Raw genomic sequence first — 55340 nt, 5'->3', positions numbered from 1 at the left:
GCGGCCGGAGACCTTCCCGGCGATGCGCTCCAGGGCCGCGGCGTCGGGTGGGCGGGCGGGCAACGGGTAGAGCTGCTCCACGCGGTTCGTGGTCTCGATGACGGCGTTGTCCTGCGCCCGCTGCACGATGGCGTCGCGGGACCGCACGTAACCGGCGCCCGCCACCGCCACCGCGGTCACGATGCTCAGGAAGGCGAACGCGAGCAGCAGCCGCAGCCGCAGCGTCACAGCGGGCCGAACCGGTAGCCGAAGCCGCGCACCGTCTGCACGTACGAGGGCGCGGCCGGGTCGTCCTCGATCTTGGAGCGCAGCCGCTGCACGCAGGCGTCGACCAGCCGCGAGTCGCCGAGGTAGCCCTGGTCCCACACCGACTCCAGCAGCTGCTGCCGCGACATCACCCTGCCCGGTGACGACGAGAGCTCCAGCAGCAACCGCAGTTCCGTGGGGGCCAACGACACCGGCCGCCCGAGCCGGGTCACGACGAGGCCGTCGCGGTCGATCGTCAGGTCACCGTGGCGTTCGGCCACGACCTCGACCACGGGCGCGGACGACCGCCGCAGCACCGCGCGGATGCGGGCTTCCAGCACGCGGGCCTGGGCGGGTTTGGCCACGTAGTCGTCCGCACCGGCCTCCAGGCCCGCGACCACGTCGATGTCGTCGTTGCGCGCCGTCAGCATGATGATCGGCAGGTCGCGGGACGCGCGGATGCGGCGGCACACCTCGAACCCGTCCACGCCAGGCAGCATCAGGTCCAGCACCACCACGTCGGGCGTGCTGCGGCCGAGCAGCTCAAGACCTTCCTCACCCGTGCGCACCGCGTCAACGGTGTGTCCCTGGTAGGTCAGGGCGAGCGACAGTCCCTCGCGGACCGCCTCGTCGTCCTCGATCAGCAGTACGCGCGGCATGACCTCCAGCCTTCCGGACAGGTCTCATGAGGACGTTCTTGGCACGTCATGGTTGCGTAACGACCGTCCGTGCGCAGTTGTTGCGCGGCCATCACCCCGCGCGCACACGGGTCCGAAAACCTCTGCGGCATGCGAAAAGTGCTCCTGGCGACGAGCTTCGCGATGCTCGTCACGGCAACCCCGCGGTGGCTGTGCTCGGCGGCGTCGAGGCCCCGGCGCCCTACCCGTGGTGTCCACAGCACGGGCAACGACAGCGGCGAGCAGTGCACGGCCAACAACCCGTGCGAGGTCGCGGCGGACGGCACGGTGACGGTGCGCAAGGGCGCCCGCTAGGCACCAAGCGCCTGTATCGATCAGGCCTACCGGACATATTTTTTGGCGCGAAAAGCACGTTCGGGCCATCTATCGGCCCGAACGTGCTTTTCGCGCCAAACAGCAGGGGCTCGGTGCGGACTTCGATCGCTAGTCCAGGGCGGCGGTGTGGCGCAGCTGCTCCGGGGTCGGGTCGGCGACCAGCACCTGCAACGCGGCCGCGAACTGGTCGAAGCGCCGGTCGAACTCGGCCAGTTCGCGCGACGGCTCCGCGACCAGCGCCGCCCGCCCCGCCCTGGGCGCGGCGGTCGCCAGCGCGTCCCGCAGGGGCTGGGACCGGCGCAACGCCACGAGCAACGTCCACAGCCTCTGCTCGACCAGCGCCACCTGCACCGGGTCACCGGTGACGCGCAGGAAGTCCGCACGCACGGCGGTGGCGCGACGGCGTTGCGCCGGGCACGTGAAGTCGGCCGACCGGACGACCTGCGTGTCCGGCGCCGACCTGGCGAGCGTCTCCTCCGACCGGAACCTGCTGCGGGGCGCGGTTCCGGCCGGGTTCCACATCCACCAGGTCGTCATCCGACCAGGTCGTCCGCGTCGACGATCTTGTACGCGTAGCCCTGCTCCGCCAGGAACCGCTGACGGTGCGCGGCGTAGTCGGTGTCGAGCGTGTCGCGCGCGACGACCGAGTAGAAGTGCGCCTGCCGCCCGTCACCCTTGGGGCGCAGGATCCGGCCGAGGCGCTGGGCCTCCTCCTGGCGCGACCCGAACGTGCCGGACACCTGGATGGCGACGGACGCCTCGGGCAGGTCGATGGAGAAGTTCGCCACCTTCGACACGACGAGCGTGCGCAGCTCACCGCGACGGAACTGGTCGAACAGCTCCTCGCGCTCCTTGTTCTTCGTCGATCCCTTGATCACCGGTGCCCCCAGCTCCTCGCCCAGCTCGTCGAGCTGGTCCAGGTAAGCACCGATCACCAGAGCCGGCTCGTCGGGATGCTGGTCGAGCACCCGCCGAACGACCGGGATCTTCGTCCGGGCGGTCGAGCAGAGCTTGTAGCGCTCCTCGGGCTCCGCGGTCGCGTACTGGAGCCGCTCGTTGTCCGTGAGCGTCACCCGGACCTCGGTGCACTCGGCGGGAGCGATCCAGCCCTGCGCCTCGATGTCGCGCCACGGCACGTCGTAGCGCTTCGGCCCGATCAACGAGAAGACGTCGCCCTCCTGGCCGTCCTCGCGCACCAGGGTCGCGGTCAGCCCCAGACGACGACGTGACTGCAGGTCAGCGGTCATCCGGAAGACCGGCGCGGGCAGCAGGTGGACCTCGTCGTAGACGATCAGGCCCCAGTCGCGCGAGTCGAACAGCTCCAGGTGCTTGTACTCGCCCTTCGACTTGCGGGTGATCACCTGGTAGGTCGCGATGGTGACCGGGCGGATCTCCTTGCGCTCACCCGAGTACTCGCCGATCTCCTCTTCCGTCAAGGACGTCCGCGCGATCAGCTCCCGCTTCCACTGCCGGCCCGCCACGGTGTTCGTGACCAGGATCAACGTGGTCGCCTGCGCCTCGGCCATCGCCGCCGCGCCGACCAGCGTCTTGCCCGCGCCACACGGCAGCACGACGACACCGGACCCGCCTGCCCAGAACGCCTGGGCGGCCAGCCGCTGGTAGTCGCGCAGCTTCCAGCCGTTCTCATCGAGCTCGATCGGGTGCGCCTCGCCGTCGACGTACCCGGCGTGGTCCTCGGCCGGCCAGCCGACCTTGAGCAGCAGCTGCTTGAGCCGTCCGCGCTCGCTCGGGTGCACGACGACCGTGTCGTCGTCGATCCGCGCGCCGAACATCGGCGCGATCTTCTTGTTGCGCAGGACCTCTTCGAGGACCGCGCGGTCGTTGGAGTGGAGCACCAGGCCGTGTGCCGGGTTGTTGGTCAGCACCAGCCGCCCGAACCGGCTCATCGTGTCGACCACGTCCACCAGCAGCGGCTGCGGCACGGGGTAGCGGCTGAACCGCACCAGCGCGTCCACCACCTGCTCGGCGTCGTGGCCCGCCGCACGGGCGTTCCACAGCGCCAACGGGGTGACGCGGTACGTGTGCACGTGCTCCGGCGCACGTTCCAGCTCGGCGAACGGTGCGATCGAGGTGCGCGCGTCGTCGGCCAGCGGGTGGTCGACCTCGAGCAGCAGCGTCTTGTCCGACTGGACGATCAAGGGGCCATCGGTCACGCCCACAAGTCTCCCTGACGACGCCAAATGGGTTCGACCTGCGTCAACTGGCGACGAGATGTGTGAGGCGACACACGCAGCCAACACGACGTGTCGTACTTTCTCGCCCATGAGCACCGAGTCGACTGATCCCGTCGAGCCACCGGCCACGGTGGCACCGGCTCCTGAGGACGCCGAGACCGACGAGTCGCCCAAGAACAACAACTGGTTGAAGTTCGTCATTGTCGGCGTCCTGGCAGTAGTGCTGGTCGGCGGCGGCGTGTGGGCGCTCACGGCGCTCAACAGCACGAACGTCGGCGACTGCGTCAGCGCGTCGCCGAAGGACGTGGACAAGCCGGACGGCGAGTGGAACATCTCGTCGAAGAGCTGCGGCGACGCTGCTGCCACGCACAAGGTCGCCAAGGTGCTCAAGAGTGCCGAGGACCCGTGTCCGGACGAGGGCATCTACGAGCAGATGAAGTCCGGCAGCGAGTTCATGTGCCTCATGCCGAACCTCGCCGAGGGCAACTGCTACACGTCCAGCGACGACGGCGCCTTCAAGAAGGAGGCGTGCACGACCGAGTCGCCGGTGAAGATCGTGAAGAAGGTCAACGGCCTGCCCCAGGAGGGCACGGCGTGTCCCGAGGGCTCCAGCGAGCTGAGGTTCACCGAGCCGGCCGAGGTCTACTGCATGGGCGTGCACGGAGACTCCTGATCGGGTGAACTCGGTTGAGTTGAGCCCTGTCTGACGCCGATACCCAGGCCATGAAGAAGGTCGGCCTGGGTATCGCTGTTGTCCTCGCGCTCGTCCTGCTCGGCGGGTTCGTGATGAACCAGCTCGGCGGCGTGGCGAAGACCGCCCAGGTCGGCGACTGCGCGCAGATCTCCGGCGCGCTCGACGACCCGAAGTACACCGCGCTCGACTGCGCCTCGGAGAAGGCGAACGTCAAGATCGCCAAGGTGCTGCCGTGGAACGAGACCAAGTGCCCGTCCGGCGGCATGGACTACTCGACCTACACTGGCGACTCCACGCTCTGCCTGATGCCGAACTTCGTCGAGGGCGCCTGCTACGGCCAGAACTCCGACACCGGCATCGCCAAGGTCGACTGCACCACGAAGGACTCGGTGAAGGTCGCCAAGGTGCTCACCGGCAAGACCGACCGCGCTGCCTGCGGAGAGTCGCGCGCGGCGGTCTTCCCGGAACCCGCCGTCACCTTCTGCCTCGAACGCGGCGACCAGCACCAGTGATCTTCGGGTGATCCGCGCCGCGGCGACGGGTCCGCGTGGCACCCTCTGCGCGTGATGATCGACGAGCCGCCCGCACCGCGGACGAGCCTGGGGAAGCGGATCCTGACCTACGCGGCCACCCTGGTCGTCGCGGCCGTCGCCATCTACGGCCTGTCCGAGTTCCTGACGCCGATCCAGAGGCCGAAGCAGGGCGACTGCGCGAACGTCACCGGGTTCTCGAACGAGCCGAACTTCGACGCCGTCAGCTGCCTCTCGTCGAGCGCGAACTACGTGGTCACCGGGACGGTCGCCAAGTCCGCGAGCTGCGCGAACGCCAACGCGGACATGATCACCAGGCGCGGCCCGGAGATCAGGATCTGTCTCGTGCCGTTGTGGGCGCAGGGCGAGTGCTACCCGTCGACGTCGCCCCGCATGGAGCTCGAAGCCGTGGACTGCGCGTCCGGGAACGACGTCTTCAGGGTGACCGCGGTCAGCAGGGACGTGCCGGCGCCGTCGTGCGCGGCGGGCGAGGAGGCCTTCGCCCATCCCGAGGTGAGGCTGACCTACTGCACCGCGACCCCCTAGCCGACCCAAGCAGCCGTAACGTTTCCGTAAAGCCCAGGCGGATTCCTCCAACGCATGGCAACCTCTCCTCCGGCCGTGTCGGGGGGCGTGGGCCGTTCGGCGTAAGCGGAAGCAGGATCAGCGTGGTCGTCTCGCCGGAACGAACCTGCCCAGGCGATCCCTGATGCCCGGCCCACCAGTTTTCCGAGACCGGAGCCGTCCTCGCGGCTCCGGTTTCGCTGTCTTTCGCGTGACCCATCGGAGAGGAATCAAGTGACTACCCCCAATTACCCCCAGCAGCCGGGGCCGTACGGCCCGCCTCCCGGTGGGCAGCCCCAGCAGCCCTACGGCCAGCCCGGCGACCCGTACGCCCAGCCGGGTCAGCCCGGTCAGTACGGGCCTCCGCCCCAGCAGGGCGGCTACCCCGCGGACCCGTACGCGCAGCCGCAGGGTCAACCCGGGCAGTACGGCCCGCCGCCCGGCCAGATGCCGCCCGGTCAGCCCATGCCGTACGCCCAGCCGCCGAAGAAGGGTGGCGCCGGCAAGGTCGTCGGCTCGATCATCGGCGTGATCGTGCTCGCGGGCGCGTTCTTCCTGGTGAAGTCCCTGATCGGCGGTGGTCTGAGCAGCATCACCGGGCCGTCGGCCAAGGCCGGTGAGTGCGCGAGCGTCACGGGCACGACGATCAGCCCGAAGTACAAGAAGGTCGACTGCGGCGCGCCCGAGGCGAACTACATCATCGCCAAGGCGATGACCTCGACCACCGAGGCGTGCCCGAGCGACGACTACGCCGAGTACACCGAGTCCGGCCGCCGCTCCTCGTCGCTGAAGCTCTGCCTCGTCGAGAAGCTCGAAGAGGGCAAGTGCTACGAGGAGGAGCTCGTCAAGATCAACATGGAGGGCATGAAGGTCGTCGACTGCTCGAAGGGCAACAACGAGTTCGCCGTCCAGAAGGTCGTCAAGATCGAGAAGGTGGTCAAGGCCGCGACCGCCGACTGCGGTGAGGCCACGGCCATTTCTTACACCGAGCCCCAGCCGGGAATCACCTACTGCGTGAGCGCGCTGGCCGGTAAGTGATCAAATGAGAAAAGGCGGACCGGAAAACCGGCCCGCCTTTTTCACGTCTGAACACAACTGATGTCCGAAGACAACTAACTCGTCGTTCCCGGTGGCAGCAGCTGCTGCACGTCGAGGCGACCGGACAGCACGTCCTCGGTGTCCATCATGTCGGCGACCCGCTGGAGCCGGATCGGGTTCAGCGACAGCGGGAACGTGCCCACGGACACGAGCGCCGCGGTGGGCTGGTCGACGTCCGCGTAGCTGGTCAGCGAGTCCTGCACGGCGAGCTTGTTGGCCTGCGCGCGCTGCTGCGCCTGGCGCAGCACGTCCCGGAAGACCTTGAGCGTCTTCGGGTTCTGCTCGGCGAACTTCTTCGACGACGCGTAGCCGGACAGCGGGAAGTCCAGTGTCGGGCCGCGCGCGGTGTCGGTGAGGATCCTCGCACCGATGTTGCGCTGCGCCTTCGTGATGAACGGCTCGATCATGAACGCCGCGTCGACCTTGCCGGCCTTGAGCGCGGCCTCCATGTCGCCGTACGGCATCGACTGGAACTTGATCTTCTGCTTCTCGACCGCGGCGGTGTCCAGCACGGCACGCGTGGTCAGCCCGCCGATGTCGGTCTCGCTGTTCACCGCGATGGTCGGCGCGGGCTTCTTGCCGGGGTCGTCGTAGTCCGACGTCGCGCCCGTGACCAGCGCCATCGAGTTCGGTCCGGCCTGGTAGGCCTCGCCCTGCAGCTGAAGCTCGGTGCCTTCGGCGACGGAGCGGAAGAGGCTGACGTGCGTGGCCCACGTGATGTCCAGCGTGGTGTCCAGCTGCTTGATCGCCTCGGACTCGCTGGGCTGAGTGACCAGGTTGACCTGCAGACCGGCCTTCTCGAAGAGCTTGTCGGTCAGCGCGATCCGCAACGGGGCGACGTCGACGACCGGCAGCACGCCGATGCGCAGGGTGTTGCGCTCGATGTCGGCAGTGCTGGTGTTCGACGAACTTCCGAACAGGCTGCAGCTCGCGGTCAGAACACACGTGATGAGCACTGCGACAAGCCGCAGAGCTTTGGCTCGGGTAGCCATGGCACCTCTCGCCGGTAGGCCTTGAGTAGCATCAAATTGATCAGTGAGTGTCGCCACAGACCAGGTGGTCCGCTGTCCCAACTGCGCGTTCGGACGGACTTGGGGCATGCCGACGACCGGGGATGTTAACCACCTGAACGTATGAAAGGACACCCCGTCTCGATACGGTGAGTGCTTCTGGAGACTTCCCCCGAGGCGGGGGTGGCCATTACGCTCCCCGCCGGGTGGCACAGGTTGTAGTAGACCGACGTGTCTTCAGACGAGGTAGGGCGCCTTCACAGGCGAACAGCCTCTGTGCTGCAATTCGGCCCGTTTGACGAGTCCATGCTCGGTCCTGGGGAGAGACCGGGACACTGCTGCTGGAAGAGGAAGCCCAGAGTGGCCCGACGTGAGAGAGGTCCCAGCCAGTTTGGCGTGGGTGACACCACACGCTCCGAAAGGCCCGAATCGGGTGACGGACTGGCTGCGCTGGGTGACGGAACGATGACCGCGACACCGGACGTGGTGAAGCAGGACGTCGGAACCGGACCCGGTTCAGGACCTGCCCGATCCGCGGGATGGCGCCTGCGCAACTGGAGGTTGCGCACCAAGCTGCTCGCCGTTCTGCTCATCCCGACGGTCTGTGCGCTCGTCCTGGGTGGCCTGCGCGTGCGCAGCGACCTCCAGGCGGCGACGGAGCTCAACAACCTCGCGAACCAGATCCGCCTGGAGACAGCGGTCGCGGACCTGGTGCAGCAGCTCCAGCGCGAGCGCGACCTGTCGGTCAGCTACGTCGCGTCGAACAAGAAGGTCGACCGGGTCGTCCTCGAGCGCCAGCTGCGCCGCGTGAACGACACGAGCGAGGCCTTCAACGCCAAGATCTCCGAGCTGAGTTCCGACCTGAACTCGGCGGCCGTCGAGCGCTTCCAGGTCGCGGCCAAGCAGCTCGACCGCCTGAACAGCCTCCGCAACTCGGTGCGCGACACGCAGTACCCCGCCGAGGCCGTCCAGCGCACCTACTCGGAGTCGATCGAGACGCTCATCAGCCTCGGTGAGCAGACGATCTCCGAGATCAACGACCCCGAGCTGGTGCGACTGCACCTGACCACGAACGCCATCGCGCGCATCAAGGAGCAGGAGTCGCTCAAGCGGGCGATCCTCCTCGACGTCTTCCAGCGCAAGGCGTTCACGCCGTCCCAGCTGCGTTCCCTGCAGGCCGCGGACGCCGAGCTCGAAGCCGCGCGAAACGACTTCCGCAAGTCCGCGACGCCCGAACAGGCAAAGATCTACGACGACACCGTCACCGGCCTCATCGTCGACACCGCGAACGACATGCAGGAATCGGCGATCAACCAGCAGGCGGCCACGGGCAAGAAGGACTTCACGCAGCTGACGTCCGAGAAGTGGGACATCGCCGCCACGCTGACGGTCAACCTGACGCGTGACGTCGAGAACCTGCTGGTCGAGCAGCTGCAGAACAAGACCGACCAGGCCGCCGGCGACACCAGGACGCAGGCCTACATCGCGTCCGCGCTGGTGCTCGCGTTCCTCGCGCTCGCGTTGCTGATGGCGCTGTTCGTCGCCCGCTCGATCCTCAACCCGCTGCGCACGCTGCGCCGCACCGCCCTCGACGTCGCCGACCACGGACTCCCCGACGCGGTCGAGCGCATCCTCGCGGACCCGAACCCGGAGGACGCGGCCAAGACCGCCGTCGAGCCGGTGCCGGTGCACACGCGTGAAGAGGTCGGTCAGGTGGCGCGCGCGTTCGACGCGGTGCACGGTGAAGCGGTGCGACTGGCCGCCCAGCAGGCCCTCCTGCGTGACAACGTCAACGCGATGTTCGTCAACCTGTCGCGTCGTTCGCAGGCCCTGGTCGAACGCCAGCTGAACCTGATCGACCGGCTGGAGCAGGACGAGCAGGACCCGGACCAGCTGGCCTCGCTGTTCGAGCTGGACCACCTCGCCACTCGTATGCGTCGCAACTCGGAGAACCTGCTGGTTCTCTCGGGCACGGACCTCTCGCGGCGCCTGACCCGGCCCGTCCCGGCCGCCGAGGTCCTCGGCGCCGCGGTCTCCGAGGTCGAGCAGTACGCCCGCGTGCAGGTCGGCCAGACCCCGGACCTCACCGTCCAGGGCCGCGCCGTCAACGACCTCGTGCACCTCATCGCCGAGCTGCTGGACAACGCCACGGCGTTCTCCGACCCGGTCACCAAGGTCACCGTTCGCACGGCCAAGACCCGCAAGGGCGAGCTGGCGATCGAGATCCAGGACCGCGGCGTGGGCATGGGCGACCAGGAGATCCTCGACGCCAACGAGCGTCTGGCCGACCCGCCGGACGTCGACGTCGCCGTCTCCCGCCGAATGGGCCTGTACGTGGTCGCGCGGCTCGCCAAGCGCCACGACATCAAGGTCCGCCTGCGCGGCAACGAGGACATCGAGGGCGGCACGACGGCACTGGTGATCGTGCCGGAGACGCTCATCGCGTTCCCCGGTCAGACCCCGGTCTCGACCCCGCCGTCCGGTTCCGGCTCGCTCGCCTCGGCGTTCGGCATGTCGGCGCCCGCGCCGGCCCCCGCAGAGCACACCACCGAGATCGGCACCACCGCGACGAGGGCCAGCGGCATCGCCGGTGCCTTCGGCGGTGCCACGGGCATCACGCCGCGGATCGACGAGTCGAGCCCGAGCAACCCGAGCATCCCGGTCAGCTTCGTCCCGAGCCCGCTCACCGACACCGGTGCCGGCGCGACGGCGGTCCCCGTCTACAGCGAGCCGCCCGTCGAGGACGTGACGCCGTCGGAGCGGTGGCGTCGCGACCAGCTGGCCGCGGTCGAGCCAGAGGGTTCGTTCGGCGAGCCCACCCTCTTCACCGCCTACGAGGACCGGCAGGAGGAGGACGGCGAGATCTCCTTCGAGCCGGGCTACGAGACCACGCAGTTCGTGCCGATCCCGCCGATCGAGGACGAGCACCACTCGTCCAACGGCGTCTCGCGCGCCTCGGTCGACCAGGGTCACGTCGAGCTGGGCATGGCTCACCGCAACGGCACCTCGGAAGCCTCGCGCAAGCAGATCGAGCACGACCTGGACGCCCCGACGGAGCGCCTGCCGATCTACGAGGCGGTCCTGTCGCAGTGGTTCCAGGCCGTCGGGAGCGAGACGAACGCGTCGGCCGCTCAGCCGGTCCCCGCGGCCGCAGAGCACGACGCTCCGGCCGAGCCCAACGGTCGTGTCGAGTCCGGTCTCGGCACCACCGACAAGGGCGAGAAGAGCGCGGTCGAGTACATCGACGAGCCGCCTTCGACCCCTCCGTTGTCGGACGGGCCGGAGCCGGAACTGCCGACCCGCACCCGCAAGCCTGTCCCGGCGGTGGCACCCACCACCACGTCGGCCGCTGGTCTCCCTGTGCGCCAGCCGCGCGCCAAGGTCCAGCCCGCGGTCGAGGAACCAGTGACCGCACCCGCCGAGCAGGAGCGAGTTGTGGAACCGGAGCCCGTTGTGGAGGAGACTCCAGCGGCGGCACTCACTTCCGAGTCGGCCTGGCAATCGCCGGCCGATGAGGGATGGCAAGCGGCCCAGGCGTTGTTGAACAAGGCGCCGGAGTCGAAGACATCGGCAGGTTTGCCGAAACGGACGCCGAAGGCTCAGCTCGTGCCAGGTTCTGCGGCGCCCAAACCGCAGTCCCTGACGCAGACAGCGCAGCGCCCGCCGCTGCCGCCCCGCTCCGCAGACGCGGTGCGCGGACGGATGTCGAGTCTGCAAAGTGGTGTCCGAAAAGGCCGGCACGCATTGATCGAGGCATACGCTGGTGACCAGTCGAGCCGGCAGAACGAGGAGCAGGAGTGACGACCGCAGCGCAGCCAGGCAGCTTTGGTTGGCTTATCACCGACTTCGTGCGGAGGGTGCCCGGCGTGGCACATTCCGTCGTGGTGTCCGCGGACGGGCTGTTGCTCGCGGGGTCCCAGGGTCTGCCCCGGGACCGTGCAGAGCAGCTCTCCGCCGTCGCGTCCGGGCTGGTGAGCCTCACGCAGGGCGCCGCCCGCTGCTTCGAGGCAGGCGGGGTCAACCAGACCGTTGTCGAGATGGAGCGGGGCTACCTGTTCCTCATGTCGATCAGTGACGGCTCGTGCCTTGCCGTCCTGGCGGCACCAAACTGTGACATCGGCCTTGTGGCCTACGAGATGACGCTTTTGGTGGAGAGAGTCGGTCAACAACTCACCCCTGAGCTGCGCGCGCAGCTTCAGGGCGTGGTCCGTCGCTAGACCTCATCTGAAGTTCAGGGGTGAGAACAAATGGCTGGCAGATCTGGCGCTAGAGGCCGTGGCTTCGGTAGGAACTTCAACTACCAGGAGTGGGCCGCTGGTGGGTTCCAGTTCGACGAGCCTGACGCGATTCCCCAAGAACCAGAGGAAGCCGAGGACGCACCCCACGATGAGCGGGTTACAGGGCAAGGGCTAGGCGATATGTCTCAGCGTGAGGTGGATGACTCGTCGTCGTATCCGTACGACGACGTGCCGAACCGGTTCGACATCGACGGGTACGGCACCGGGTTGTTCGGTGGCCCGGGTGCGGACCTCTTCGGCCAGCACGAGATGCCGGACGCGGTGCCGGAACAGTTGCCGTACACCACCGGGCCGCAGCCGGTGTACAGCACCGGTGCGCAGCCTGCTGTGCGTCCGGAGGAAACTTCTTCTGCGGACTCGGGTTCACTGGTGCGGCCTTACACGCGCACCGGTGGACGCACACGACCCGACTACGACCTCGCGATCGAGGCGCTGATCTCGACCAGCGAGCGTGGCCTCGAACGGGATGCCGCGGTGCTTCCCGAGCACAGGTCGATCTGCGGGCTGTGTGTGGACACGCGGTCGGTGGCCGAGGTCGCGGCACTCCTACGCTTGCCTCTTGGCGTCGTGCGGGTGTTGATCGGCGACATGGCAAGCATGGGATTGGTTTTGATTCACCAGGGCGGTCTGGTCGTGGGGGACCGGCCTTCCATGGAATTCCTGGAGAGGGTGCTCAGTGGGCTTCGCAGGCTCTAGTCCCCAGGGCGCCGAGGGCGCACGGAAGCCGACGACCTCCGCCAAGATCGTGGTGGCGGGTGGCTTCGGTGTGGGCAAGACGACGTTCGTCGGCTCGGTGTCCGAGATCGTCCCGTTGACCACCGAGGCGGTGATGACCGAGGCCAGCGCGGGGGTGGACGACCTCTCCGCCACGCCGAACAAGGTCACCACGACGGTCGCGATGGACTTCGGCCGCGTGTCGCTCGACAGCGACCTGATCCTGTACCTCTTCGGTACACCGGGTCAGCACCGGTTCTGGTTCATGTGGGACGACCTGGTGCGAGGTGCCATCGGCGCCATCGTGCTGGTCGACACCCGCAGGCTCGCGGACGCGTTCGCGTCGATCGACTTCTTCGACGACCGGCAGCTGCCGTACGTCGTGGGCGTCAACTGCTTCGACGGCCTCCTCCACCACAGACTGGAGGACGTCCGTGAGGCGTTGACGATCGACGAGTCGGTGCCGATCGTGACGTGCGACGCGCGCAACCGGCAGTCGACGAAGCAGACGCTCATCACGCTGGTGGAGCACGCGATGCGCCAGTGGATGTCCGTCCGCGCGGGCTGATCTCCTCCCACGGGACGATCACAGACAACTGAACGAGGCGAGCGCCACCTTCGGGTGCGGCGCTCGCCTCGTCGTTGCGGTCTGATTCAGATCGATGTCGTCGTCGTGGTGGCCTCCTTCCGGATCAGCGGTGCCGCTGCCTGATCAGATGTGCAGCTGAACCAGGTTCGGCAGAAGGCAGACGCTGAGGATTCCCAGCGCGGTGATGTTGGGACAGCCGTGCGGCCGGACCTCTTCGGGGCAGTCCTCTTCTTCGGGCTCACCCTTGGGATCTTCGGTGACGGCCGCGGTGTCCTCGGTGATCGTGACGGCGGTCTGGACGAGCTCAGTCGCTTCGGGCGCCGGTGGTGCGGCCACTGCGGGCTCAGGCTCGGCTGCCGCCGGTGCGGCAGGAGGTGCCGCGACTGGAGCTCTGTCGTCGGTTTCGGTCTGGTCGAGGGCCACGTCCACGCCGGCGTTGCCGACGGCGACGTTCACGTCGGGCACGTCCACCTCGGCAGCGACGGCCGCTCCGACCTCGATGTCGGTGAAGGGCACGCCGACCGACGCGTCGGCCCAGACGCCCGCGTGGCCGATGTCCATCGCGAGCTCGATGCCGTCGTTCTCGTCGAGGCCGAGAGTGATGCCGCTGCCCGTGTTGAGGCTCGCGCCCGCGCCGAGGCTGACCGGGATCGAGTTCACGTTGTTGTTGTAGGCGCCAACGGTGAGGTTGACGTTGTTGTCCGCGAGAGCCTCGATGATCGGGTCGGCCTGAGCTGTTCCTGTGGTGAACGGCAAGGCGAACGCCAATGCCGTTGCGGTGAGGACGGCTCTACGCGCCCACCGGGTGATGGCCATTTGCGTTGCTCCTCCTTCGTCGAGTGGGCGTCGTGAAACGCCCACGCCACTCGACGCTAGGTCGCGACGCGCGCACGCAAGGGTGTACGTGCGGTTCGACCGGGGGATGACCGACCGTCAGGCCTCGTCCACCAATGCGGCGGACGTGATGCGATGAAGAGGGAACCTCAGCACCTCTCCGTAGCTGTGGTCGTAGCCCTCCAGCACGCCACCGCCGACGAGGTGGGGCTCGATCACGCGTTGCGCCGCCGTGCCGTGCGAGTCGACGAACCCGACGAGCACTCTGCGTCGCGCCCGTGCAGCCTGCTGGAGCAACGACAGGGTGGCGGACGGCCCGGCGCCGAGGTGGCCGGGGACCGCGATGCGTTCACCCCGTGGTGTCGCGGCGGCACGATCTCCCGCGCGGACCAGCCGGACGAGTTCACCCAACCGCTCGTCGGCGGGCACGGCGGGTGACGCCGGTTTGCGGGCGGACCGCTGCCTCGGCGTGGTCCGGCGACCGCCCGGCCGCAGGTCGAGGACCTGGCCGTCGGGGCCTTCCGCGGCCGGGGCGAACCCGGCCGAGCGCAGCCCGTCCAGCACGTCGGCCAGCGGCAACGGGCTGACCAACACGGTCGGCGCGATCCGGCGCAGCTCCAGCCTCGCCGCCTCCGGGTGTGCGAGCACCTCGCTGATCAGCACCGGGTCGTCGCACCGCAGGAACGAGCCGGCGGCACCTCCGCGCAGCCTTCCGTGGCGGCGCGCGGCGTCGTCGATCAGGTACGTCAACGACTGCGGAACCGGGGTGCGCGAGCGGGTCTTGAAGAGTTCGTGCAGCTCGTCGGCGGTGCGGCCGGAGTCGAGCGCGCGGCGGACCGTGGTCTCGCTGATCCGGTAGACAGTCGCGCTGCCCGCGGACTCGACGTTCGCGACCAGCGCCATCTCGTCCGCGAGCTCCGGTTCGAGCCGGCCGGGCGCGATCACGGTGAGGTCGGCCTGCACGAGCACGTGGTCGAGCGGTGCGGGCAGTGCGTCGGCGAGCGTCTTGGCGGCGTGGCCGGGGCCCTCGTCGAGCAGCACGCGGCCGGCGCTGGTGATCGCGCCGAGGGCGAGCACACCGACCGCGGTGCCCTCCTCGACCGTCCAGCGCACCAGCTCGTCGCGCTGCCGCCCGCCCCTGCGCGGTGCCCGCCAGCCGAGCAGCGCGGCCAGGTCTGCGGGGTTCGCGATCGCGGTGCCCTTGGGGAACGCTTCGAGCGACTCGAGGATCCACCGGCGGTCGCGAGGTGCCTGCGCGCGGCGGATCTCGTCCGCGAGGGGGTTGAAGAGCTTGTCCTTCTCGTCGCGGCGGCCGACCAGCGCGGGGAGCCTCGGCAGTTCCAGCCAGGCGTGCGCGAGCGTGGCCCAGCGGACCTCGGTGGTCGCGGCGAGCCACACGTCGGCCTTGGTCGTCGGCACCCACTCCGGTTCGCTCGCCTCGGTGTTCGCGGCGAGGTCCGCGCCGACCACGAGCTCGATCAGCAGGGCGGCCCTGCGTTCGTCGACGTCGAGGTCCTTCACGACCTTGCGCAGCTCGCGGACGCCCAGACCGCCCGTCCTCAGCACCGGCGGCGGCTCCGCGGACCAGCTCGCGATCAGGTTCTCGACGTGCCGGACGAGCTCCAGTGCCTCACCACCACCGGTGGCGTCCACGCTGGACTGCTGGAGGGCCGTCGTCTTCGGCTTCGGCTCGGTGACCTGGATCGGGCCGAGCGGGCGTTCACCGCGCAGCTGGAGGCCGATCTCCCGGGGCAGCTCGACGGTGCCGGGGTCGCGCCGCAGCAGCAGACCGCGGGCGAGCAGCCGTTGCACGGGCGTCTCGGCCTTCTCGAGCGGCACGACCCGTGAGGCGTCCTTGGTGTCGCCGACGGGCGGTCCGGCGGCGAGCTTGTGCAGGACCCGCTGCTCGCCCTCGGTGATGTCCTGGAGGTCGTACGTCTGTCCCGTGGACCTGCCCAGCCCGCCGGGATAGGTGCCGAACGCCTCCCGCGTGACCGGCGGCACCGACAGCTCGTCGTCGCCCCACGCGAGCGCGAGCGACTCGAGCTTCGCGACGGCCTGCTTGAGCGGCTTGGGCTTCACGTCCGGCCCGAGCACCCGCGCGAGTGTGGCCAACGCCACGGGCTCGGCGTCCGCGCCCAGCACGACCAGGCCTTCGAGCACCGCGAGCGTGAACGTGTCGAGGTCCTCGCAGGCGCGCGCGATCGACGCCCTGGTGCCGACCCGCGTCGCGAGGACGGACATATCGGCAGGTGGGGGCGTTGCCAGGTCAGGACGCGCGCGCAGCAGTGCCACGAGAGCGGCGTCGTCCCTGGCTCGCAGCCAGTCGGCGAGAGTGATGCCGGACATTCTCACCACGGTATATGGGCCGGTGGAGAACTCGTCGTGCTCTGTCACACTTGTGCCCGTTCACCAGGCATCACCGAGGAGGAGATCGTGGCGAAAGGACGCCCTGGACGGGTCGACCCGCACTGGCCGGAGGGCCCCGACGGTGGCCACCCCGTCACCGAACTGACCAGCGACCTGCAGGGTGCGCTCTCCCCGTTCGGCACGGTGACGTTCCCGCTGCCGGTGGAGGACCTCGGCTACACGCACCCGGTCACCGAGATCAACAAGTCCTGAGTCCTGATCGGACTGTCAGAGCGGTCTTAACTCTGTCGAGTCGCGTGCGTACCGCAATGGGGCCGGGGATAGGCTCACTTCCCGCTTGAGCAGCACTTCGTGGGAGGACGACGATGCCGGTCCCCGGCCCTGGTTACTCGATCACCGTTCGTCTGGAGGCGCCGCCGTCAGCGAGCGCCGCGGGTGACCTCACCTCGGCCGTCGGCCGCGCCGGCGGGGTGATCACGGCGTTCGACGTCGTCGAGTCGCACACCGACCGCGTCGTCATCGACCTCACGTGCAACGCGCTGTCCGCGAACCACGCCAAGGACATCACCGACACGCTGGAGACGTTGCCCGGCATCGTCGTCCGCAAGGTGTCGGACCGCACGTTCCTCGTGCACCTCGGCGGCAAGATCGAGATCTCGTCGAAGGTGCCGCTGCGCAACCGTGACGACCTGTCGCGCGCGTACACGCCAGGTGTGGCTCGTGTGTGTGAGGCGATCGCCAAGAACCCGGACGACGCGCGCCGCCTGACGATCAAGCGCAACACCGTCGCCGTGGTGACCGACGGGTCCGCCGTGCTGGGCCTGGGCAACCTCGGCCCCGCCGCCGCCCTGCCGGTGATGGAGGGCAAGGCCGCGCTGTTCAAGAAGTTCGCCGGCGTCGACGCCTGGCCGGTCTGCCTGGACACCCAGGACACCGAGGAGATCATCCGCGCGGTCGAGCTCATCGCTCCCGTGTACGGCGGCATCAACCTCGAGGACATCTCCGCGCCGCGCTGCTTCGAGATCGAGGCCCGCCTGCGCGAGAAGCTCGACATCCCGGTCTTCCACGACGACCAGCACGGCACCGCGATCGTCGTCGTCGCCGCGCTGCGGAACGCACTTCGCGTGGTGGGCAAGGACATCAAGGACTGCCGCATCACGGTGTGCGGTGTCGGCGCCGCCGGTTCCGCGATCATCCGCCTGCTGCAGGCCCAGACGCCCGGCGACATCATCGCCGTGGACGTCGACGGCATCGTGCACCGCGACCGCCCCGGCCTGGACTCGAACCTGAAGTCCATCGCCGCGTCCACCAACAAGGACAACCAGTCCGGCCGCCTGCACGACGCGCTCGTCGGCTCGGACGTGTTCATCGGCGTCTCGGCCCCGAACCTGTTCGGCGCGGAGCAGGTCGCGACCATGGCGAAGGACGCCATCGTGTTCGCGCTGGCCAACCCGGACCCGGAGATCGACCCGATGGAGGCCCAGCAGCACGCCGCCGTCGTCGCCACCGGCCGTTCGGACTTCCCGAACCAGATCAACAACGTCCTGGCGTTCCCCGGCGTGTTCCGCGGCCTGCTGGACGCGCACGCTCGCACGATCACCGACGCGATGCTCCTGGCCGCCGCCTCGGCGATCGCGGACGTGGTGGACGGCGACCGCCTGAACGCGTCGTTCATCGTCCCGTCGGTCTTCGACAACACGGTCGCTCCGGCGGTGGCGGAAGCGGTGCGCAAGGCCGCCAACTCCTGATTTCCGGAACGCGGGGCCCTGCGTTTCCTCCACGGGAACGCGGGGCCCCTGCGTTCCCGGGAGACGGGCATACGATCGCGGTATGACCAAGCAGTTCACCCACCTGGACTCCCACGGCGCGGCCCGCATGGTCGACGTCTCCGGCAAGGAGCAGACCACCCGGACGGCCGTGGCCACCGGAATCCTGCACACGACCGCCGAGGTGGTGGAGCTGCTGGGCGCCGACGGCCTGCCCAAGGGCGACGCCCTGGCCACGGCCCGCATCGCCGGCATCATGGCCGCGAAGCGCACGTGGGAACTGGTGCCGCTGTGCCACCCGATCGCCCTGTCGTCGGTGGTGGTGGACCTGGCCCTGGCCGAGGACTCCGTGCTGATCACGGCCACGGTCCGCACCACCGACCGCACGGGCGTGGAGATGGAGGCACTGACCGCCGTCTCCGTGGCGGGCCTGACCCTGCACGACATGGTGAAGTCCGTCGACCCGGCCGCCTCCCTGGACGCGGTGCGGGTGGAGCGCAAGGAAGGCGGCAAGTCGGGCCTGTGGGAGCGTCCGTGAAGGCAGTGGTGATCACGGCCTCCAACCGCGCCGCGGCCGGGGTCTACGAGGACCGCAGCGGCCCGATCATCGTGTCGTGGCTTTCTGCGCGCGGGTTCTCGGTTTCTTCTTCGGTGGTTCCGGATGGGGATCCAGTTCGGGAGGCGTTGGTCCAGGCGGTCTCTTCGGGGGCCGACCTCGTGGTGACCACCGGTGGGACCGGGATCAACCCGACCGACCGCACGCCGGAGGCCACGCGTGCCGTCCTGGACTACGAGGTGCCTGGGCTCGCCGACGTCATCCGGATGTCGGGATGGCCGCGCGTGCCGGGTTCCGTGCTGTCCCGCGGAGTGGCCGGTGTTGCCGGCCGGACGTTGATCGTGAACCTGCCCGGGTCGACAGGCGGGGTGCGGGACGGGCTGGACGTGCTCGGCACCGTCGTAGAGCATGCGCTGGACCAACTGCGTGGAGGTGACCACAAGTGAGTGTCGTGCTGAGGGCGGTCGTGACCGAGGAGCCGCTGTCGGTCGAGGAGCACGCGGCGCTGGTGGCCTCTGACCGGGCCGGCGCTGTGGTGACCTTCTCCGGCGTGGTGAGGGATCACGACGGTGGGCGTTCGGTGGTGGAGTTGGAGTACCACTCGCACCCGTCTGCTGGGGATGTCGTGGCTGAGGTCGTGTCCTCGTTGGCTGCCAAGTATCCCGGGGTGCACGGGATTGCTGTTTCGCATCGGGTTGGGCCGTTGAAGATCGGCGACGTGGCGTTGGCCTGTGCGGTGGCGGCTGAGCACCGGGGGGAAGCGTTTTCGTTGTGCTCTGACTTGGTGGATGAAGTCAAGGCTCGGTTGCCGGTTTGGAAGCGGCAGGTTTTTCCTGGGGGCGAGGACGAGTGGGTTAACTGCCCCTGATTCTTCGCTTGCGCGGGTCGGCTTGTGTTGGAGCGTGCGCGTTCCAGCGGAGGGGTCACCGATGCGGTCATGTCGCGTTGCGTTGGTGGTCGGCTGGGCCGTATGACGAGCCGGGTCATTTCATCGCCGCATTGCGATTGGGGCTTGACTTCGGGGCCCTTGCGAGGCGCTGTGTCGGGCGGAAAAGGTCGGATGCTCCGCACCCGCCCGATCCGAAAAGGCTAGCACCTCGCTCCCAAAGTCAAGCCCCAATCGCAAGCGTGCGTGGTCGCGTTTGTTGTTCGGCTTCCGTCATCACCGGTTGCCTGCGTTCGCATCGCCCTGTCCGGCTCGGCTTCGCCATCGCGGTTGGTGGGGGTGCCGTCGCGGCTTAGCCGACTCCTCGACACGCCGGGGCTGGTGTGGCTGTGGCAGGTGGGGCGGCCCGCAGTCCTGGGCTTCGCCGCGCTCGGTGCCGCTTACCGCTACCCGGCCGCCGGTAAGCCGCTCGGCGCGCCCCACTGCCCGTAAGCCGCTCGGCACGCCCCACTGCCCGGCAAGCCGCTCGGCACGCCATTCCGCCCCGGAAACGCAGGCAGGGACCTCACCGCCGGGGGGTAGCGGTGAGATCCCTGGTTCCTGCGCCAGTCCACGTCATCGGGACTGCGGATCAGAAGGCGATCAGATCAGGATCTTGTGGCCCGGGAAGATCAGGTCCGGGTTCGTGAGGAAGTCCTTGTTCTTCTCCACGATGGCCTGGTAGCCGCCCTCGACCTTGTTGGCCTCGGCGATCTTCGACAGCGTGTCGCCCGGCTTGATCTCGTAGTTGCCGTTCGGGTTCGACTTCGAAGCCGCGACGGCCACGGGGGCCACCGGGGCGGCGGCCTGGCGCTGCTGCGGCTGGGCCTTGCGCTGCTGCTGCGGGGCCGGGGCGGCCTTGCGCGGCTGCTGGCCCTTGTAGGCGCCCAGCTTGGCGGTGCAGGCGGGCCACGCCTGGGGGCCCTGGCCGGCGAGGACGCGCTCGGCGACAGCGATCTGCTGCTCGCGGGAGGCGTTGGCCGGGTTGCCCTGGCCGCCGTAGGCGTTCCAGGTCTGCTGCGTGAACTGGAGACCGCCGTAGTAGCCGTTGCCGGTGTTGGCGGCCCAGTTGCCACTGGCCTCGCACTGCGCGAGTGCGTCCCAGTCCAATCCAGGGGCGGCGTTGGCGGTGCCAACGGCCAGGCCCAGAGGGGCGCCGGCGATGATGCCGACGGCCGCGACCTTGGCGATAGTGCGAGCGGCGGTGGAACCCTGCTTGCCCTGCTTGCCTCGGTTGAAAGCCATGTGCCTCTCGGTCCACCGCACCTGCTGCCAGGAACTCGGGTTCGGGGCCCGGTGTGTCCCTGCGTCCCAGTCCGGCGGTTTCTCTCGCTCGGGGTTTGTTCCGGAGAACCCTCGGACTGGGCTCGGTGCTCGGTTCTCCGGTCTTGCTCGTGGCCGGTTCGGGCCAGCCGAGGAGCGACCGTACGTAACCGGGCGGGGGCTCACCAAACGTTTCCGACTGTGACGCGCATCACAGTAACGCTCCGAATCGTTGTGCGGAGTCTACAAAACCGCAGTTCAAAGGTGTCGTTATCGGTCCGTTTCCATTCTGAGATCGGCCGAGATTTATCACGGAAAGTGAGGCGTGGCTCACGCGCGCTAGGCCATCCGCGACACGCCGGACACGGACGTGAAGCCGCCCTACGATCAACCGCCTATGAGACTTCAGGCCGCCCCTGCGGGACACGAAATCGTCAGGCACGCCGACGGGTGGGTCGACATCACGCGGTTCCGGCTGCCGGAGGGCGCCGAGGACCGGTCCGTGCTCGCCGCGCTGATCGCGCACGACGTCTACGGCTGCGATCACGCCGGTGGTGAGCCCGGTTCCGATCCCGCGCGGCACGGGCCGTACTGGCGCGAAGCCGTCACACCGGAGAGCTTCGACCGGGTCGACGTCAGCACGGCAGCGGCCGAGCTGCCCGCGTGTGCGGAGGTCAAGAAGGAAGTGCTCGCCGCGCAACGGGTCTACCGGCTGCGCGAGCTCGGCGGGGAGGCGATCCACGACTGGGGCTGGGTCCTGTGGGAGTTCCAGGAGTTCGTGCTGATCGGGGCGGACGAGGTCGTGCTGGTCGTGGCCGCGATCGACTGATCGAGATCCACTCGCCAAGATCGGAAGAATGAGAATCGACGCGCTCCGGCGCGCGCTGGCCGCGAGGCCCGGTCAGCCCGTGTCGTTCGACGAGCTCATCGACGCCGTGTGGGGCGACGACAGGCCCGCCAACCCCAAGGCGGCGCTGCGCAACCTCGTGCAACGGCTGAGGACCACCGAACAGGTCGTCACCGAGCCCGCCGGCTACCGGCTCGTGCTGCGCAAGCCCGGCCCGCGACAGCTGCCCGCCGACCTGCCGGACTTCGTCGGGCGCGCCGACGAGATCGCCGCGGCGCTGCACAGCACGGCACCGGTGCTCGCGATCACGGGGCCGCCCGGTGTCGGCAAGACCTCGCTCGCGGTCCACGTCGCGCACCGGCTGGCCGAGCGGTTCCCCGACGGCCAGCTGCACGTGAACCTCCGCGCGTTCGCCGAGGGCGCCACGATGACGCCGAACCAGGCGCTGCACCGGTTCCTGCGCGCGCTCGGGGCCGAGGACATCCCCGTTGACGTCGAGCAGCAGTCCGAGCTGTTCCGGAAGATGACGGCGGACCGCGCGGTGCTCGTGGTGATCGACAACGCCACGCCGGAGCTGCTCGGCCCGCTGCTGCCCGCCGGACGGTGCCGCGTGATCACCACCAGCCGCGTCGAGATGCCCGAGCACGAGCAGGTCAGGCTGGCCGTGTTCGCGCAGGACGAGGCGCAGGAGCTCCTCGCCAGGATGCGGATCACCGGTTCCGCCGACGACAGGGCCGAGCTCGTCCGGCTCTGCGCGCACCTGCCGCTGGCCCTGCGCATCGCGGCCGCGAACGTGGCGGCCGGCCACCTCTCCGACTACCTCGAGGACCTGCGCGGCGACGACCGGCTCGACGCGCTCGAGATCGAGGGCGACGCGGCCGTCAACGCCACGTTCGACCTGTCGTACCGCGCGCAACCCGTTGAGGCGCAACGGTTGTTCCGCCTGCTCGGGCTGGTTCCCGGTCAGGACTTCGGTGTCGAGGCCGCCACCGCGCTGCTCGGGCACCGGGCGGACGAACCGCTCCAGCAGCTCGTGGCCGCGAACCTGGTGCAGCGCAACGAGAACAGGTACAGCCTGCACGACCTCCTCCGCATGTACGCGCTGCGCCTGACCGGAGGGGACACGAGCCAACGCACGAGGCTGCTCGACTACTACCTCCTCAACGCCGAAGCGGCCGCCAGGACCGCCACCCCCGACTTCGCGCGCATGCCGGTGCCGCAGCTGCCCGACGACCTGCCGCGGCACGACGTCGAGACCCAGGCGGACGCGCTCGCGTGGTTCGACGCCGAACGCGGCAACATCGTCGCCGCCATTCCGCACGCGGGCCCGGCACCGGTGGCGTGGCTGCTCGCGGACATGCTGCGCGCCTACTTCTTCTTCCAGTCCTACCGAGTCGACTGGTTCGTGGCGGCCAGGGCGGGGCTCGCGGCGGCGGTCGAGGCGGGCGACGTGCTGGCACAGGCCGTGATGCACGGCAGCATCGGCCTCGCGCACTTCGCCGTGAGCGAGCTGTCCGACGCGGTCGTGGAGTTCGGCCGTGCGCGCGAGTTGCTGCGACGGCAGCCCGACGACCGGATGCTGGTGTCGTTGCTGATCAACAGCGGCATCGCGTACCAGCAACTCGGCAGGCTGAGCGACTCGGTCGAGGCGCTGACGGCCGCACGGGAGCTGCAGCCCGAGAACGTCGCCGTGGCGTTCAACCTCGGCGGCACCTACCTCGACCTGGGTCCGCTGTCGAAGTCGCTGGCCAACGTCGAGCGCGTGCTCGAGCTCGCCGAGGCGCAGGACCTGCCGCACATGAAGCTGTACGCACTCGACGCGATCACCGAGGTCCTCACCTACCACGGGAAGTTCGACCTCGTTCAGTCGTTCCTGGACGAAGCCGCCGAGCTGCGCAGGCAGGTGCCGGCCGAGCTGGCGCACCCGGTGGGAGCCGTTTCGGCGGGTGTGATGGTGACCATGCACGAGGGCAGGACGAAAGAGGCGCTGGAGGCGTGGCTCAAGGCGTTGAAGATCGCCCAGGACGGCAACCTCCAGCGGGAGGAGGCCGACCTCCACGACTCGATCGGCGACGCGCACCGCGAGCTCGGTGACCTCGACCAGGCGCTCGCCGCTCATCGCGCGGGCCTCGCGCTCAGCGTCGGGAACGGCTACGTGCGCGGGGAGATGGAGAACCTGGCCGGGCTCGCAGCCGACCACCACGCCGCAGGTGAGCTGCAGGAGGCGTTGGAGCTGGCTCTGCGGGCCAGGGATCGCGCGGCAGCGAGCGAACTGCGGGTGCGTGCCGTCCGCGTGCTCATCGTCCTCGCCCGCGTCCAACGCTCACTCGGCGACCACGCCGCCGCGGACCGGACCGCACGGGAGGCTCAGGCGCTCGCCGAGGAGACCGAGTGCCACCTGTGGGACTCCGAACTGCGGGAGGTGCTCGCTCAGCCGCCCGCGAACGGCGGCAGCACGTCCAGCTGAGCACCGGTGGGCACGCGCGTCGACGTGTCCCGCACGGCGACGCCGTCGAGCAGGAAGCTGGACGCCGCGAGGACCTTGCCGAGCTTGTCGCCGTGGCGTTCGCCGATCGTGCTGACGACGAGCGCCACGGTGGGCTCCGAGGTGTCCAGCAGCAGGTCCTCGTCGGCCACCCCGGCCGCTGCCCGCGCGCCCGCGAAGTAGCGGATCCTCACGGCGACGGTCACTGTCATCCTCCGATGGCGCTCATGGGGCGGTCGGGCTGGTGGAAGCCCGCGTCGTTGATGCCGTGACCGGCCGCCTTCGCCCACATCGTGGCGCGCCAGGCGTCGGCGATGGCGGAGTCTGGGCTGCCGTCGCGCAGCAGCGTGCGCAGGTCGGTCTCGCCCTGGCTGAACAGGCAGTTGCGGATCTGGCCGTCCGAGGTGAGCCGGGTGCGGTCGCAGGCAGCGCAGAACGGCCTGGTCACCGACGCGATCACCCCGACGACCGACGGGCCGCCGTCGACGAGCCAGCGTTCGGCAGGGGCACCGCCGCGAGGGGTTTCCTCGGCCGTGAGTGTGTACGCGGACGAGAGCTTCGTGAGGATCTCATCGGCCGTGACCATGTTCGTGCGCGTCCAGCCGTGTTGCGCGTCCAGCGGCATCTGCTCGATGAACCGCAGCTGGTAGCCGTTCTCGACGCAGAACCGCAGCAGCGGCACGGCCTCGTCGTCGTTCACGCCGCGCATCAGCACGGAGTTGACCTTCACCGGCTCCAGCCCGGCCTCGCGGGCGGCGTCGAGCCCGTCCAGCACGTCGGTGATGCGGTCGCGCCTGGTCAGCGTGGCGAACCGGTCGGGGTCGAGGGTGTCCAGCGAGACGTTGATCCGGTTCAGGCCGGCGTCCTTGAGCGACTTCGCCCGCCGTGACAGCCCGATGCCGTTCGAGGTCATCGACATGCGCGGGCGCGGCTCCAGCTCGGCCGTGGCGGCGATGACCTGCTCCAGGCCACGGCGCAGCAACGGCTCGCCGCCGGTGAAGCGGATGTCGGTGACGCCGAGGTCGACGACCGCGATCCGCATGAGCCGGATCAGCTCGGCGTCGGTGAGCAGCTCGTCCTTCTGCAGCCAGTCGAGGCCCTCGGCGGGCATGCAGTAGGTGCAGCGCAGGTTGCAACGGTCGGTGAGGCTCACGCGGAGGTCCGTCGCGACCCTGCCGAACCTGTCGACGAGCAGCGGCGTGTCAGGCCGTGCGGACGCGTCGGGCGTGCCGCGCACGATCGGTAGTCCCAAGTCCACTGCTGTCACCTTATTTAGGGTAATGAACAACCCGTTGTGGATGACTCCAAGAACGAGGTTTCTCACGTTCCGCCCGTTTGGAGCACAGTCACAAGGAATTGTCTTAGCAGCTAAGATGTTCGACATGGAACCTGAGGCGCTGGAGAGGTTCACCTGGTACATGCGGGAGCACAGTGCGCTCACGATCATGTTCCACACGAAGGTCGCCGAGCAGATGGGCCTGTCCACGACCGACGAGAAGTGCCTCGATCTCGCCATACGGGCGGAAGGGCCGCTCACCGCGGGTCGGATCGCCGAGCTGTCGGGCCTGTCCACCGGTGCCGTCACCGGGGTCATCGACCGGCTCGAACGTGCCGGATATGTCCGTCGTGTCCGTGACCCGCACGACCGCCGGAAGGTGTTGGTCGAGGTCACGCCCGCGGAGTTCGTGAAGTTCGGTCACCTGTTCGAGAAGGCCCAGGCCAGCCTCGTCGAGGTCCTCGACCAGTTCGACGCCGACGAACTCCAGGTGATCGAGCGTTATCTCAAGCTCCAGGTCGAGACGTTCCGCAAGCGCGTGATCGATACTTAGGTCCATGTGGCACTACTTGATGGACATGGACGGCGTCCTCGTGCACGAGGAGCACCTCATTCCCGGAGCGGACGAGTTCGTCGCGGAGCTGCGCTCCTCCGACACCCCGTTCCTCGTGCTCACCAACAACTCCATCTACACGCCACGAGATCTGCGCGCGCGGCTGCAGCGCACCGGCCTGGACATCCCGGAGTCATCGATCTGGACGTCCGCGCTGGCCACGGCCAGGTTCCTCGACTCGCAGCGCCCGAACGGCTCGGCGTTCGTGATCGGCGAGGCCGGCCTGACCACCGCGCTGCACGAGATCGGCTACGTGCTGACCGACCGCGACCCGGACTACGTGGTGCTCGGCGAGACCCGCACCTACAGCTTCACCGCGATCACCAAGGCCATCCGCCTGGTCGAGGAGGGCGCGAAGTTCATCGCGACCAACCCCGACGCGACCGGCCCGTCGCGCGAGGGCTCGCTGCCCGCGACCGGCGCCGTGGCGGCGTTGATCGAGCGCGCCACCGGCCGTGAGCCCTACTACGTGGGCAAGCCCAACCCGTTGATGATGCGGTCGGCCCTGCGCGCGCTGGGCTCGCACTCCGAGAACGCGCTGATGATCGGCGACCGGATGGACACCGACGTGCGGTCGGGCCTGGAAGCGGGCCTGTCGACCATCCTCGTGCTGTCCGGGATCTTCACCTCCGAGCACGCCGAGATGTACCCGTACCGGCCGACGCGTGTGCTGAAGTCGATCGCCGAGCTCGTCGGTCACTCTCAGGACCCGTTCGGCGACTGGACTGACCACTGACGCGCGAGGGCTCATCACCTATCGTCGCGGAGGTGGACACGGACCGACGCCCGATGTACGTCGTGGGTGACGTGCACGGGCACCTCGCCGAACTGACCAGGGCCCTGCACGTCGCCGAGCTGTGCGACGAGGAAGGGCACTGGACGGGTGGCGAGGCCGAGCTGTGGTTCCTCGGCGACTTCGTCGACCGCGGCCCCGACGGCGTGGGCGTGATCGACCTGGTGATGCGCCTCGGCGAGGAGGCGGCGCAGGCGGGCGGCTCGGTCAACTCGTTGATCGGCAACCACGAGGTGCTGCTGCTCGGCATGTACCGGTTCGGCGACGAGCAGGTGCCGGACAGCATGGGCCCGCGGTCGTTCGCGCGCAGCTGGCTGCTCAACGGCGGGCTGCCCAGCGACCAGGACCGGCTGACCGACGCGCACGTCGAGTGGCTCACCAGCAGACCCGTGCTGAAGCTGCGCGACGACCACCTGCTGATGCACTCCGACACCGCGGCCTACCTCGAATGGGGGTCCTCGATCGAGGAGGTCAACGACGCGGTTCGCCAGGTGCTCAAGGGCGACGACCTCGTCGACTGGTGGGAGTGCTGGCGCAAGATGACGACCCGGTACGCGTTCCGCGGTCCGCAGGGGCCGGAAATCGCAGACGAGCTGCTGGCGACCCTCGGCGGCAGCAAGATCGTGCACGGCCACAGCGTCATCGCTGATCAACTCGGGGTCCCTCCGGACCAGATCGACGGCCCGCTCGTGTACGCCGACGACAAGGTCCTGGCGATCGACGCGGGCCTCTACAGCGGCGGTCCGTGCCTGGTCGTCCCCTTGCCATACGCCGAAGCCTGACTACCGTTCGGTGGATGACCGCCAGCTACTCCTCGGGCACGTCCGCCGCCCCGCTGCTGGGCGACACGATCCACGCGAACTTCGCGGCGACCGTCGCGCGCTTCGGTGACCGCGAGGCACTTGTCGACAAGGCCACAGATCGCCGGTGGACGTACGCGGAGCTGTCGGCGGAAGTCGACAAAGCGGCAGCCGGGCTGGTGACGCTCGGCGTGCGCAAGGGCGACCGGGTCGGCATCTGGGCGCCGAACTGCGCGGAGTGGGTCTTCGTGCAGTACGCGACGGCCCGGATCGGCGCGATCCTGGTCAACGTCAACCCGGCGTACCGCGTGCACGAGCTGGAGTACGTGCTGAACCAGGCCGGCATCCACACGCTGGTCTCCGCGCGCTCGTTCAAGACCTCGGACTACGCGGGCATGATCGAGGAGGTCCGCCCGCGCTGTCCCTCGTTGCGCAACGTCGTGTTCGTCGACGATCCACAGTGGACCGGCGGTGAGATCCCGGACGTCGAGCTGGACCGCGACGACCCGATCAACATCCAGTACACGTCCGGCACCACGGGATTTCCCAAGGGCGCAACGCTGTCGCACCACAACATCCTCAACAACGGCTACTTCGTCGGCGAGCTGCTGAGCTACACCGAGAACGACCGCATCTGCGTGGTGCCGCCCTTCTACCACTGCTTCGGCATGGTCATGGGCAATCTCGCCGCCACCAGCCACGGTGCGTGCGTGGTGATCCCGGCCCCGGCGTTCGACCCGGCGAAAACCCTTGCGGCGGTTCAGGAAGAGAAGTGCACGTCGCTCTACGGCGTGCCGACGATGTTCATCGCGATGCTCGACCTGATCGACGACTACGACCTGTCGTCGTTGCGCACGGGCATCATGGCGGGCTCGCCCTGCCCGGTCGAGGTGATGAAGCAGGTCGTCGAACGCATGGGCATGCGCGAGGTGTCGATCTGCTACGGCATGACCGAAACCTCCCCGGTGTCAACGCAAACGCGCGTCGACGACTCCCTCGACCGTCGCGTTGGGACGGTCGGCAGGGTCGGCCCGCACCTGGAGGTGAAGATCGTCGACCCGGACACGGGCCTCACGGTTCCGCGCGGGGTGCCGGGGGAGCTGTGCACGCGCGGCTACTCAGTCATGCTCGGCTACTGGGACGAGCCGGAGAAGACGGCGGAGGCGGTGGACCGGGCGGGCTGGATGCACACCGGCGACCTCGCGGTGATGGACGACGACGACTACGTGAACATCACCGGCCGCATCAAGGACATGGTCATCCGCGGCGGCGAGAACATCTACCCGCGTGAGATCGAGGAGTTCCTCTACACGCACCCGGACGTGCTCGACGCGCAGGTGATCGGGGTGCCCGACGCCAAGTACGGCGAGGAGCTCATGGCGTGGGTGCGCCTGCGGGAGGGTGCTTCGGGGTTGACCGCCCAGGCCGTGCGGGAGTACTGCACCGGGAAGTTGGCGCACTACAAGATTCCGCGGTACGTGCACGTCGTCGAGGAGTTCCCGATGACGGTCACGGGCAAGGTCCGCAAGGTGGAGATGCGGGCGAAGGCCGTGGAGCTGCTGGAGCTGGACGACAGCACCGAGCACGCCTGACTCCAGGGGCGGCTCGGGGACCGACCGGGGTGATCACCGATGGGCGTCGGCGGCCCGGCGATCCCCACGCCCCACGCGCAGGTGTACGTCAACGGGGACGACGTGACCGAGCAGAGCCCCTACCCGTGGGCCGAGGGCGGCATCATCTCCACGGCCGCCGACCTGGACCGGTTCCTCGTCGCGTTGTTCCAGGGCCGGCTGTTGCCACGCGCCCGGCAGAGGCTGCTGTTCGAGGTGCCGTCCGTGCCGGGCGCGGTGACCAACACGAAGTACTGCTTCGGCACCGAGTCCTGCTTCAGCGCCGGCGGGCTCATGCGGTACCGGCTGCCGAGCGGCGAGCACGCGTGGGGCAAGACCGGGTCGCGGCCCGGCTGGGACAACGGGTTCTTCGCCACGCGGGACCTGCGTCACCGCGTGGTCTACTCGCTGAACCCGACCGGGCGGGGCTCCGACCTCGACCACGTCAAGGCGATCGTCGGTGCAGCGCTGGCCGACTGACCTGCGGTGATCGCGGAACTACCCGCGGCGACGGGGCGCAAAGACCCTTGTGGACGGAGTGTGACGGGCGCAACATCGGTGGATTCCGCCAAAAGGAGGCGCGCATGCTCACCGCCACGAAAACCACCACGATGCTGCCCGTCGAGGACGCCGAGCGCGCCGGGCGCTTCTACTCGGACATGCTCGGCCTGAAGCCCGTCGCCACCGGAGCGGACGGCACGCGGATCTTCGAGCTCGGCCAGGGCGACTCACTGGGTCTGATGCCCGCGGAGAAGGGCGCGCAGACCGCGCACACCGTCCTCAGTTTCGAGGTGCCGGACCTCGAGAGCGAGATCCGCGAGCTCGAGGGCAAGGGCGTGCACTTCGAGGACTACGACATGCCCGACCTCAAGACGGTCAACCACATCGCGACCATGGGCAACGAGCGCGCGGCGTGGTTCTGCGACACCGAGGGCAACATCCTGTGCCTGCACGAGCTGACGGGCGACGAAGCCTGACGGCCGTGCCACCGAGTGGTCTTCCGCTCCTCGCCCCCGACGAGGAGCGGGAGATCCTCACGGCACCTCGACGATCTCCTTGCCCAGCGGCACCAGCGAGACCTTCACCAGCTTGAAGTTGGCGACGCCGAGCGGGATGCCGATGATCGTCACGCACAGCGCGATGCCGGTGACGATGTGGCCGATCGCGAGCCAGAAACCGGCGACGATGATCCAGATGACGTTGCCCAGCAACGATCCGGTGCCCGCGCCCGGCTTGTCGACGACCTCGCGGCCGAACGGCCAGAGCGCGTAGTTCGCGATCCGGAACGACGCGATGCCCCACGGGATCGTGATGATCAGGACGCAGCAGATGAGGCCGGCGACCGCGTAGCCGACGGCCATCCAGAACCCGGCGAGCACGAGCCAGATCACGTTCAGGATGAGGCGCATACCTTCAATCTAAGCTCACGTCATGAAGTGGGGTGTGATCGCTACAGGCGGTATCGCGCAGACCGTGACCGCCGACATGCTGAAGGTCGAGGGCGTGCACGTCCTCGCGGTGTCCTCGCGTGACCAGAGCAGGGCACAAGCGTTTGCCGAGCGGTTCGGCATCGAGCGCGCGTACGGCGACTACCACGACCTTCTCGCTGATCCCGACGTCGAGGTCGTGTACGTCGCGACCCCGCACGGGCAGCACCACGAGGTCACGCTCGCCGCGCTCGACGCCGGGAAGCACGTGCTGTGCGAGAAGGCCTTCGCGCTCACGGTCGCCCAGGCCGAGGAGATGGTCGCCAAGGCGGCGGAGAAGAACCTCTTCCTCATGGAGGCCATGTGGACGCGGTTCAACCCGTTGGTCCGCAAGGTCCACGAGGCCATCCGCAACGGTGAGATCGGCGAGGTCCGGTCCCTGCGCGCGACCTTCGGCTTCTCCCTGGACTTCGACCCCGACCACCGGCTCTGGGCCAAGGAGGCGGGCGGCGGCGCGTTGCTCGACCTCGGCGTCTACCCGGTCGCGCTCGCGCACATGCTGCTCGGCGTGCCCGAGGAGATCAGGGCCTGGGGCGGCAAGTCACCGTCCGATGTGGACTCCGACGCCGGCCTGCTGCTCGGGTACCCCGGTGGCGTCCACGCGTTGCTCAGCTGCTCGCTCGTCGCGGACCTCGGCTGTACCGCGGACATCGTCGGCACCAAGGGCAGGATCGACATCGCCGAGCCGATGTTCGCCGCCACCAAGGCGACGATCAACGGCGTCGAGCACACGATCGAGGACGGCGGTTACACGCACCAGATCCGCGCGGTCGAGGAGTGCGTCGCCGCCGGTCTCACGGAGAGTCCCGCGATCACCTGGCAGAACACGCTGGAGGTCATGCGCACGCTGGAGGAGGCGCTGGGTCAGATCGGCGTGAGCTACGCGGACGTCGTCAAGTAGATCAACGCCACGTTCAGCACCACCACAGCGAACACCACCGCAGAAGCGGCAACGGTGACCGAGCGCCGGTTCGTGTACGAGCCCATCAACGGCCGGCGCGCGGTCAGCCACACCAGGGGCACCAGGGCGAACGGGATGCCGAACGACAGCACGACCTGGGACAGCACCAGCGCGAACGTCGGGTCGACCCCGAACGCCAGGATCGCCAGCGCGGGCACCAGAGTGACGATTCGCCTTGCCGGCAACGGAATCCGCACCCGCAGCAGCCCGTCCATCACCACGGCACCGGCGTAACAACCGACGGCGGTGGACGCGAAACCCGAAGCCAGCAAACCGAAAGCGAACAGCAGCGCGATCCCGCCGCCCAACGTCGAACCGACCGCCGCGTGCGCTCCTTCCAGCGTGTCCACACCATTGCGACCCTGCAACGAAGACGCGGCGACGAGCAGCATCGCCGTGTTCACCGCACCGGCGAGCAGCATCGCGACCACGACGTCGGCCTTCGTGGCGCCGAGCACCGACGGGTTCCTGCCGTGCCGGTCGCGGGCCAGCGCCGAGTGCAGGTACACCGCGTGCGGCATCACGGTCGCGCCGAGCATGCCCGCCGCGAGAAGCACGCTGTCCGAGCCGTCGAACCGCGGCACCAGACCGGAAACCGCCCCGGACACCGACGGCGGTGACACGAAGAGCCCTGCCATGAACCCGATCGCGATCACGACCAGCATCGTGGTGATCACGCGCTCGAACGGCCGTTGCCCGCGCTTGTCCTGCACCAGCAGCAGAACCGTCGACACCACACCGGTGATCACGCCACCGAGCAGCAGCGGCAGGTCGAAGAGGATCGACAGCGCGACGGCACCGCCGAGCACCTCGGCCAGGTCGGTCGCCATCGCGACGACCTCCGCCTGGCCCCAGTACGCGAGCCGCACCGGCCGCGGCAGGTGATCGCGCACCGCCTCCGGCAACGACTGCCCGGTGACCAGGCCGAGCTTCGCCGACAGGTACTGCACGAGCCCTGCCATCACGTTCGCGACGACGAGCACCCAGACGAGCAGGTACCCGAAGCGGGCGCCGGCCGCCGTGTTGGTGGCCACGTTGCCGGGGTCGACGTACGCGATCGCGGCGACGAACGCCGGCCCGAGCAACGCCGCACCCGCACGCAGACGCGTTGAGACAGCGACCACCGAGCACCCCCTTGTTGCAAACCTATCGCAACAAGCGCCCGGCTCGGGGAACGCGGGGCCCCCGCGTTCCCCGAGAGGTAACGCAAGGCCCCCGCGTTCCCGGCGTCAGGGTTCCAGCGTCGCCCTCGCGACCGTGACGACCGCGTCGATCGCGCTGTCGAGATCGCCGCTCGGCATCAGCAGATGGCTCAGGGCGAGCCGCACGGTCGTCTCCGCGGTGAGTCGCACGTGCCTGCCGGGGAAGTGTTCGCTGAGGTGCCGCTCGACCACCTCGGTCGCGTGGAACAGCACGGGGTGGCCGCGAGTCGTCAGGAACGGCAGCAGGTCCTCCGCGTCCTGCCCGGTCAGCACGGCGGAGACCAGCCGGTCCTTCTCGGTCTGCTCGAAGGTGAAGCGGAACGCCGACCGCATCGCCTCCCACGGGTCCGGGTCCTGCTTCAGGCGGGTCACGATCCCGGAGAGGTACTCCTCGGTCCGGTGGGCCGCGACAGCCTGGACGAGCCCCTCCTTGTTGCCGAACTCGTTGTAGACGGTCTGCCTGCTCACCCCGGCGCGACTGGCGACCTCGATCATGCGCAGCCCGTGGAACCCGTGGGCGGCAAGGAGGTCGGCTGCCGCGTCCACCAAGAGCTCGGTGATGTCACTCACGCTCCCACCTTTACACAGTTACAGCTTTTGTAAAGACGTAGAGTTGATTTCTGTGCCGTTCACCGTGGGCTTCGACCTCGACATGACCCTCATCGACCCCAGACCCGGCATGGCGGCCGTGATGAACGAGGTGGGTACCCGCACCGGACATCAGCTCGACGGCGAGCACTTCGCGGCGAACCTCGGCCCGCCCCTCGACATGATCTACCGCGAGATGGGCGTGCCCGAGGACGAGATTCCGGACATGGTGTCGCTCTTCCGCACGCTCTACCCGGACGTCGTGATCCCGGCGACGGTCGCGCTGCCCGGTGCGGCCGCCGCGTTGCAGTGCGTGCGAGAGCTCGGCGGCCAGACCATGGTCGTGACGGGCAAGTACCGCAAGAACGCCGCGCTGCACCTGGAAGCGCTGGGCTGGGAGGTCGACCACCTCTACGGCGAGCTGTGGTCGACGGGCAAGGCCGAGTCGCTCAAGCTGCACTGCGCCGCCGTCTACGTCGGTGATCACATCGGCGACATGCGCGGGGCTGCGGCGGCCGGTGCGCTGGGCGTCGGCGTGGTGACGGGGCCCTGCTCGCGGGCGGAACTGGCCGAGGCGGGTGCCGCGGTCGTCCTGGAGGACCTGCGGGAGTTCCCGGAGTGGCTCAGGACCTCTTCTGGCGTGCTTTCCTGATCACCGCGATGATCCCGAGGCCCAGGCCGACGGCCGGCAGGTAGGTCGCGAGCACGTTCAGCCACACCGGCAGGTCGCTGTGGCCCGTGGCGAAGAGCACGAAGACCGCGATGATCGCCAGTACGCCCACGGCGAACAGGCCGATGGCCAGCGGCATCAACTTCGGAGCGGTCATACCGGCAGGGTAGTCGCGCTAACGGAGGTGCCTTCCGCCTGGTCTTCTCGCTACTCTGGTGGGACGCGTCCTGGGTGCGCCCACGGGCGCGTTCGTTGTGCTTCAAGCTAGGGAATGGTGAGCGCGGTGCCGACCGGCAAGGTCAAGTGGTACGACACGGAGAAGGGCTTCGGGTTCGTCACCCAGGACGGTGGCGAGGACGTCTACGTCCGCAAAGCCGCGCTGCCCCCCGGCGTCACCGGTCTGAAGGCCGGCCAGCGCATCGAGTTCGGCATGGCGGAAGGCCGTCGTGGTCCGCAGGCGCTGTCGGTGCGCCTGATCGACCCGCAGCCGTCGGTCGCCGAAGCGCGCCGCCGTCCCGCGGAGGAGCTGCACGGCCTGATCGAGGACATGATCAAGCTGCTGGAGAACAAGGTGCAGCCCGACCTGCGCCGCGGCCGCTACCCGTCGGACAAGAAGAGCATGAAGCTCGTCGCCGAGGTCGTCCGGGCGGTGGCGCGGGACCTCGATCCGTAAAAAGATCGTCCGCATGTCTGATGCGGATCGGATCGTCGAGTTCCTCTACGAGGTCGGCCAGCTCAAGCGCCTGCCCAGAGCGGGGTGGCTGTTCGCCGGGGTGCAGAACCCCGAGTCGGTGGCCGCCCACTCGTTCCGGGTGGGCGTTCTGGCGTACGCGATCGCCGTTCAGGAGGGTGCGAACCCGGACCGGGCGGCGACGCTCGGTCTGTTCCACGACGTGCCCGAGGCGCGCATCGGCGACATCCCGTACGTCGGCAAGCTCTACGTCGACGTGAAGATGCCGCCGGAAGCCGTGGCCGCAGACCAGGTCCGGCACCTGCCCGCACCGCTCGCAGCGCACGTCGAGCAGCTGATCGCCGAGCACGAGTCGGCCAAGAGCGACGACTTCACGCCGGAGGCGCGCTGCTCGCGTGACGCGGACAAGCTCGAACTGCTGTTGCAGGCCAGGGAGTACCAGGCCGCGGGTGTCACGAAGATGGACCGCTTCATCCAGACCATGCGGGCGTCGGTGGTCACCGACACCGGCAAGGCGTTGATGGAATCGGCGCTGAAGATCGTGCCCAGCGAGTGGTGGGAAGCGTTCGGCAGGCGCTAGCCGGTGACCTCGACGGCCCAGAAACCGCGCAGCAACGGCTCACCGGTCTGCATGACCGCCGCGGCCGCCTCGTGGATCTCGATGCCCAGCAGCTGGTCGGTCTTGTTCGGCAGGGCGAGCGTGTAGGTGAAGTCCTCGCCCTTGCCGAGCAGGTTGGTGCCCGAGGTCTTCTCCTGGCCGTTCGCCTCCCGGTAGAGGAACACGGCTTCCCAGATCCCGTTCGCGATCTGGCCGTCGACCGAGATCTGCACGACCTTGCCCGCGGGGACCTTGAGCTGCGCCGGCTTGCCCCGCTCCGCGCAGTTGTCGCCGTTGAGGTCGCAGTAGACCGCCGGTTCGACCCGGATGGTCTTGCCGTTCGCGTAGAACGTGACCTCGGGGTAGTGGCGGGGCAGCGCGCACCCCGTCAGCACGAGAACGCTGGCGGCCAGGACAGAAGCAAGTCGACGCACGTCAGGCAGCCTACGGGGTCGCTGGGGTCGGCCTGCGGACGAGCCTGTGCAACGACGTTCCGTTGCGGTACATCCACGTCTGCGTCAGGCCCACCGCGAGCAGCACGGCGAGCACCAGGAAGCCGACCCAGAACGTCGCGGGCAGCAGCACGCCGAGCGCGCCGCCGAAGACCCACGCGAGCTGCAGGATCGTCTCGGAACGGCCGAACGCCGACGCGCGCGACTCCTCCGGCAGGTCGTCCTGGATCACCGCGTCCAGGCTGACCTTCGCGAGCGACGACGCAGTGGCGCCCAGCAGTCCGACGACGGCCGCGGTGACCAGGCCCGGCAGCGCCGCGGCGACGATCGTGGCCACCAGTGCCGTGGCGACGCAGGCGATGACCACCTCGTCCGGTTTGCCGAAGTGCTGGCGCGCGCCGATCGCGTTGCCGAGGAAGCTGCCCGCCCCCGCGGCACCGGCGATCACGCCGAGCAGCAGCAGCTGCCGCACCGCGTCGCCCTCGGTCTCCGCGCGGACCACGAAAGCCGCGAACAGCGTGAGGAAACCGGTCAGCATGCGGATGGAACCGTTGCCCCACAACGCGACGACGATGTGCCGCGACATGGGTTGCTTGGCGGACCTCGACCTCAGCGTCGCCGGGACCTCGCCCTCGGTCACCTCGACCCACGACGGGATCTTCATGCACAGCCACGCGTTCACCAGGCACAGCGCCGCGGTGAACCACAACGCGCCCGGCGAGCCGAACACCTTCGCGAAGCCCGCCGCGAACGCACCGAACACCGCGCCCGCCGCGAGACCGAAGACCGTCATCCGGGCGTTGGTCTTGGACAGCGTGATCTCCGGCGGCAGCACGCGCGGGGTGATCGCGGACTTGAGGACGGTGAACGACTTGGACAGCACCATGCTGCCGAGCGCGGCCGGGTACAGCAGCCAGTTGTCGAAGTTCAGCGCCATCACGACCGACAGCACGATCCGCAGCACGCACGACGCCGCGAGCGCGAGCCGCCGTCCACGTTGGATCCTGTCGAGCAACGGCCCGATGACCGGCGCGACCAACGCGAACGGCGCGACGGTGATCAGCAGGTACAGCGCGACCTTGGTCTTGGACTCCGCGGTGGCGGCGCTGAAGAACAGCGTGTTCGCCAGCGCCACGGCCATCGCGGCGTCGGCGGCGTAGTTCATCATCACCGCGTAGGTGACCGACGACATGCCGGACTTCTTGGCGCCGTCGGCGTGGGCCGCGCGCCGGAACGCCGCGACCGCCTGCTGCGAGAGCTGCTTGCTGCGGAACCACGCGACGCGGGTGACCGTGAGCTTCTTCGGCGGCTTGGGCGTCGTCTGGTGATCTTCGTTCGGCAGCGGCCGGGTGTTCTGAGGGCGCCGCGGCGGGGGCTGGAAACCGTGTTCGGACGCGGTTCCACGACGTTCCCGCGGCTGGTACTCGTCGTCCTGCCACGGGTAGCGCTTCGGAGTCGGTTCGTCACTCCACCCGCGGTCGCCCGTCACACACTAATCCTGCCCCATTCCGTTGAACCTCACTCGGAAGATGGTCGGCCAGTTCTTGCCTGTGACCAGGAACTCGTTGGTGCCCGGGACGTGCGCGATGCCGTTGAGGACGTCGACGTTCTCGCCGGTCGGCTTCAGCGTGGACAGGTCGTAGGTGTTGGTCACCTGACCGTTCGCGGGATCGATGCGGACGATCTCGTCGGTCTTCCACACGTTCGCCCAGACCTTGCCGCCGACGCACTCCAGCTCGTTCAGCTGGGTCAGGGGCTTGCCGCCACGGGTGACCTGGACGTTCCCGGTCTCCTTGAACGACTTCGGATCGCGGAAGGTCAGCTTCGCGCTGCCGTCGCTCATGATCAGCCGCTGACCGTCGTCGCAGATGCCCCAGCCCTCGCCCTCGTAGCTCACGCGGCGGACCTCGTTCAGCGTCTTGCGGTCGCGTTCGATCGCCACGCCGTTGCGCCAGGTGATCTGCCAGATGGTGTCGCCGACGACCGTGATGCCCTCGCCGAAGAAGTCCGGTGGAAGATCGACTTTCTTCTGCACGTTCCCGCTCGACGGGTCGAGCGCGCGCATCGTCGACTGACCCTCCAGTCCGGTGCCCTCGTAGAGGACGCCGTCGACCAGTTCCAGCCCCTGGGTGAAGGCCGCTGTGTCGTGCGGAATCTTCTGCAGGACTTCTACCTGCGGTTTTGCTTCTTGCTGGGGCGAGCAGGCGGCCAGAACCGCGACGAGGACCAGCCAGACGGGTGAGCGCACCCAACGGAGGGTGGCACGAGTTTTCGTCCCGGCGAAGACCTGCGGCACAATTCACGACGTGACCGCGACTGAGATGCTCCTCGACGCCGTTGATCTCGCCCGCGCCGCTGCGCAGGAAGAGGCAGGTGTGGAACGCGTCGGCGCTCACGTCGGGGTGCACGGCGAGGACGAGTACTCCGTCACCCACCTGTTCGAGGCCGAGCACGCGGGCTACCGCGGCTGGAACTGGGCGGTGACCGTCGCCTACGCGGGCGAGGGCACGCCGGTGTCGGTCAGCGAGGTCGTGCTGCTGCCCGGTCAGGACGCCCTGGTCGCGCCCGAGTGGGTGCCGTGGAGCGAGCGGGTCCGCGCCGGCGACCTCGGCGTCGGTGACCTGCTGCCGCCCCGTGAAGACGACCCGCGCCTGGTCGAGGCGTACGTGCAGTCCGACGACCCCGCGGTCGAGGAGGTCGCGCTGGAGATCGGTCTCGGCCGCGCACGCGTGCTGTCCCGCGAGGGCCGCCTCGACGCCGCGGACCGCTGGGTCTCCTCCGACTTCGGGCCGAAGTCCGACATGGCCCGCAGCGCCCCCGCGCACTGCGGCACGTGCGGCTTCTACACCCGCGTGGCCGGCGCGTTCGGCGCCGCGTTCGGCGTGTGCGCGAACGAGATCTCGCCCGCGGACGGCCACGTCGTGCACGTCGAGTACGGCTGCGGCGCGCACTCGCAGGCCGAGGTCGACATCAGCCCGATGGTGCCGGTCGCCGACCTCGTCTACGACGACGCGCAGCTGGACGTTCTGGACGTCTCGGAGTGACCGACCCGTTCGGCACCGAGGCCCTGCGCACCTCGGTCCTCGCCGCGTGGCGCGGGTCGCCCACCCGCTTCCGCGAAGACGCGAACGCTGAAGAAGATCTTCGTCTCGGTGGCTACCGGGACCGCCTGCTCGTCGAGCTCGCCCAGAACGCCGCCGACGCGGCGGGTGCCGAGCCGGGTGTGTTGCGGATCACCCTCGTCGACGGCGAGCTGCGTGCCGCGAACACCGGCGCGCCGCTGACCGCCGCGGGTGTCGCGGCGCTGGCGTCGTTGCGCGCCTCGGCCAAGGAGTCCGGGGTCGGCCAGTTCGGTGTCGGGTTCGCGGCCGTCCTGGCCGTGTCGGACGCGCCGCGCGTGGTGTCCTCGTCGGGTGGCGTGGAGTTCTCCGCCGATCGGACCCGTGCCGAGGTGCCGGAGCTCGCTTCCGAGCGCGGTGGCGACGTGCCGGTGCTGCGCCTGGTGTGGCCCTGTGCCGAGTCGGTGCCGGACGGCTTCACGACCGAGGTCCGGCTGCCGCTGAAGGTCGACGTCTCGCTGGACGACCTGGCCGCCGAGGTCCCCGACCTGCTGCTGGCGTTGCCCGGCCTGCGCCGCATCGAGATCGGCTCCCAGTCGTGGGAACGCTTCGTGACCGCGGACGGCGTGGTCACCGTCGGCTCGTCGCGCTGGCTGGTCGAGCGCGCCGTCGGTGAGCTCCCTGCCGAGCTGGTCCAGGGCGTCGAGCACCGTCCTCAGTGGACGGTGTCGTGGGCGTACCCGCTGGACGGCCCGCTGGGCGAGGACGTGCTGCACGCACCGACCCCGACCGACGAGCGCCTGTCCCTGCCCGCCCGCCTGATCGCGACCCTGCCGGTCGAGCCGTCGCGCCGCCGGATCCTGCCGGGCGCCGCCGCCTGGTCCGTGCTGGACGCCGCCGCTGAGCTGTACCCGTCGCTGATCGCACGGGTGCCCGCGGTGGAGCGGACCGCGCTCGTGCCGCTGCCGGGTTTCCCGCTGTCCGAAGTGGACGACCGGCTGCGCAACGCCGTGCTGCGGTCGTTGCGTGCTGCTGCGTGGCTGCCGCTGGCTTCGGGTGAGTGGATCGCGCCGGCTCGTGCTCGTGTGCTGGACGTCGGCTCGGAGGAGCTCGTCGAGCTGGTCGAGGACGCGTTGCCCGGGCTGCTGGACGCCGAGCTGTCGGCGCCGGTGCACGCGAAGGCGTTGGCGGCGCTGGAAGTTCCGCGGGTGTCCGTGGCCGAGGTGGTCGCTGCGCTGGCCGGGGTCTCGGGTGATCCGGGCTGGTGGCGTGAGGTCTACGCGGCGTTCGAGCCTCTTGCCGAGGTTGATCCGGACGTTCGTGAAGCGCTGCAGTCGTTGCCGGTGCCGTTGGCTGATGGGCGCACTGTTACCGGGCCGCGGACCACCCTGATCGCGGACGAGCCGTTGCCCGGGCTGCGGGTCGTGCATCCGGATGCGGTGCATCCGTTGCTGGTTCGGCTGGGTGCGGTGGAGGCCGGGGCCGCCGAGCTGCTCGCGGATCCTTCGCTGCGGGAGAACGTCGCGCGCTCGCTGGAGGACGCCGAAGCCGGGCTCGACGGCGAAGACCTGATCGAGACGGTGCTGCGGCTGGTGGACCGCGCCGGGCTGCGCGCGGGCGAGGAACCGTGGCTGGGCGCGCTGGCGCTGCCCGACGCGTCCGGTGAGTGGCACCGGGCGGACGAGCTGCTGCTGCCGGACTCGGCGCTGGTGGGCGTGGTCGAGGCGGACGCGTTTCCGTTGCTGTCCAAGGAGATCGCCGACGCCTACCCGCGCGCCGCGCTGGTCGCGGTCGGCGTGGTCGACACGTTCTCCGTGGTGGTCGACGACGAGCCGTCCGGACCGGATCACGACCTGCCGGACGAGGCGGCGTGGTGGTCGTCGGTGCCGGACGAGCCTCGCCGGGTGGTGGCCGTCCGGGATCTGGACCTGGTGGCGGACTGGCCGGCCGCGTTGCGGTTGCTGGCCACCGATCCGATCACCTGGCGGGCCGTGACCGAACCCGACGGGTACACGGGCTGGTGGATCGCCCGGCACGCGACGCTCGCAGGGAAGGCGCCGCGGGAGTACAGGCTGCCAGAGGCCTCGTTGCTGGACGGGCTGTTCGACGCCGTGCCGGACCTGGAGCTGCCGGAGCACGTGCTGCGGGCGGCCGGGGTGAGGGCTCGGCTGGAGATCTTGGACGACGACGACGCCGAGTTCGTCCTGGAGCGGCTCGGCGATCCGGACCGGACCATCGTGGACGCCGTGGTGCTGCGGGCGCACGCGGCCTTGCCAGAAGGCGACTTCGCGCCGCCGGAGCGGGTCCGGGTGCTGTCTGGTGAGGCCGTGGCGGCGGACGACGTCGTGGTGCTCGACCACCCGTGGTTGCTCGGAGTCGTGCCGGCTTCGCGGGTGCTGCTCGCGGACGGGTCGGAGGACCTGGCCGACCTGCTGGACCTGGCGCTGGCCTCCGAGGAGTTCGACGGGTCGCCGGATCACGTCGGGGAGGTCGTGCAGTGGCAGGACCTCGCCGCGGTGCGGATGGCGTGCGAGCTGCTGGAGGTCGCGCTGCCCGACGGCGTTGTCGTCGTGCACGAGTCGTTGTTCGTTGACGGGCAGCGGGTCGAGTGGTGGATGGCGGATGGGGTTCCGCATGCTGCCGATACGCCTGAAGGGCTGGCTCGGGCGCTTGCCTGGGTGACGGGGCGGTGGGCTGATCGGCACACGTTTGCTGCGTTGATCACGGATCCGTCGGCGGCGACTTTGTTGGGCTGACGCGTTCGGGTCGGCGGCGTCCTGGCTCGTGTCCGCAGGTTGGTTGCGTCGCCGTGTCGCGTTCCTGTTTCAAGCTGAGGGCTCTGCCCTTACCCCGCCAATCTGATCAAAGACCGGCCAGCGCCGTCAGCAGGCTGATGGCACGCCTGTTGCGTTGGGCGGCTGCGCGTTGCGTAGGGCGTGTGGTCGGGAGGGTTGGCCCCGACACGAGCTGCTCGGCTTCGCCATCGCCTCGCCTGCGGCATCGGCTTGATCAGCTGGCGATCTCTGCGGGTTCTGGGGCCGTTTCTGTTGGCCTTTGTCGTCGTCGCAGCCTCGGGCGTTCGATGTCGCCGCGCTTCGTCAGGATGATCCAGGCCGTGATCGTCACGATCATCGATACGGCTCCGCCGATGATGATCGGGGCTCTGCCGTTGATCTCGCCCAGCCAACCCATCAGTGGGCCGCCCACCGGGTTTCCGCCCAGGAACACGAGCATGTAGATGCCCATCACCCGGCCGCGCATCTCTGGTTCCACTGCCAGTTGGATGGTGGCGTTGGCGGTGGTGTTGAAGGTCATCATCGCGATGCCCACGGGGATCATCATCAGGCCCGTGAGGATCATCGTGGGCATCATGCCCGAGATGATCTCCAGCAGGCCGAAGATCACGCCTGAGCCGATGAACACGCTCAGTCTCGGGGTTTTGCGTCTGGCTGCGAGGGTGGCGCCTGCGAGCGTGCCTACGGCTATCAGGGTTGAGAGGAGGCCGTAGGCGTCGGCGTCGCCGCCGAAGACGTTGCGGGCGATGATGGCCAGGGTCATGTAGAAGTTCATGCCGAAGGTGGCGATGAAGAAGACCAGGAGCATCACTGTCAGCAGGTCTGGGCGGCTGCGGACGTAGCGGAGGCCGGAGAGCAGTTGGCCCTTTTCGCGGGGGAGTGGGTCTGCTCGTAGTAGTTGTTTTGTGCGCATCAGCCAGATGCCGCCTACTACGCCTACGAAGCTGATGGCGTTGGCCAGGAAGACCCAGCCCGTGCCGATGGCCACGATGGTCACGCCTGCGATGGCCGGGCCGATGATTCTGGCCAGGTTGAACATCATCGAGTTGATGGCCACGGCGTTGGTCAGGGAGTCGCGGCCGACCATTTCGACCACGAAGGACTGGCGCACTGGGGTTTCCACTGCTGAGAAGGCGCCTAGCAGGAGGCAGAGCAGGTAGACGTGCCAGAGCTGGACCACGCCGGTCACGTCCAGGAGGCCCAGGGCCAGGGCGCAGATGCCCAGAGCCGATTCGAGCCAGAGCAGGAGTTTGCGCTTGTCCATGCGGTCGGCGAGGACGCCGCCCCACATGGAGAGCAGGAGGACTGGGAGGAATTGAAGGGAGGCGGCGAAGCCCAGGGCTACGGGGGAGCCGTTGGAGAGTTCCAGGACCAGCCAGTCCTGGGCCACTCGCTGCATCCAGACGCCTACCAGCGAGATGATCTGGCCGGAGGCGTAGAGGCGGTAGTTGTATATGCGAAGCGAAGAGAACATTCCGGTACGACGAGGTGGCGAACTGTCTGCTCCACCACCCGCGTAACCCGACACGTCCTTACTGCCCCGCCATCCTGTCGATGATCTCGGCGGCGCGCGAGAGCAGTTCCCGTTCGTCGGGTTCCAGCTCGGCGAGCCTCTTGTCCAGCCACGCTTCGCGCGCGGTGATCTCGTCCTGCAGGTACGACAAGCCTTCGCCGGTCAGCTCGACGATGGCTTGACGGCCGTCGGTGGGGTGTGGGCTGCGCGTTGCGAAGCCGAACTCCTCCAGGGCGGCGATCACCCTCGTCATGGAAGGGGGTTGGACGCCTTCCTTGGCCGCCAGTTCGCCCGGGGTCAGCGGGCCGCACTTGTGCAGTGTGGACAGCGCGGACACCTGCGTCAGCGACACCGACGAGTTGGTGCGCTGGGCCCTCAGGCGACGGTTGAGGCGAACCACGGCAAGCCTCAGCCTGCTCGCCAGTCCGTGCTCTTCGGTCGCCACGTAGTTAGCATACCTCACGAAATAGTTTCCTGCCGAAAGGTCAGTTGAGCAGGCTCTGGATCGGTCCCAGTGCGAAGTAGACGACGAATGCTGTCGCCACGATCCACATCAGGGGGTGGACGGTGCGGGCCTTGCCCGTCAGGGCCTTGAGCAGGACGTAGCTGACGAAGCCCGCGCCGATGCCGTTCGCGATCGAGTAGGTGAACGGCATGACCACGATGGTCAGGAAGGCGGGGAGGGCCACGGAGAAGTCGCTGAAGTCGATCTCGCGGATCTGCATCATCATCAGCGCGCCGACGATCACCAGCGCGGGGGCGGCGGCCTCGATCGGGACCACCTCGTAGAGCGGGGTGAAGAACATCGCGAGCAGGAACAGCACGCCCGTCACGACGTTGGCGAGGCCCGTGCGGGCGCCCTCGGCGATGCCGGAGGCGGACTCGATGTAGACGGTGTTCGACGAGCTCGACGCGGCGCCGCCGGCCACGGCGCCGAGGCCGTCGACGAACAGGGCCTTGCTGACGTTCGGGAGCTGGCCGTCCTTGTCGATCAGGTCCGCTTCCTTGCCCAGGCCGGTCATCGTGCCGACGGTGTCGAAGAAGTCGGTCAGGACGAGCGTGAAGACGATCAACGCGGCGGCGAGTGCGGGGAGGCGGGTCCAGGCGCCGAACGACACGTCGCCCAGCAGGGACAGGTCCGGGACGCCGAAGACCTTGTCGGGCAGGGCCGGGTAGCCGAGGTTCCAGCCCTTGGCGTTGACGCCCGCCGACGGGCCCGCCTTCACGATCGCCTCGAGGACGATCGCGAAGATCGCCGTCGCGACGATGCCGATGAGGATCGCGCCCTTGATCCTGCGCGCGAACAGCACGCCCGTGACCACCAGGCCCACCACGAAGACGAGCGTCGGCCAGCTCGCGATCGACCCGTTGATGCCGAGGCCGACCGGGACGGTGGTGTTCGCGGCGTCGGGCAGGCGGCGCACGAAGCCGGCGTCGACCAGGCCGATGAACGTGATGAACAGGCCGATGCCGACCGCGATCGCGGCCTTCAGCTCGTTCGGCACGGCGTTGAACACCGCGGTCCGCACGCCGGTGAGGACCAGCAGGAGCACGACGAGGCCGTTGACGAGGACGAGGCCCATCGCCTCCGGCCAGGAGACCTTGGCCGCGACGGAGACCGCGACGAACGAGTTGATGCCGAGACCCGTGGCCAGCGCGAACGGGTAGTTCGCGATCAGTCCGAAGAGGATGGTCATCACGCCGGCGACCAGCGCCGTCACCGCGGCCACCTGGCCGACCGGGAGGATGTTGCCGAGCACGTCCGGGTGCGCGCCGGGACCCGTCGGCGCGAAGCTGCCGATGATCAGCGGGTTCAGCACGACGATGTAGGCCATCGTGAAGAACGTCACGACGCCGCCGCGCACCTCCCGCGCCACGGTCGACCCGCGGTCGGAAATCTTGAAGAACCCGTCCAGCATCTGGTCTCCTAACGATGTGTCCGAACGCGACTCCGCCCCTCACCCGCCGCCGCTGCCGCATCGGCTGGCCGACCCCGTGCCGGTCGTGCTGGGTGGTACCGCGTTGTGGTTCCTCGGATTTCTGGTCGTACTCGTCGTCGACCGCTCGAACAGCACCCTGCTCTGGACGACCTTGTCCGGCGGTCTGCTCGGGATCATCGGCTACGGAGTGTTCTACTGGCAACGCCGGGCCGCGAGGCGAGGGTCACGTACCGCCCAGCAGGGCCTCGAAGACGCCTAGTCCGTCAGTTTCGGGCGGCGGGCTGTTGTACGTGCCTCATCCATCACCGACAAAGGGGTGTGACCGCCGGCATGGCGGTCACACCCCTTCGAGAGCTGGTCAGCCCCGGCCCATGTAGTGGAACGACGCGTAGTGGTCGTCGGTCCAGAACATGTCGCCGGTGCCGATCGCCCGGACGATCCGGTAGACGTTGCGCCTGGGCACGGAGTCGTCCACCGGCTGGTTGTAGATGGTCGTGTTGTATTCCTGGAAGGTGCCCGTGTAGCTGGAACTGGGGCCCTGCCCGCTGTTCATGAACGACATGAGCCGGCCGTCACGGTCGTAGTACCGGCCACCGGTGAACACGAGCTCGTGCACGTCTCGTCCCGTGCGCGGATCCTGGTACCGGTTGCCTTCGAACCACTCCCGGTCGCCGATGTTGCGCCAGTTCGGCCAGTGCATGTCGTGCCAGAAGTCGATGGCCCTCGACATGTGGTTCGGCGGCATCTGGACGTGGTGAGAGTTGCCTTGGACCGGCGGCGGCGGCGGGGGCGGCGGTGTCTGAGCCGAAGCGGCACCGGGGACGGCGACACCCAGGCCGAGGGCGAGTCCGGAGGCTGCGAGCACCAGGGCCATCGCACCCCTGGCCCTGACAACGAGCTTCTTCATGCCGGTTGAGTCCATTTCGTGAGATCTGTACACCACAGAGTTCCGCGGCTCGGGACGAATCCTCACGGCGGAAACAACCCGGAACAACGGGTAACGCATTTGAGTGGGTAGTGCGCGCAAAAAGATGGGTATTAGGGGCATCGGCCACGACATCAGGTCCGGCGTGCCGGAACACCGAACGCATCACTGCACCTCGTCGAGGCTCACCCAACAGTCCCGAACTTGTTGGCAGCTGCGTGATCGGGTGTGATCACGGCCATGATCGACGCCACCGACTGGGTCCGGCTGCTGATCGTCTGCGTGTTCTTCACCGCGGCCGCGGGCGCCACCGCCTGGTTCACCGGCCTCACCACGCCGACACCGTTCCTCAAGGCCGCCGTCCGGGCCGTGCTGCAACTCGCGGCCGTGAGCGCCGTGATCACGTTGGTCCTGACGCACCTCGGCCTCACCGCCCTGTTCCTCGTCCTCATGGCCGTCGTGGCCACCGCGACGTCGGCCCGCCGCACCGGGACCGGGTGGAAGGGTGTCTGGGTGGCGCCGGCCATCCTGATCGGCACGGTGCCGTCGCTCGGGCTGCTGATCGGCATCGGGCTGCTCCCGATCGAGGGCATCGCCCTCATCCCGGTGGGCGGCATCCTGATCGGCGGTGCCATGACCGCCACGACGCTTTCGGCACGGCGAGCGCTCGACTCCCTTCGCGACCGCCACGGGGAGTACGAGGCCGCTCTGGCGTTGGGCTTCCTGGAGCCGACGGCGGTTCGTCTGGTCATCCGACGGCCGGCTGCGGAGGCGTTGCTGCCGCCTCTCGACCAGACCAGGACGGTCGGCCTTGTCACTCTTCCGGGTGCTTTTGTGGGCATGCTGCTGGGAGGGGCTCCCGTTTGGCAGGCCGGCGCACTACAACTCGTGGTCCTGCTCGCTCTGCTCGCCGTGGAGGTGGCGGCTGTCGCGACGGTCGTCGAACTGGTCGCGAGGGGACTGATCAGGAGGGCTTCCCAAGCAGGCGAAGTTAGGCTAACCTAAGTCTCGTCGCTTCGTGGTGGGAGCGGCAGTCAGTTCGGGAACGGACGAGGCCCCCGCTCTGGGCAGAGCGGGGGCCTCGTCGTTTTCGGCGGGCGGGAAGCTTTGTCGGAGCACCCACCGCCGAAGTCAGAGCTGCAGGCCGTTGCGGCCCGCTCGTGCGGCCTCGAAGCGCGCCGAGACGTCCTCCCAGTTGACGACGTTCCACAGCGCCGAGATGTAGTCGGCCTTCAGGTTGCGGTACTGCAGGTAGTACGCGTGCTCCCAGATGTCGAACGCGAGCAGCGGGGTCGTCGCGATCGACAGGTTCGAGTGGTGGTCCTTGAGCTGCTGCGTGATCAGCTTCTGGCCGACCGGCTCCCACGCGAGGATGCCCCAGCCGGAGCCCTGGATCGACGACGCGGCGGCGTTGAGCTGGGCGCGGAACTTGTCGAACGAGCCGAAGTGCTCGTCGATCGCGGCCGCGAGCTCGCCGACCGGCTTGTCGCCGCCGTTGGGCGACAGGTTCTTCCACCACACCTGGTGCAGCGCGTGGCCCGCCAGGTGGAACGCGAGCGTGGTCTCCAGGCCGACGATCCCGCCGAAGTTCTCGCGGTCCCTGGCTTCCTCGATCTGCTCCAGCGTGTCGTTCGCGCCCTTCACGTACGCCGCGTGGTGCTTGCCGTGGTGCAGCTCGTTGATCTCGCCGATGATCGCCGGCTCGAGGTCGCCGTAGTCGTAGTCGAGATCCGGCAGCACGTACTGGCCCATGACATCTCCCCAATTGCAATCTCTTGGTTCTTGCAACTTACTAGCAACAAGGCCGAGTAAACCAGTTGCGGAGGCACGTAGCGTCGGAAGCGTGTCCGTGCTGACAGCAAGGGGTGTTTCGCTGTCGTTCGGTCCGAGGACCGTGATCTCGGAGGTTGATTTCGATGTTTCGCCTGGTGACCGCGTCGGCCTGATCGCGCCCAACGGCGTCGGCAAGTCCACGTTGCTCCGGCTGCTCTCCGGTGAGCTCCAGCCCGAGACCGGATCCGTCTTGGTCACCGGGACGGTCGCGCACCTGACGCAGGAGACCCTCCACGTCGCCGGAGAGTCCCTTCGCGACCACCTGGCCCGCCGCACCGGCGTCGCGCAGGCCGAGCAGTGGCTGCAACGCGCGGCCGAAGCGCTCGGCGAGGGCGGCGGTGACGACTACCCGGACGCCCTCGACCACTGGACCGCGATCGGTGCCGGTGACTTCGACGAACGCGCGGACGCCGTCTGCGAACGCCTGGGGCTCGGCGCCGACCTCCTCGACGGGCGCGGGCCCGACGAGCTGTCGGGTGGTCAGCAGGCGCGGCTGAGGCTGGCCGCGGTGCTGCTGACCCGTGCGGACGTGCTGCTGCTCGACGAGCCGACCAACGACCTCGACGCCACCGGCCTCGACGTCCTGGAGTCCCACGTCCAGGGGTACTCCGGCGCGATCGTGCTGGTGAGCCACGACCGGGAGTTCCTCGCGCGCACCACGACCGCGATCGCCGAGCTCGACGATTTCTCCCACCGCATCACCGTGTTCGGTGGCGGCTGGGACGCCTACGTCGAGGAGAAGGCGAACGCGGGCCGTCGCGCGCAGGAGGAGTACGAGGCGTACGCGGCCAAGCGCGACTCGCTGGTGCAGCGCAGCCGTCAGGTCAAGGAGTGGTCGCGGCAGGGCGTGCGGCGGGCGAACAGCGCCAAGGCGCGCAACGACGAACCGGACAAGAACGTCCGTGCGGGGCGTGCGCAGGCAGCCGAGAACCTGACGGCGAAAGCGTCCGTTGTGGACCGTCAGCTGGCCGGGCTGGAGGAGGTCGAGGAGCCGCGCGAGGCGTGGCAGCTGCGGCTCACGCTGCCGTCGGCCGGGCGGGGCAGCTCGGTCGCGTTCACGTTGCGGCACGCGGTGGTCAGCCGCGGCGACGTGACGCTCGGGCCGATCGACCTCACGATCGGCGCGGGGGAGCGCTGGCGGATCACCGGGCCGAACGGCTCCGGCAAGTCGACGTTGCTCGGCGCGCTGCTCGGACGCATCCCACTGGACTGTGACGTCCGGTCGCAGCGGCGATGGGGTGACCGCTCGATGGGGCCCGGCGTGGTGGTGGGCGAGATCGACCAGTTGCGGGCCGAGTTCGCGAGCGACCAGTCGGCGTTGCGGATCGTGGCGGACGCGACCGGGATGCAGGACGTCGAGGTGCGCACGCTGCTGGCGAAGTTCCGGCTGGGCGCGGACACCGTGCTCCGGCCGGCGCGGGAGCTGTCGCCGGGTGAACGAACCCGTGCGGGCCTCGCTCTGCTGCAGGCGCGGGGCACGACCTGTTTGGTGCTCGACGAACCGACGAACCACCTCGATCTGCCGGCGATCGAACAGCTGGAGCAGGCGCTGGACACGTACGAGGGAACGTTGCTGCTGGTCACGCACGATCGGCGGCTCGCATCGGCCGTGCGGGTGGATCACGAGATCAACGTGCGCGACCTCCTCACGTTTCCTCGTGTTAAGGGTGGAAGATAGGAGCATGACCACCGAGGAGGACTGGCCGGTCGAACAGACCTGGTCGATGCGCAACACCCACTGGCACGCCTATGTGGAACACACATCGCTCGACCACGCTTCTCCTCGGCAGGTCCGGCTCGAGCGCACGCCCGAGGAGGTGCTGACCTCGCCGGCCGAGGTAGCGGCGTGGCTGGAGGTCAACCTGCGCAGCGCGACGCGTCCGGAGGAGACGGGCAAGAAGCGCGTGAAGGACGAGCGTGACTTCACCGACTCGAACCGGGTGCACGCGTCGCTCGCGTCGCGCGGTGAGTCGATCTACACCGGCGTGAAGGGCGAGCTGACGCTGGCGGTCGAGGCCGTGACGCCCGACGAGTGCCGGATCTCCCACGACGGTGCGGACGTCGCGCCCCTGAAGGCTGGACGCCGCCGCTAGATTCAACCCCCGGGGGAACGTGACTCTGGGGGAGTTCTGTGAAACGCCTGCTGCCCGTTCTGGGCGCGCTCGTGCTGGTCGGTGCCGTTGTCGCGGTGGTGGTGTGGCAACGGCCGGACGTGGCGCCACCTCCGCCGCCGCGCAAGGACTTCGTCGTGCAGTACGCCGACGGGTCGCCGATGTACAGCAGCAAGGATGGCGAGCCGAAGTCACCGCTCGTCCAGCAGGTGCTCGCGGAACTGCGTCAGCAGGTGTCCATCCTGCCCGACCAGCTCCGGCAGGTCGGCGGGGTCGTGGCGACGACCGTCGATCCGAAGGCGCAGGCCGCGGGCACTTCCGCGGTCGAGGCGATCGCCAAGGCCCAGCCCGGCACGCTGCTGTACTCGTTGACGGCTGTTGATCCGGCGACGGGCGGCGTGGTGGCCTACGTGCCGGGCACCGACTCCGCGGTCGACTACGCGGGCGGGGTGCTGAAGGAGCCGGGATCGGCGTTCTTCCCGATCGGCGTCGTCGCCGGGCTTCAGGCCGGAGTGAAGCTGGACCGGGCGTTCGACGGCAGGGCACCGCGCAACTTCTACGGTGTGGCAGTCACGGACAAAGCGGAGTGCGGCGAACGCTGCACCGTGCGCGACGCTCTCGTGAAGTCCAGCAACGTCGCCATGTACGACCTGGTCGTCAACGAGGCCGGGATCACCAAGACCGTGACCGCCGCCCGCCAGGCGGGCGTGCCGGAAAGCGTTGTCCTGAAGGACGTCACGAAGAAGCTGCTCGTGGGCGAGGACGGCGGCACCCCGAACGCCGGCGTCGGAATCGGCTCGAGCCTGGCGGCGATGCGGCCGCTCGACCTGACGACGGTGTACGCGACGTTCGCGGCGGAAGGAACGCACCGCAGGACGCACTTCATCGCCAAGGTGACCGGCGAGAGCGGCGATCTGCTGTACCGGGCGGTCGACGCCGCCACCTCCGCCTTCGACGCGGATCCCGCACGGAGCAAGGAGATCTCGACCCAGGTCACCACCGTGTTGAAGGAGAGCACGCAGTGTCCGGGCGCGGTGTGCCGTGCCGGTCAGTACGAGTGGGGGCAGAGCGCCGAGACCAAGCACGCCTGGACCGTCGGGTACACCGATCGGATGGCCGTCACGGTGATGGTCGGCAACGCGGACGATGCGAAACCGGCGCAGGACGCGGCCGGTGTCCCGATCTCGGGTGCCGGTCTCCCCAGGACCATCTGGCAGAAGTTCGTGGAGCAGCTCCAGTCATGAAGCGCTTCTCTCCTGTGCTGGGTGCGGTCACGATCGTCGCGGCGATCGTCGGCTACGTGGTGTGGCAACGGCCCGCGGCGCCGGTGCCGCCTCCTCCGGCACCGAAGGAGGTCGTCGTCCAGTACGCGGACGGGTCGAAGCTGTGGAGCACTGCCGAAGAAGGCATGGTGCGGCCGGAGCTCGTGAAGCTCGTGTCGGCTGAGCTGCACGCGGCCAACCTGCCGCTGGACGAGCTCAAGGTCGTCGGCGGGGTGGTGCGCACGACGATCGACGCCAGGATTGAGACCGTCTCCGCCACCGTCGTCGGACGGTTGGTCGCCCCGAACCAGAGGCTGAGTGCGACCGTGACGGCCATCGACCCCGCGTCGGGCGGTGTGCTGGCCTACGTTCCGGGTCCGAACCGAGACCGGACCAACCTGGCGGATGAGCAACAGGAGACGGTTCCGGAACTCGCCGAGCCGTTCGCGCGGGCGGACGCACCGAATCTCGTGCAGGCGCGGATGCGGCCGCTCGACGTGACCGCCGCGTACGCGACCTTCGCCGCAGGAGGAGTCCAGCGCAGGGCGCACTTCGTCGCGTCGGTCACGGGCGCGGACGGTTCGTCGTTGTACCAGGCCTCCGACGCGGAGAAGTCTGTCTTCGGCAACGATGTCGCCGATCGGGTCACCTTGGCGCTGAAGGAAAATCCCGCCTGCAACGGTGTTGCGTGCGTGCCGGACGCGTTCCCGTGGGCGGTCGGCTACACACCGCAGCTGGCCGTCACGGTGCTGGTGGACGAGACCGGCGGCGACGTTGACGCCGGTCTGTCCGCGGCGATCTGGCAGGAGCTCGTGGCGGAACTGACGGACTAGCCGGTCAGCCGACGTGCCACGTGTGCACGGGTTCGCCGCCGTGCATCAGCTCCATGTAGCGCTTGAGCATCCCGGTCAGGGCCGCTTCCCTGGCCATGCCGCGTTCCTCAAGCAGCGCAACGGTTTCCCGCTGCCACGACGACCCGGTGCGCCGCGCGAGGCAGCGCTGCTCGATCACGCCGAGGTAGCGCTCACGGGCCTCGTCGGAGACGCCGCAGTCGCGCAGGCCCTCGTGCGCCATCGGCAGCAGGCGCCGCAGCACCAGCTCATCCGGCGGGATCCAGCCGATGCCCGGCCAGTACAGCTGGGCGTTCATGCCGTGCCTGGCGCCGGTGTAGAGGTTCTCCTCGGCCGCCTGGAACGACATCTGCGTCCACAGTGGACGTTCCTGGGCGGTGAGGGCGCGCTGGGTGCCGTAGAAGAACGCCGCGTTGGCCATCGTGTCGAGGACCGTCGGGCCCGCGGGCAGGACGCGGTTCTCCACGCGCAGGTGCGGCACACCGTCGACGACGTCGTAGACGGGGCGGTTCCAGCGCCAGATGGTGCCGTTGTGCAGGCGCAGCTCCGAAAGACGAGGCGCACCACCGGCTTCGAGGGTCTCCAACGGGTCCTCGTCGTCGGTTTCGGGCAGCAGGCTGGGGAAGTAGCGCACGTTCTCCTCGAACAGGTCGAAGATCGACGTGATCCACCGTTCACCGAACCACACCCGCGGGCGGACGCCCTGGTTCTTCAGCTCGTCCGGGCGGGTGTCGGTCGCCTGCTGGAACAACGGGATCCGGGTCTCGTGCCAGAGCGCCTTGCCCAGCAGGAAGGCGGAGTTCGCGGCGATCGCGACCTGAACCCCTGCCAGGCACTGTGCGGCGTTCCAGTGCGAGGCGAAGTTCGTCGGCTCGACCTGCAGGTGCAGCTGCACGGACGTGCAGGCGGCCTCCGGCAGGATCGACTCCGCGTAGCTCAGGAGCTTCTCCGGCCCTCTGCCCGGCATCGCCGGACCTTCCATCTGCAGCACCATCTCCTCGCCGCGTGCGGCGAAGATGGTGTCGTTGAGGAGCGCGTACCTCGGCGAGTCGGAGAGCCACTTGCGGTCGAAGTGCCTCTCCCGCAACGTCGGCAGCACGCCGATCATGGCGAGGTTGGCGCCGACGTCGTGGGCCTTGGAGTCCGCGCTGTCGAGCGATGTGCGCAGTTCCTCTTCCAGGCCAAGCATCTCGCCCCCGGCCAGCTCGCGCGGTGGGACGTTGATCTCCAGGTTCTGCTGTCCCAGCTCGAGCGTGTACGAGGGATCGTCGATCTTCTCGAGCACCTCCGAGTTCGCCATCGCCGGCCGCATCGCGTCGTCGACGAGGTTCAGCTCGATTTCGAGCCCCATCTGCCGACGGGGAAAGGAAAATGTGTCTTCGGCCAGCATCGTGGCCAATGCGTCGAGACTCCGCTGCATCTTCTCGCGATAGCGCTGGCGGTCGTCTCTGGTGAACGTGCGGCTGGACACTTCGCTTCCCATGCCGCTAACCCCTTCGCTCGGCGCCGGTGGGCGCGGGCCAGGCGGAACGCCAAACGTGACACAGCGGAAACCTCCTATACATCGCCCAAAACGGTGCTCTCTGTCACGTGGAGGTAACAACCAGCGATCATCCGCTGGTCGGGCGTGCGCGGTTCCGCCCTCCGGACTACCTCGCCTGTTCCACATCCGGCCGGATGCGAAACTTCCGGCGTGGCGAAGGTGATCGAGATCAACGACCCGGCCGATCCGAGGTTGGACGACTTCCGCGACCTCTCGACGGCCGATCGCAGGCCTGACCGACCGGGAGGACGCGGTCTCGTCATCGCCGAGGGTGTCGTGGTCGTGGAACGCATGCTGACCTCGCCGTACCCGATCCGCGGCCTGCTCGGGGTGAGGCGGCGAATCGAGGCCCTGGACCTTTCTGACCTGGACGTTCCAGCGTACGTCACATCGGCGGAGGTGATGGCGTCCGTTGTCGGCTTCCACCTGAACCGGGGCGTGCTGGCGGCGGCAGACCGCGCCCCCGCGGTGTCGTTCGACGAGCTGGTCTCGGGTGCTCAGCGCCTCGCCGTGCTGGAGGGCGTCGGCGACCACGAGAACCTGGGCTCGATCTTCCGCAACGCCGCCGCGCTGGGCGTGGACGGTGTCCTGCTGGGCCCCGGCTGCAGCGATCCGCTGTATCGACGCAGTGTGCGGGTGTCCATGGGCCACGTGCTGCGCGTGCCGTTCGCTAGCACGGATGAGTGGCCCGCGGCGCTGAACATGTTGCGGCACAAGGGGTTCACAGTTGCCGCTCTGACGCCGCGCCCCTCCGCCCTGCACCTCGCGGACGCGGGTCTGCGCGGCCGCAGGGTCGCCGTCCTGCTCGGCTCGGAGGGGCCGGGGCTCACGGAGGAGGCGATCTCCGCGGCGGACGTGGCGGTGCGGATCCCCATGTCGTCCGGAGTGGATTCGCTGAACGTGGCCACCGCCGGCGCGGTGGCGTTCTACGCCCTGCTTTAGAGCAACGTCAGGATCAGCGCGATCCAGGCGACCAGCACCCCGGTGACCACGCCGTACGCGACCCAGCGCCACACCGGCACCTTGCGGCCGAGCCACACGCTGGGCGCGAGACCGCCGACGACCAGCACGTTCGCGACGAGCGCGAGCCACCTGCTGGTCTCGCCGAGGCCCAGTGACAGCGACACCACGGTCACCGTGACGATCGCCGCCGTGATGACGCTGACGGTGAGCCCGGTGCCCCACGGCGTCGGCTCGGGTTCCTCGGCTTCGGGCTCGGTCGGCTTGGCCGGTTCCTCCGGCGCCTCGACGCTGACGAGCTCGCCGCTGACCGGGTCGGTGTACCGGACGGGCGCGTTCATGGCCGCCGCGATCCTGCCCGCGAGCTGCTTGCCGCGACGGGCGACCAACGCGCTGGCCACGCCGTCGGCCGGCGTCTCGGTGCGCACCACCGCGTCCGCGACCTTCGCCCACTCGTGCAGAGCCTCGGCCAGGTCGGCGCCGAGGGGCAGGCTGTGCGGGTCGACCTCGCGTTCGCCGGACTCGTCCTCCCCGGCGAGCACGGCGCGGCCGTCCCGGACTCGCAACTCCACGAACCCTCCTAGGTGATCCGGAGCCTCGCCGGAGAACCTATCGGACGGCTGTGGGGCGGGAGTACGGCCGAGTCGCGGGGTGAGATGGGAGCGCGTTGTGGGCGGGAGTGCGGCCGAGCAGCAGGCCACGGCCGGAGCGCCTTGCGAGCGGGTGCCAACGCCGCGACCGGCCAGTTCAGCTCACCGGCTGCGGAGCGGCATCGCGCCGGCGTGAGTCGTGAGGTCGCGTTCGCGCCAG

58 protein-coding genes and 1 pseudogene (1 of these 59 only partly in view) are annotated in these 55340 nt (G+C 68.9%); 35 read left to right on the top strand and 24 right to left on the bottom strand.

What is annotated here, in order from left to right:
- Both ACFOWZ_RS45350 and ACFOWZ_RS45345 read right to left on the bottom strand, forming a co-directional pair.
- Positions 1–228, bottom strand: partial view of an ATP-binding protein gene (locus ACFOWZ_RS45350; RefSeq protein ID WP_382380489.1) — the 5' portion only. 1161 nt of this gene lie to the left of the window's left edge; only the first 228 of its 1389 coding nucleotides appear in the window; its start codon is at positions 226–228; its stop codon lies off the left edge, out of view.
- Positions 225–905, bottom strand: coding sequence for a response regulator transcription factor (locus ACFOWZ_RS45345; protein ID WP_030470889.1), 681 nt, complete (start codon positions 903–905; stop codon positions 225–227). Before ACFOWZ_RS45345 ends, ACFOWZ_RS45350 begins: the two co-directional genes overlap by 4 nt.
- A 129-nt stretch (positions 906–1034) precedes the next feature.
- On the opposite strand from ACFOWZ_RS45345, the gene ACFOWZ_RS45340 reads away from it, so the two are divergent.
- Entirely contained in the window at positions 1035–1238 is a 204-nt protein-coding gene (locus ACFOWZ_RS45340) for a hypothetical protein (RefSeq protein ID WP_382380487.1), read from the top strand.
- Between the two features lie 129 nt (positions 1239–1367).
- Here ACFOWZ_RS45340 and ACFOWZ_RS45335 read toward each other — a convergent pair whose 3' ends face one another.
- Both ACFOWZ_RS45335 and ACFOWZ_RS45330 read right to left on the bottom strand, forming a co-directional pair.
- The gene (locus ACFOWZ_RS45335) at positions 1368–1796 is read right to left on the bottom strand and encodes a hypothetical protein (protein WP_382380485.1); all 429 of its coding nucleotides are present in this window, start codon (positions 1794–1796) and stop codon (positions 1368–1370) included.
- Entirely contained in the window at positions 1793–3433 is a 1641-nt protein-coding gene (locus ACFOWZ_RS45330; protein ID WP_382380483.1) for a DNA repair helicase XPB, read from the bottom strand. Before ACFOWZ_RS45330 ends, ACFOWZ_RS45335 begins: the two co-directional genes overlap by 4 nt.
- 109 nt (positions 3434–3542) lie before the next feature.
- Here ACFOWZ_RS45330 and ACFOWZ_RS45325 point away from each other — a divergent pair, with 109 nt between their 5' ends.
- The 4 genes from ACFOWZ_RS45325 (at position 3543) to ACFOWZ_RS45310 (ending at position 6280) form a co-directional block, all read left to right on the top strand.
- Positions 3543–4127, top strand: coding sequence for an LppU/SCO3897 family protein (locus tag ACFOWZ_RS45325; protein ID WP_382380481.1), 585 nt, complete (start codon positions 3543–3545; stop codon positions 4125–4127).
- Positions 4128–4177: 50 nt separating this feature from the next.
- Entirely contained in the window at positions 4178–4660 is a 483-nt protein-coding gene (locus ACFOWZ_RS45320) for an LppU/SCO3897 family protein (protein ID WP_382380479.1), read from the top strand.
- Between the two features lie 54 nt (positions 4661–4714).
- Positions 4715–5224 (top strand): LppU/SCO3897 family protein, encoded by a 510-nt coding sequence (locus ACFOWZ_RS45315; protein WP_449280294.1) that lies wholly within the window; start codon positions 4715–4717, stop codon positions 5222–5224.
- 252 nt (positions 5225–5476) lie between these two features.
- Positions 5477–6280 (top strand): LppU/SCO3897 family protein, encoded by an 804-nt coding sequence (locus tag ACFOWZ_RS45310; RefSeq protein WP_382380475.1) that lies wholly within the window; start codon positions 5477–5479, stop codon positions 6278–6280.
- Positions 6281–6354: 74 nt separating this feature from the next.
- Here ACFOWZ_RS45310 and ACFOWZ_RS45305 read toward each other — a convergent pair whose 3' ends face one another.
- Complete coding sequence (locus ACFOWZ_RS45305) at positions 6355–7332, bottom strand: ABC transporter substrate-binding protein (protein WP_382380473.1); 978 nt, start codon at positions 7330–7332, stop codon at positions 6355–6357.
- A 483-nt stretch (positions 7333–7815) separates the two neighbouring features.
- Here ACFOWZ_RS45305 and ACFOWZ_RS45300 point away from each other — a divergent pair, with 483 nt between their 5' ends.
- From ACFOWZ_RS45300 to ACFOWZ_RS45285, 4 genes are read left to right on the top strand one after another with little or no spacing between them, the layout of a single operon-like run.
- Positions 7816–11151, top strand: coding sequence for a sensor histidine kinase (locus ACFOWZ_RS45300; RefSeq protein WP_382380471.1), 3336 nt, complete (start codon positions 7816–7818; stop codon positions 11149–11151).
- A complete protein-coding gene (locus ACFOWZ_RS45295; RefSeq protein ID WP_030470879.1) occupies positions 11148–11567 on the top strand; it encodes a roadblock/LC7 domain-containing protein in 420 nt (139 codons plus the stop codon). Before ACFOWZ_RS45300 ends, ACFOWZ_RS45295 begins: the two co-directional genes overlap by 4 nt.
- Before the next feature lie 30 nt (positions 11568–11597).
- Positions 11598–12344 carry a DUF742 domain-containing protein gene (locus ACFOWZ_RS45290; protein ID WP_081902482.1) on the top strand — a complete coding sequence of 249 codons (747 nt, stop codon included), beginning with the start codon at positions 11598–11600 and terminating at the stop codon, positions 12342–12344.
- Positions 12325–12930, top strand: a complete 606-nt coding sequence (locus ACFOWZ_RS45285; RefSeq protein WP_030470877.1) for a GTP-binding protein — start codon at positions 12325–12327, stop codon at positions 12928–12930. The genes ACFOWZ_RS45290 and ACFOWZ_RS45285 overlap by 20 nt, the downstream gene beginning before the upstream one ends.
- Positions 12931–13074: 144 nt before the next feature.
- On the opposite strand, the gene ACFOWZ_RS45280 is transcribed toward ACFOWZ_RS45285, so the two are convergent.
- Together ACFOWZ_RS45280 and ACFOWZ_RS45275 are read right to left on the bottom strand one after the other, a co-directional pair.
- Positions 13075–13767, bottom strand: a complete 693-nt coding sequence (locus ACFOWZ_RS45280) for a hypothetical protein (RefSeq protein ID WP_382380468.1) — start codon at positions 13765–13767, stop codon at positions 13075–13077.
- 117 nt (positions 13768–13884) lie between these two features.
- Positions 13885–16134 (bottom strand): helicase-associated domain-containing protein, encoded by a 2250-nt coding sequence (locus ACFOWZ_RS45275; protein ID WP_382380466.1) that lies wholly within the window; start codon positions 16132–16134, stop codon positions 13885–13887.
- An 87-nt stretch (positions 16135–16221) separates the two neighbouring features.
- Here ACFOWZ_RS45275 and ACFOWZ_RS45270 point away from each other — a divergent pair, with 87 nt between their 5' ends.
- The 5 genes and pseudogenes from ACFOWZ_RS45270 to ACFOWZ_RS45250 all read left to right on the top strand — a co-directional run bounded on the left by ACFOWZ_RS45270 (position 16222) and on the right by ACFOWZ_RS45250 (position 19855).
- Complete coding sequence (locus ACFOWZ_RS45270) at positions 16222–16407, top strand: hypothetical protein (protein WP_382380464.1); 186 nt, start codon at positions 16222–16224, stop codon at positions 16405–16407.
- Positions 16408–16520: 113 nt separating this feature from the next.
- Positions 16521–17903, top strand: a complete 1383-nt coding sequence (locus ACFOWZ_RS45265; protein ID WP_382380462.1) for an NAD-dependent malic enzyme — start codon at positions 16521–16523, stop codon at positions 17901–17903.
- 82 nt (positions 17904–17985) lie between these two features.
- Positions 17986–18459, top strand: a complete 474-nt coding sequence (gene moaC / locus ACFOWZ_RS45260) for a cyclic pyranopterin monophosphate synthase MoaC (protein ID WP_382380460.1) — start codon at positions 17986–17988, stop codon at positions 18457–18459.
- An 8-nt stretch (positions 18460–18467) separates the two neighbouring features.
- Positions 18468–19345 (top strand): annotated as a pseudogene (locus ACFOWZ_RS45255) (molybdenum cofactor biosynthesis protein MoaE).
- Between the two features lie 357 nt (positions 19346–19702).
- Positions 19703–19855 carry a hypothetical protein gene (locus ACFOWZ_RS45250; protein ID WP_382380458.1) on the top strand — a complete coding sequence of 51 codons (153 nt, stop codon included), beginning with the start codon at positions 19703–19705 and terminating at the stop codon, positions 19853–19855.
- A gap of 150 nt (positions 19856–20005) precedes the next feature.
- Here ACFOWZ_RS45250 and ACFOWZ_RS45245 read toward each other — a convergent pair whose 3' ends face one another.
- On the bottom strand, positions 20006–20647 hold the full coding sequence (locus tag ACFOWZ_RS45245; protein ID WP_382380457.1) for a transglycosylase family protein: 642 nt from the start codon (positions 20645–20647) through the stop codon (positions 20006–20008).
- 415 nt (positions 20648–21062) lie between these two features.
- Here ACFOWZ_RS45245 and ACFOWZ_RS45240 point away from each other — a divergent pair, with 415 nt between their 5' ends.
- Both ACFOWZ_RS45240 and ACFOWZ_RS45235 read left to right on the top strand, forming a co-directional pair.
- Positions 21063–21494, top strand: coding sequence for a hypothetical protein (locus ACFOWZ_RS45240; RefSeq protein ID WP_382380455.1), 432 nt, complete (start codon positions 21063–21065; stop codon positions 21492–21494).
- A gap of 28 nt (positions 21495–21522) precedes the next feature.
- Positions 21523–23979 (top strand): ATP-binding protein, encoded by a 2457-nt coding sequence (locus ACFOWZ_RS45235; protein ID WP_382380453.1) that lies wholly within the window; start codon positions 21523–21525, stop codon positions 23977–23979.
- Here the strand turns inward: ACFOWZ_RS45235 and ACFOWZ_RS45230 are convergent.
- Positions 23943–24209, bottom strand: a complete 267-nt coding sequence (locus tag ACFOWZ_RS45230; protein WP_382380451.1) for a MoaD/ThiS family protein — start codon at positions 24207–24209, stop codon at positions 23943–23945. The genes ACFOWZ_RS45235 and ACFOWZ_RS45230 overlap by 37 nt on opposite strands.
- Positions 24206–25264 carry a GTP 3',8-cyclase MoaA gene (gene moaA, locus ACFOWZ_RS45225; protein WP_382380449.1) on the bottom strand — a complete coding sequence of 353 codons (1059 nt, stop codon included), beginning with the start codon at positions 25262–25264 and terminating at the stop codon, positions 24206–24208. Before moaA ends, ACFOWZ_RS45230 begins: the two co-directional genes overlap by 4 nt.
- 115 nt (positions 25265–25379) lie before the next feature.
- Between moaA and ACFOWZ_RS45220 the strand changes: the two genes are divergently transcribed.
- The 6 genes from ACFOWZ_RS45220 to ACFOWZ_RS45195 all read left to right on the top strand — a co-directional run bounded on the left by ACFOWZ_RS45220 (position 25380) and on the right by ACFOWZ_RS45195 (position 30066).
- Positions 25380–25826, top strand: a complete 447-nt coding sequence (locus ACFOWZ_RS45220; protein ID WP_382380447.1) for a MarR family winged helix-turn-helix transcriptional regulator — start codon at positions 25380–25382, stop codon at positions 25824–25826.
- Between the two features lie 4 nt (positions 25827–25830).
- Entirely contained in the window at positions 25831–26622 is a 792-nt protein-coding gene (locus ACFOWZ_RS45215) for an HAD-IIA family hydrolase (protein ID WP_382380445.1), read from the top strand.
- Positions 26623–26675: 53 nt separating this feature from the next.
- Entirely contained in the window at positions 26676–27461 is a 786-nt protein-coding gene (locus ACFOWZ_RS45210) for a metallophosphoesterase (RefSeq protein WP_382381299.1), read from the top strand.
- A gap of 14 nt (positions 27462–27475) precedes the next feature.
- Entirely contained in the window at positions 27476–29071 is a 1596-nt protein-coding gene (locus ACFOWZ_RS45205; RefSeq protein WP_382380443.1) for an AMP-binding protein, read from the top strand.
- 39 nt (positions 29072–29110) lie between these two features.
- Positions 29111–29569 (top strand): serine hydrolase, encoded by a 459-nt coding sequence (locus tag ACFOWZ_RS45200; RefSeq protein WP_382380441.1) that lies wholly within the window; start codon positions 29111–29113, stop codon positions 29567–29569.
- A gap of 104 nt (positions 29570–29673) precedes the next feature.
- Positions 29674–30066 (top strand): VOC family protein, encoded by a 393-nt coding sequence (locus ACFOWZ_RS45195; protein WP_382380439.1) that lies wholly within the window; start codon positions 29674–29676, stop codon positions 30064–30066.
- 57 nt (positions 30067–30123) lie between these two features.
- On the opposite strand, the gene ACFOWZ_RS45190 is transcribed toward ACFOWZ_RS45195, so the two are convergent.
- A complete protein-coding gene (locus tag ACFOWZ_RS45190; RefSeq protein WP_382380437.1) occupies positions 30124–30498 on the bottom strand; it encodes a YccF domain-containing protein in 375 nt (124 codons plus the stop codon).
- 22 nt (positions 30499–30520) lie between these two features.
- On the opposite strand from ACFOWZ_RS45190, the gene ACFOWZ_RS45185 reads away from it, so the two are divergent.
- The gene (locus ACFOWZ_RS45185) at positions 30521–31477 is read left to right on the top strand and encodes a Gfo/Idh/MocA family protein (protein WP_382380435.1); all 957 of its coding nucleotides are present in this window, start codon (positions 30521–30523) and stop codon (positions 31475–31477) included.
- On the opposite strand, the gene ACFOWZ_RS45180 is transcribed toward ACFOWZ_RS45185, so the two are convergent.
- Positions 31456–32661 carry an Nramp family divalent metal transporter gene (locus tag ACFOWZ_RS45180; protein WP_382380433.1) on the bottom strand — a complete coding sequence of 402 codons (1206 nt, stop codon included), beginning with the start codon at positions 32659–32661 and terminating at the stop codon, positions 31456–31458. The two genes, ACFOWZ_RS45185 and ACFOWZ_RS45180, sit on opposite strands and share 22 nt — an antisense overlap.
- A 105-nt stretch (positions 32662–32766) precedes the next feature.
- Positions 32767–33309, bottom strand: a complete 543-nt coding sequence (locus ACFOWZ_RS45175; RefSeq protein WP_382380431.1) for a TetR/AcrR family transcriptional regulator — start codon at positions 33307–33309, stop codon at positions 32767–32769.
- A 52-nt stretch (positions 33310–33361) separates the two neighbouring features.
- On the opposite strand from ACFOWZ_RS45175, the gene ACFOWZ_RS45170 reads away from it, so the two are divergent.
- On the top strand, positions 33362–33979 hold the full coding sequence (locus ACFOWZ_RS45170; protein ID WP_382380429.1) for an HAD family hydrolase: 618 nt from the start codon (positions 33362–33364) through the stop codon (positions 33977–33979).
- On the opposite strand, the gene ACFOWZ_RS45165 is transcribed toward ACFOWZ_RS45170, so the two are convergent.
- Positions 33951–34154 (bottom strand): hypothetical protein, encoded by a 204-nt coding sequence (locus ACFOWZ_RS45165; protein ID WP_382380427.1) that lies wholly within the window; start codon positions 34152–34154, stop codon positions 33951–33953. The two genes, ACFOWZ_RS45170 and ACFOWZ_RS45165, sit on opposite strands and share 29 nt — an antisense overlap.
- Positions 34155–34280: 126 nt before the next feature.
- Here ACFOWZ_RS45165 and ACFOWZ_RS45160 point away from each other — a divergent pair, with 126 nt between their 5' ends.
- Both ACFOWZ_RS45160 and ACFOWZ_RS45155 read left to right on the top strand, forming a co-directional pair.
- Complete coding sequence (locus ACFOWZ_RS45160; RefSeq protein ID WP_030470853.1) at positions 34281–34670, top strand: cold-shock protein; 390 nt, start codon at positions 34281–34283, stop codon at positions 34668–34670.
- A 13-nt stretch (positions 34671–34683) separates the two neighbouring features.
- Positions 34684–35268 carry an HD domain-containing protein gene (locus tag ACFOWZ_RS45155; protein WP_382380425.1) on the top strand — a complete coding sequence of 195 codons (585 nt, stop codon included), beginning with the start codon at positions 34684–34686 and terminating at the stop codon, positions 35266–35268.
- On the opposite strand, the gene ACFOWZ_RS45150 is transcribed toward ACFOWZ_RS45155, so the two are convergent.
- The 3 genes from ACFOWZ_RS45150 to ACFOWZ_RS45140 are packed head-to-tail and all read right to left on the bottom strand — an operon-like array spanning position 35265 to position 37986.
- Positions 35265–35720, bottom strand: coding sequence for a DUF2771 family protein (locus ACFOWZ_RS45150; RefSeq protein WP_382380423.1), 456 nt, complete (start codon positions 35718–35720; stop codon positions 35265–35267). The genes ACFOWZ_RS45155 and ACFOWZ_RS45150 overlap by 4 nt on opposite strands.
- 10 nt (positions 35721–35730) lie before the next feature.
- Entirely contained in the window at positions 35731–37227 is a 1497-nt protein-coding gene (locus tag ACFOWZ_RS45145; RefSeq protein ID WP_382380421.1) for an MFS transporter, read from the bottom strand.
- 3 nt (positions 37228–37230) lie between these two features.
- Complete coding sequence (locus ACFOWZ_RS45140) at positions 37231–37986, bottom strand: glutaminyl-peptide cyclotransferase (RefSeq protein WP_382380419.1); 756 nt, start codon at positions 37984–37986, stop codon at positions 37231–37233.
- A gap of 58 nt (positions 37987–38044) precedes the next feature.
- On the opposite strand from ACFOWZ_RS45140, the gene ACFOWZ_RS45135 reads away from it, so the two are divergent.
- Positions 38045–38782 carry a DUF3027 domain-containing protein gene (locus tag ACFOWZ_RS45135; protein ID WP_382380417.1) on the top strand — a complete coding sequence of 246 codons (738 nt, stop codon included), beginning with the start codon at positions 38045–38047 and terminating at the stop codon, positions 38780–38782.
- On the top strand, positions 38779–41553 hold the full coding sequence (locus tag ACFOWZ_RS45130) for a sacsin N-terminal ATP-binding-like domain-containing protein (protein ID WP_382380415.1): 2775 nt from the start codon (positions 38779–38781) through the stop codon (positions 41551–41553). The genes ACFOWZ_RS45135 and ACFOWZ_RS45130 overlap by 4 nt, the downstream gene beginning before the upstream one ends.
- A gap of 253 nt (positions 41554–41806) precedes the next feature.
- Here ACFOWZ_RS45130 and ACFOWZ_RS45125 read toward each other — a convergent pair whose 3' ends face one another.
- The 3 genes from ACFOWZ_RS45125 to ACFOWZ_RS45115 are packed head-to-tail and all read right to left on the bottom strand — an operon-like array spanning position 41807 to position 45024.
- Positions 41807–43066: an MFS transporter gene (locus ACFOWZ_RS45125; protein ID WP_382380413.1), complete on the bottom strand. Its 1260-nt coding sequence runs from the start codon at positions 43064–43066 to the stop codon at positions 41807–41809.
- Between the two features lie 58 nt (positions 43067–43124).
- Positions 43125–43550: a MarR family winged helix-turn-helix transcriptional regulator gene (locus ACFOWZ_RS45120; protein WP_030467780.1), complete on the bottom strand. Its 426-nt coding sequence runs from the start codon at positions 43548–43550 to the stop codon at positions 43125–43127.
- Between the two features lie 40 nt (positions 43551–43590).
- Positions 43591–45024, bottom strand: a complete 1434-nt coding sequence (locus ACFOWZ_RS45115) for an NCS2 family permease (RefSeq protein ID WP_382380411.1) — start codon at positions 45022–45024, stop codon at positions 43591–43593.
- A gap of 16 nt (positions 45025–45040) precedes the next feature.
- On the opposite strand from ACFOWZ_RS45115, the gene ACFOWZ_RS45110 reads away from it, so the two are divergent.
- Positions 45041–45304 (top strand): DUF2530 domain-containing protein, encoded by a 264-nt coding sequence (locus ACFOWZ_RS45110; RefSeq protein ID WP_030467778.1) that lies wholly within the window; start codon positions 45041–45043, stop codon positions 45302–45304.
- Positions 45305–45403: 99 nt separating this feature from the next.
- Here the strand turns inward: ACFOWZ_RS45110 and ACFOWZ_RS45105 are convergent, their stop codons facing one another.
- Entirely contained in the window at positions 45404–45952 is a 549-nt protein-coding gene (locus ACFOWZ_RS45105; protein WP_382380409.1) for a hypothetical protein, read from the bottom strand.
- A gap of 258 nt (positions 45953–46210) precedes the next feature.
- On the opposite strand from ACFOWZ_RS45105, the gene ACFOWZ_RS45100 reads away from it, so the two are divergent.
- Positions 46211–46975: an ABC transporter permease gene (locus tag ACFOWZ_RS45100; protein ID WP_382380407.1), complete on the top strand. Its 765-nt coding sequence runs from the start codon at positions 46211–46213 to the stop codon at positions 46973–46975.
- 126 nt (positions 46976–47101) lie between these two features.
- Here the strand turns inward: ACFOWZ_RS45100 and ACFOWZ_RS45095 are convergent, their stop codons facing one another.
- Complete coding sequence (locus ACFOWZ_RS45095; RefSeq protein WP_382380405.1) at positions 47102–47722, bottom strand: superoxide dismutase; 621 nt, start codon at positions 47720–47722, stop codon at positions 47102–47104.
- Positions 47723–47813: 91 nt separating this feature from the next.
- Here ACFOWZ_RS45095 and ACFOWZ_RS45090 point away from each other — a divergent pair, with 91 nt between their 5' ends.
- The 4 genes from ACFOWZ_RS45090 to ACFOWZ_RS45075 are packed head-to-tail and all read left to right on the top strand — an operon-like array spanning position 47814 to position 52009.
- Positions 47814–49481 carry an ABC-F family ATP-binding cassette domain-containing protein gene (locus ACFOWZ_RS45090; protein WP_382380403.1) on the top strand — a complete coding sequence of 556 codons (1668 nt, stop codon included), beginning with the start codon at positions 47814–47816 and terminating at the stop codon, positions 49479–49481.
- 4 nt (positions 49482–49485) lie between these two features.
- Positions 49486–49896: a hypothetical protein gene (locus ACFOWZ_RS45085; RefSeq protein ID WP_030467775.1), complete on the top strand. Its 411-nt coding sequence runs from the start codon at positions 49486–49488 to the stop codon at positions 49894–49896.
- Positions 49897–49934: 38 nt separating this feature from the next.
- Positions 49935–51158 (top strand): penicillin-binding transpeptidase domain-containing protein, encoded by a 1224-nt coding sequence (locus ACFOWZ_RS45080; protein ID WP_382380401.1) that lies wholly within the window; start codon positions 49935–49937, stop codon positions 51156–51158.
- A complete protein-coding gene (locus tag ACFOWZ_RS45075; RefSeq protein WP_382380399.1) occupies positions 51155–52009 on the top strand; it encodes a hypothetical protein in 855 nt (284 codons plus the stop codon). The genes ACFOWZ_RS45080 and ACFOWZ_RS45075 overlap by 4 nt, the downstream gene beginning before the upstream one ends.
- Positions 52010–52013: 4 nt before the next feature.
- Here ACFOWZ_RS45075 and ACFOWZ_RS45070 read toward each other — a convergent pair whose 3' ends face one another.
- Complete coding sequence (locus ACFOWZ_RS45070) at positions 52014–53510, bottom strand: glutamate--cysteine ligase (RefSeq protein ID WP_382380397.1); 1497 nt, start codon at positions 53508–53510, stop codon at positions 52014–52016.
- Between the two features lie 210 nt (positions 53511–53720).
- Here ACFOWZ_RS45070 and ACFOWZ_RS45065 point away from each other — a divergent pair, with 210 nt between their 5' ends.
- Positions 53721–54512 carry a TrmH family RNA methyltransferase gene (locus ACFOWZ_RS45065; protein WP_382380395.1) on the top strand — a complete coding sequence of 264 codons (792 nt, stop codon included), beginning with the start codon at positions 53721–53723 and terminating at the stop codon, positions 54510–54512.
- Here ACFOWZ_RS45065 and ACFOWZ_RS45060 read toward each other — a convergent pair.
- Entirely contained in the window at positions 54509–55102 is a 594-nt protein-coding gene (locus tag ACFOWZ_RS45060) for a DUF2537 domain-containing protein (RefSeq protein ID WP_382380393.1), read from the bottom strand. The two genes, ACFOWZ_RS45065 and ACFOWZ_RS45060, sit on opposite strands and share 4 nt — an antisense overlap.
- Between the last annotated feature and the right edge of the window lie 238 nt (positions 55103–55340).

It is taken from the genome of Lentzea rhizosphaerae, assembly GCF_042649515.1.
Lineage (GTDB): Bacteria > Actinomycetota > Actinomycetes > Mycobacteriales > Pseudonocardiaceae > Lentzea > Lentzea aerocolonigenes.
The sequence above is the reverse complement of the archived record's forward strand: the minus strand, read 5'-3'. Positions and strand labels throughout refer to the sequence as shown.

Coding starts and splice junctions, on each gene's coding strand:
- ACFOWZ_RS45315 (WP_449280294.1), top strand. CDS start 4,715: ATGATCGACGAGCCGCCCGCACCGCGGACGAGCCTGGGGAAGCGGATC.
- ACFOWZ_RS45125 (WP_382380413.1), bottom strand. CDS start 43,066: ATGTTCTCTTCGCTTCGCATATACAACTACCGCCTCTACGCCTCCGGC.
- ACFOWZ_RS45185 (WP_382380435.1), top strand. CDS start 30,521: ATGAAGTGGGGTGTGATCGCTACAGGCGGTATCGCGCAGACCGTGACC.
- ACFOWZ_RS45245 (WP_382380457.1), bottom strand. CDS start 20,647: ATGGCTTTCAACCGAGGCAAGCAGGGCAAGCAGGGTTCCACCGCCGCT.
- ACFOWZ_RS45205 (WP_382380443.1), top strand. CDS start 27,476: ATGACCGCCAGCTACTCCTCGGGCACGTCCGCCGCCCCGCTGCTGGGC.
- ACFOWZ_RS45220 (WP_382380447.1), top strand. CDS start 25,380: ATGGAACCTGAGGCGCTGGAGAGGTTCACCTGGTACATGCGGGAGCAC.
- ACFOWZ_RS45265 (WP_382380462.1), top strand. CDS start 16,521: ATGCCGGTCCCCGGCCCTGGTTACTCGATCACCGTTCGTCTGGAGGCG.
- ACFOWZ_RS45155 (WP_382380425.1), top strand. CDS start 34,684: ATGTCTGATGCGGATCGGATCGTCGAGTTCCTCTACGAGGTCGGCCAG.
- ACFOWZ_RS45340 (WP_382380487.1), top strand. CDS start 1,035: ATGCGAAAAGTGCTCCTGGCGACGAGCTTCGCGATGCTCGTCACGGCA.
- ACFOWZ_RS45240 (WP_382380455.1), top strand. CDS start 21,063: ATGAGACTTCAGGCCGCCCCTGCGGGACACGAAATCGTCAGGCACGCC.
- ACFOWZ_RS45085 (WP_030467775.1), top strand. CDS start 49,486: ATGACCACCGAGGAGGACTGGCCGGTCGAACAGACCTGGTCGATGCGC.
- ACFOWZ_RS45075 (WP_382380399.1), top strand. CDS start 51,155: ATGAAGCGCTTCTCTCCTGTGCTGGGTGCGGTCACGATCGTCGCGGCG.
- ACFOWZ_RS45190 (WP_382380437.1), bottom strand. CDS start 30,498: ATGCGCCTCATCCTGAACGTGATCTGGCTCGTGCTCGCCGGGTTCTGG.
- ACFOWZ_RS45290 (WP_081902482.1), top strand. CDS start 11,598: ATGGCTGGCAGATCTGGCGCTAGAGGCCGTGGCTTCGGTAGGAACTTC.
- ACFOWZ_RS45165 (WP_382380427.1), bottom strand. CDS start 34,154: ATGACCGCTCCGAAGTTGATGCCGCTGGCCATCGGCCTGTTCGCCGTG.
- ACFOWZ_RS45100 (WP_382380407.1), top strand. CDS start 46,211: ATGATCGACGCCACCGACTGGGTCCGGCTGCTGATCGTCTGCGTGTTC.
- ACFOWZ_RS45210 (WP_382381299.1), top strand. CDS start 26,676: ATGTACGTCGTGGGTGACGTGCACGGGCACCTCGCCGAACTGACCAGG.
- ACFOWZ_RS45300 (WP_382380471.1), top strand. CDS start 7,816: ATGACCGCGACACCGGACGTGGTGAAGCAGGACGTCGGAACCGGACCC.
- ACFOWZ_RS45095 (WP_382380405.1), bottom strand. CDS start 47,722: ATGGGCCAGTACGTGCTGCCGGATCTCGACTACGACTACGGCGACCTC.
- ACFOWZ_RS45320 (WP_382380479.1), top strand. CDS start 4,178: ATGAAGAAGGTCGGCCTGGGTATCGCTGTTGTCCTCGCGCTCGTCCTG.
- ACFOWZ_RS45105 (WP_382380409.1), bottom strand. CDS start 45,952: ATGAAGAAGCTCGTTGTCAGGGCCAGGGGTGCGATGGCCCTGGTGCTC.
- ACFOWZ_RS45345 (WP_030470889.1), bottom strand. CDS start 905: ATGCCGCGCGTACTGCTGATCGAGGACGACGAGGCGGTCCGCGAGGGA.
- ACFOWZ_RS45195 (WP_382380439.1), top strand. CDS start 29,674: ATGCTCACCGCCACGAAAACCACCACGATGCTGCCCGTCGAGGACGCC.
- ACFOWZ_RS45235 (WP_382380453.1), top strand. CDS start 21,523: ATGAGAATCGACGCGCTCCGGCGCGCGCTGGCCGCGAGGCCCGGTCAG.
- ACFOWZ_RS45230 (WP_382380451.1), bottom strand. CDS start 24,209: ATGACAGTGACCGTCGCCGTGAGGATCCGCTACTTCGCGGGCGCGCGG.
- ACFOWZ_RS45115 (WP_382380411.1), bottom strand. CDS start 45,024: ATGCTGGACGGGTTCTTCAAGATTTCCGACCGCGGGTCGACCGTGGCG.
- ACFOWZ_RS45325 (WP_382380481.1), top strand. CDS start 3,543: ATGAGCACCGAGTCGACTGATCCCGTCGAGCCACCGGCCACGGTGGCA.
- moaC (WP_382380460.1), top strand. CDS start 17,986: ATGACCAAGCAGTTCACCCACCTGGACTCCCACGGCGCGGCCCGCATG.
- ACFOWZ_RS45275 (WP_382380466.1), bottom strand. CDS start 16,134: ATGTCCGGCATCACTCTCGCCGACTGGCTGCGAGCCAGGGACGACGCC.
- ACFOWZ_RS45200 (WP_382380441.1), top strand. CDS start 29,111: ATGGGCGTCGGCGGCCCGGCGATCCCCACGCCCCACGCGCAGGTGTAC.
- ACFOWZ_RS45280 (WP_382380468.1), bottom strand. CDS start 13,767: ATGGCCATCACCCGGTGGGCGCGTAGAGCCGTCCTCACCGCAACGGCA.
- ACFOWZ_RS45215 (WP_382380445.1), top strand. CDS start 25,831: ATGTGGCACTACTTGATGGACATGGACGGCGTCCTCGTGCACGAGGAG.
- ACFOWZ_RS45335 (WP_382380485.1), bottom strand. CDS start 1,796: ATGACGACCTGGTGGATGTGGAACCCGGCCGGAACCGCGCCCCGCAGC.
- ACFOWZ_RS45305 (WP_382380473.1), bottom strand. CDS start 7,332: ATGGCTACCCGAGCCAAAGCTCTGCGGCTTGTCGCAGTGCTCATCACG.
- ACFOWZ_RS45070 (WP_382380397.1), bottom strand. CDS start 53,510: ATGGGAAGCGAAGTGTCCAGCCGCACGTTCACCAGAGACGACCGCCAG.